This is a genomic window from Bacillus sp. IT-79MI2 (assembly GCF_949768135.1).
GTDB classification, from domain to species: domain Bacteria; phylum Bacillota; class Bacilli; order Bacillales; family Bacillaceae_G; genus Bacillus_A; species Bacillus_A pseudomycoides.
In genome coordinates this window covers 1-57,553 of the sequence record NZ_CATKPV010000061.1, presented here as the reverse complement: position 1 = coordinate 57,553, position 57,553 = coordinate 1, and the positions used below count along the sequence as shown (strand labels likewise).

At 36.1% G+C, this 57,553-nt stretch carries 58 protein-coding genes, 2 tRNA genes, 4 pseudogenes and 1 riboswitch; of the genes and pseudogenes, 21 read left to right on the top strand and 43 right to left on the bottom strand.

Annotated elements, in window-relative coordinates; genetic code table 11:
• Positions 1-6 precede the first annotated feature (6 nt).
• The 3 genes from ACM6HU_RS13680 to ACM6HU_RS13670 all read right to left on the bottom strand — a co-directional run bounded on the left by ACM6HU_RS13680 (position 7) and on the right by ACM6HU_RS13670 (position 745).
• Positions 7-97 (bottom strand) — tRNA-Ser (locus ACM6HU_RS13680).
• 3 nt (positions 98-100) lie between these two features.
• Positions 101-175, bottom strand: a tRNA-Asn gene (locus ACM6HU_RS13675).
• Between the two features lie 105 nt (positions 176-280).
• Positions 281-745 carry a SprT family protein gene (locus ACM6HU_RS13670; protein ID WP_016117038.1) on the bottom strand — a complete coding sequence of 155 codons (465 nt, stop codon included), beginning with the start codon at positions 743-745 and terminating at the stop codon, positions 281-283.
• A gap of 254 nt (positions 746-999) precedes the next feature.
• On the opposite strand from ACM6HU_RS13670, the gene cmpA reads away from it, so the two are divergent.
• Positions 1,000-1,116, top strand: a complete 117-nt coding sequence (gene cmpA, locus ACM6HU_RS13665) for a cortex morphogenetic protein CmpA (protein WP_017154227.1) — start codon at positions 1,000-1,002, stop codon at positions 1,114-1,116.
• A gap of 110 nt (positions 1,117-1,226) precedes the next feature.
• Here the strand turns inward: cmpA and ACM6HU_RS13660 are convergent, their stop codons facing one another.
• From ACM6HU_RS13660 to acpS, 6 genes are all read right to left on the bottom strand, one after another.
• The gene (locus tag ACM6HU_RS13660; RefSeq protein ID WP_016117037.1) at positions 1,227-3,395 is read right to left on the bottom strand and encodes a Tex family protein; all 2,169 of its coding nucleotides are present in this window, start codon (positions 3,393-3,395) and stop codon (positions 1,227-1,229) included.
• A 65-nt stretch (positions 3,396-3,460) separates the two neighbouring features.
• Positions 3,461-3,811, bottom strand: a complete 351-nt coding sequence (ndoA, locus tag ACM6HU_RS13655) for a type II toxin-antitoxin system endoribonuclease NdoA (RefSeq protein WP_003194532.1) — start codon at positions 3,809-3,811, stop codon at positions 3,461-3,463.
• A gap of 4 nt (positions 3,812-3,815) precedes the next feature.
• On the bottom strand, positions 3,816-4,103 hold the full coding sequence (locus ACM6HU_RS13650) for an antitoxin EndoAI (protein WP_000004571.1): 288 nt from the start codon (positions 4,101-4,103) through the stop codon (positions 3,816-3,818).
• 248 nt (positions 4,104-4,351) lie between these two features.
• Positions 4,352-5,518 (bottom strand): alanine racemase, encoded by a 1,167-nt coding sequence (gene alr / locus ACM6HU_RS13645; protein WP_016117036.1) that lies wholly within the window; start codon positions 5,516-5,518, stop codon positions 4,352-4,354.
• Between the two features lie 265 nt (positions 5,519-5,783).
• Positions 5,784-6,731 (bottom strand): LolA family protein, encoded by a 948-nt coding sequence (locus ACM6HU_RS13640; RefSeq protein ID WP_033671682.1) that lies wholly within the window; start codon positions 6,729-6,731, stop codon positions 5,784-5,786.
• Between the two features lie 156 nt (positions 6,732-6,887).
• On the bottom strand, positions 6,888-7,247 hold the full coding sequence (gene acpS / locus ACM6HU_RS13635; protein WP_016117034.1) for a holo-ACP synthase: 360 nt from the start codon (positions 7,245-7,247) through the stop codon (positions 6,888-6,890).
• Positions 7,248-7,339: 92 nt separating this feature from the next.
• On the opposite strand from acpS, the gene ACM6HU_RS13630 reads away from it, so the two are divergent.
• Complete coding sequence (locus ACM6HU_RS13630; RefSeq protein ID WP_016117033.1) at positions 7,340-7,912, top strand: rhomboid family intramembrane serine protease; 573 nt, start codon at positions 7,340-7,342, stop codon at positions 7,910-7,912.
• On the opposite strand, the gene uvsE is transcribed toward ACM6HU_RS13630, so the two are convergent.
• The 13 genes from uvsE to ACM6HU_RS13565 all read right to left on the bottom strand — a co-directional run bounded on the left by uvsE (position 7,905) and on the right by ACM6HU_RS13565 (position 21,258).
• Positions 7,905-8,867, bottom strand: a complete 963-nt coding sequence (gene uvsE / locus ACM6HU_RS13625) for a UV DNA damage repair endonuclease UvsE (RefSeq protein ID WP_016117032.1) — start codon at positions 8,865-8,867, stop codon at positions 7,905-7,907. The genes ACM6HU_RS13630 and uvsE overlap by 8 nt on opposite strands.
• An 89-nt stretch (positions 8,868-8,956) precedes the next feature.
• Positions 8,957-10,513 (bottom strand): DEAD/DEAH box helicase, encoded by a 1,557-nt coding sequence (locus ACM6HU_RS13620; RefSeq protein ID WP_016117031.1) that lies wholly within the window; start codon positions 10,511-10,513, stop codon positions 8,957-8,959.
• A gap of 306 nt (positions 10,514-10,819) precedes the next feature.
• Positions 10,820-12,196, bottom strand: a complete 1,377-nt coding sequence (locus tag ACM6HU_RS13615) for a UDP-N-acetylmuramoyl-tripeptide--D-alanyl-D-alanine ligase (protein WP_016117030.1) — start codon at positions 12,194-12,196, stop codon at positions 10,820-10,822.
• A gap of 61 nt (positions 12,197-12,257) precedes the next feature.
• A complete protein-coding gene (locus ACM6HU_RS13610) occupies positions 12,258-13,343 on the bottom strand; it encodes a D-alanine--D-alanine ligase (protein ID WP_016117029.1) in 1,086 nt (361 codons plus the stop codon).
• 449 nt (positions 13,344-13,792) lie between these two features.
• Entirely contained in the window at positions 13,793-15,067 is a 1,275-nt protein-coding gene (locus tag ACM6HU_RS13605) for an MDR family MFS transporter (protein ID WP_016117028.1), read from the bottom strand.
• 108 nt (positions 15,068-15,175) lie between these two features.
• Positions 15,176-16,591 carry an amino acid permease gene (locus ACM6HU_RS13600; protein WP_016117027.1) on the bottom strand — a complete coding sequence of 472 codons (1,416 nt, stop codon included), beginning with the start codon at positions 16,589-16,591 and terminating at the stop codon, positions 15,176-15,178.
• 378 nt (positions 16,592-16,969) lie between these two features.
• Positions 16,970-18,139 (bottom strand): homogentisate 1,2-dioxygenase, encoded by a 1,170-nt coding sequence (locus ACM6HU_RS13595; RefSeq protein ID WP_033671677.1) that lies wholly within the window; start codon positions 18,137-18,139, stop codon positions 16,970-16,972.
• A complete protein-coding gene (locus ACM6HU_RS13590; protein ID WP_016117025.1) occupies positions 18,105-19,061 on the bottom strand; it encodes a fumarylacetoacetate hydrolase family protein in 957 nt (318 codons plus the stop codon). The genes ACM6HU_RS13595 and ACM6HU_RS13590 overlap by 35 nt, the downstream gene beginning before the upstream one ends.
• A gap of 77 nt (positions 19,062-19,138) precedes the next feature.
• Positions 19,139-20,257 carry a 4-hydroxyphenylpyruvate dioxygenase gene (gene hppD / locus ACM6HU_RS13585; protein WP_016117024.1) on the bottom strand — a complete coding sequence of 373 codons (1,119 nt, stop codon included), beginning with the start codon at positions 20,255-20,257 and terminating at the stop codon, positions 19,139-19,141.
• A 336-nt stretch (positions 20,258-20,593) separates the two neighbouring features.
• Positions 20,594-20,704, bottom strand: coding sequence for a DUF3948 family protein (locus ACM6HU_RS13580; protein ID WP_016117023.1), 111 nt, complete (start codon positions 20,702-20,704; stop codon positions 20,594-20,596).
• A gap of 69 nt (positions 20,705-20,773) precedes the next feature.
• Positions 20,774-20,884, bottom strand: a complete 111-nt coding sequence (locus ACM6HU_RS13575) for a DUF3948 family protein (protein ID WP_016117022.1) — start codon at positions 20,882-20,884, stop codon at positions 20,774-20,776.
• A gap of 77 nt (positions 20,885-20,961) precedes the next feature.
• The gene (locus ACM6HU_RS13570) at positions 20,962-21,072 is read right to left on the bottom strand and encodes a DUF3948 family protein (RefSeq protein WP_016117021.1); all 111 of its coding nucleotides are present in this window, start codon (positions 21,070-21,072) and stop codon (positions 20,962-20,964) included.
• A gap of 75 nt (positions 21,073-21,147) precedes the next feature.
• Entirely contained in the window at positions 21,148-21,258 is a 111-nt protein-coding gene (locus ACM6HU_RS13565; protein WP_016117020.1) for a DUF3948 family protein, read from the bottom strand.
• 433 nt (positions 21,259-21,691) lie between these two features.
• Between ACM6HU_RS13565 and ACM6HU_RS13560 the strand changes: the two genes are divergently transcribed.
• Positions 21,692-22,564, top strand: a complete 873-nt coding sequence (locus tag ACM6HU_RS13560; protein ID WP_016117019.1) for a Cof-type HAD-IIB family hydrolase — start codon at positions 21,692-21,694, stop codon at positions 22,562-22,564.
• 38 nt (positions 22,565-22,602) lie between these two features.
• Here the strand turns inward: ACM6HU_RS13560 and ACM6HU_RS13555 are convergent, their stop codons facing one another.
• From ACM6HU_RS13555 to ACM6HU_RS13530, 6 genes and pseudogenes are all read right to left on the bottom strand, one after another.
• Positions 22,603-23,568 (bottom strand): ABC transporter ATP-binding protein, encoded by a 966-nt coding sequence (locus ACM6HU_RS13555; protein WP_016117018.1) that lies wholly within the window; start codon positions 23,566-23,568, stop codon positions 22,603-22,605.
• Entirely contained in the window at positions 23,565-24,545 is a 981-nt protein-coding gene (locus tag ACM6HU_RS13550; protein ID WP_414848225.1) for an ABC transporter ATP-binding protein, read from the bottom strand. Before ACM6HU_RS13550 ends, ACM6HU_RS13555 begins: the two co-directional genes overlap by 4 nt.
• Before the next feature lie 10 nt (positions 24,546-24,555).
• Positions 24,556-25,473 carry an oligopeptide ABC transporter permease gene (gene opp4C / locus ACM6HU_RS13545; RefSeq protein ID WP_016117016.1) on the bottom strand — a complete coding sequence of 306 codons (918 nt, stop codon included), beginning with the start codon at positions 25,471-25,473 and terminating at the stop codon, positions 24,556-24,558.
• A gap of 12 nt (positions 25,474-25,485) precedes the next feature.
• Positions 25,486-26,442, bottom strand: coding sequence for an ABC transporter permease (locus ACM6HU_RS13540; RefSeq protein WP_016117015.1), 957 nt, complete (start codon positions 26,440-26,442; stop codon positions 25,486-25,488).
• Positions 26,443-26,550: 108 nt separating this feature from the next.
• Entirely contained in the window at positions 26,551-28,278 is a 1,728-nt protein-coding gene (locus ACM6HU_RS13535; RefSeq protein WP_016117014.1) for an ABC transporter substrate-binding protein, read from the bottom strand.
• A 243-nt stretch (positions 28,279-28,521) separates the two neighbouring features.
• Positions 28,522-28,857: pseudogene (locus ACM6HU_RS13530) on the bottom strand (ABC transporter substrate-binding protein); the annotation flags it as partial.
• Between the two features lie 181 nt (positions 28,858-29,038).
• Between ACM6HU_RS13530 and ACM6HU_RS13525 the strand changes: the two are divergent.
• Positions 29,039-29,236 (top strand): hypothetical protein, encoded by a 198-nt coding sequence (locus tag ACM6HU_RS13525; RefSeq protein WP_016117012.1) that lies wholly within the window; start codon positions 29,039-29,041, stop codon positions 29,234-29,236.
• Positions 29,237-29,252: 16 nt separating this feature from the next.
• On the opposite strand, the gene ACM6HU_RS13520 is transcribed toward ACM6HU_RS13525, so the two are convergent.
• The 7 genes from ACM6HU_RS13520 to ACM6HU_RS13490 all read right to left on the bottom strand — a co-directional run bounded on the left by ACM6HU_RS13520 (position 29,253) and on the right by ACM6HU_RS13490 (position 36,855).
• Positions 29,253-30,398, bottom strand: a complete 1,146-nt coding sequence (locus ACM6HU_RS13520; protein WP_016117011.1) for an ABC transporter permease — start codon at positions 30,396-30,398, stop codon at positions 29,253-29,255.
• Positions 30,399-30,409: 11 nt separating this feature from the next.
• Positions 30,410-31,606, bottom strand: a complete 1,197-nt coding sequence (locus ACM6HU_RS13515; RefSeq protein ID WP_016117010.1) for an ABC transporter permease — start codon at positions 31,604-31,606, stop codon at positions 30,410-30,412.
• Between the two features lie 15 nt (positions 31,607-31,621).
• On the bottom strand, positions 31,622-32,554 hold the full coding sequence (locus ACM6HU_RS13510; RefSeq protein WP_016117009.1) for an ABC transporter ATP-binding protein: 933 nt from the start codon (positions 32,552-32,554) through the stop codon (positions 31,622-31,624).
• A gap of 138 nt (positions 32,555-32,692) precedes the next feature.
• Positions 32,693-33,355 carry a response regulator gene (locus ACM6HU_RS13505; protein WP_016117008.1) on the bottom strand — a complete coding sequence of 221 codons (663 nt, stop codon included), beginning with the start codon at positions 33,353-33,355 and terminating at the stop codon, positions 32,693-32,695.
• A complete protein-coding gene (locus tag ACM6HU_RS13500) occupies positions 33,352-34,545 on the bottom strand; it encodes a sensor histidine kinase (RefSeq protein WP_016117007.1) in 1,194 nt (397 codons plus the stop codon). Before ACM6HU_RS13500 ends, ACM6HU_RS13505 begins: the two co-directional genes overlap by 4 nt.
• A 176-nt stretch (positions 34,546-34,721) precedes the next feature.
• Positions 34,722-36,596, bottom strand: a complete 1,875-nt coding sequence (gene abc-f, locus ACM6HU_RS13495) for a ribosomal protection-like ABC-F family protein (RefSeq protein WP_016117006.1) — start codon at positions 36,594-36,596, stop codon at positions 34,722-34,724.
• A gap of 124 nt (positions 36,597-36,720) precedes the next feature.
• The gene (locus tag ACM6HU_RS13490) at positions 36,721-36,855 is read right to left on the bottom strand and encodes an RAxF-45 family protein (RefSeq protein WP_016132219.1); all 135 of its coding nucleotides are present in this window, start codon (positions 36,853-36,855) and stop codon (positions 36,721-36,723) included.
• Positions 36,856-37,271: 416 nt separating this feature from the next.
• Here ACM6HU_RS13490 and ACM6HU_RS13485 point away from each other — a divergent pair, with 416 nt between their 5' ends.
• Positions 37,272-37,400: a hypothetical protein gene (locus ACM6HU_RS13485; protein WP_016117005.1), complete on the top strand. Its 129-nt coding sequence runs from the start codon at positions 37,272-37,274 to the stop codon at positions 37,398-37,400.
• Between the two features lie 22 nt (positions 37,401-37,422).
• Here the strand turns inward: ACM6HU_RS13485 and ACM6HU_RS13480 are convergent, their stop codons facing one another.
• Positions 37,423-39,165 (bottom strand): ABC transporter ATP-binding protein, encoded by a 1,743-nt coding sequence (locus ACM6HU_RS13480; protein ID WP_016117004.1) that lies wholly within the window; start codon positions 39,163-39,165, stop codon positions 37,423-37,425.
• Positions 39,166-39,280: 115 nt separating this feature from the next.
• On the opposite strand from ACM6HU_RS13480, the gene ACM6HU_RS13475 reads away from it, so the two are divergent.
• Positions 39,281-40,048, top strand: coding sequence for a DUF4931 domain-containing protein (locus tag ACM6HU_RS13475; RefSeq protein WP_016117003.1), 768 nt, complete (start codon positions 39,281-39,283; stop codon positions 40,046-40,048).
• 13 nt (positions 40,049-40,061) lie between these two features.
• Positions 40,062-40,286 (top strand): hypothetical protein, encoded by a 225-nt coding sequence (locus tag ACM6HU_RS13470; RefSeq protein ID WP_016117002.1) that lies wholly within the window; start codon positions 40,062-40,064, stop codon positions 40,284-40,286.
• Positions 40,287-40,297: 11 nt separating this feature from the next.
• Here ACM6HU_RS13470 and ACM6HU_RS13465 read toward each other — a convergent pair whose 3' ends face one another.
• On the bottom strand, positions 40,298-40,831 hold the full coding sequence (locus ACM6HU_RS13465; RefSeq protein WP_006093133.1) for a transglycosylase SLT domain-containing protein: 534 nt from the start codon (positions 40,829-40,831) through the stop codon (positions 40,298-40,300).
• Positions 40,832-41,389: 558 nt separating this feature from the next.
• On the opposite strand from ACM6HU_RS13465, the gene ACM6HU_RS13460 reads away from it, so the two are divergent.
• Positions 41,390-41,575 carry a hypothetical protein gene (locus ACM6HU_RS13460; protein ID WP_139350072.1) on the top strand — a complete coding sequence of 62 codons (186 nt, stop codon included), beginning with the start codon at positions 41,390-41,392 and terminating at the stop codon, positions 41,573-41,575.
• 188 nt (positions 41,576-41,763) lie between these two features.
• On the opposite strand, the gene ACM6HU_RS13455 is transcribed toward ACM6HU_RS13460, so the two are convergent.
• A complete protein-coding gene (locus ACM6HU_RS13455; protein ID WP_016117000.1) occupies positions 41,764-42,135 on the bottom strand; it encodes a YxeA family protein in 372 nt (123 codons plus the stop codon).
• A 255-nt stretch (positions 42,136-42,390) separates the two neighbouring features.
• Between ACM6HU_RS13455 and nirB the strand changes: the two genes are divergently transcribed.
• Genes nirB through ACM6HU_RS13430 form a run of 5 tightly spaced genes read left to right on the top strand, consistent with a single transcriptional unit; the run spans position 42,391 to position 47,760 of the window.
• The gene (gene nirB, locus ACM6HU_RS13450) at positions 42,391-44,796 is read left to right on the top strand and encodes a nitrite reductase large subunit NirB (RefSeq protein ID WP_414848224.1); all 2,406 of its coding nucleotides are present in this window, start codon (positions 42,391-42,393) and stop codon (positions 44,794-44,796) included.
• Positions 44,797-44,808: 12 nt separating this feature from the next.
• Positions 44,809-45,126, top strand: a complete 318-nt coding sequence (gene nirD / locus ACM6HU_RS13445; protein ID WP_016116998.1) for a nitrite reductase small subunit NirD — start codon at positions 44,809-44,811, stop codon at positions 45,124-45,126.
• Positions 45,127-45,186: 60 nt separating this feature from the next.
• On the top strand, positions 45,187-46,611 hold the full coding sequence (locus ACM6HU_RS13440; protein WP_016116997.1) for a uroporphyrin-III C-methyltransferase: 1,425 nt from the start codon (positions 45,187-45,189) through the stop codon (positions 46,609-46,611).
• Entirely contained in the window at positions 46,608-47,318 is a 711-nt protein-coding gene (locus ACM6HU_RS13435; protein ID WP_016116996.1) for a sirohydrochlorin chelatase, read from the top strand. Before ACM6HU_RS13440 ends, ACM6HU_RS13435 begins: the two co-directional genes overlap by 4 nt.
• Positions 47,311-47,760 carry a precorrin-2 dehydrogenase gene (locus ACM6HU_RS13430; RefSeq protein ID WP_016116995.1) on the top strand — a complete coding sequence of 150 codons (450 nt, stop codon included), beginning with the start codon at positions 47,311-47,313 and terminating at the stop codon, positions 47,758-47,760. The genes ACM6HU_RS13435 and ACM6HU_RS13430 overlap by 8 nt, the downstream gene beginning before the upstream one ends.
• Positions 47,761-47,792: 32 nt before the next feature.
• On the opposite strand, the pseudogene ACM6HU_RS13425 reads toward ACM6HU_RS13430, so the two are convergent.
• From ACM6HU_RS13425 to ACM6HU_RS13415, 3 genes and pseudogenes are all read right to left on the bottom strand, one after another.
• A pseudogene (locus ACM6HU_RS13425) lies at positions 47,793-48,326 on the bottom strand (YitT family protein); the annotation flags it as partial.
• Positions 48,314-48,460, bottom strand: a pseudogene (locus ACM6HU_RS13420) (translation initiation factor, aIF-2BI); the annotation flags it as partial. The pseudogenes ACM6HU_RS13425 and ACM6HU_RS13420, both read right to left, overlap by 13 nt.
• 17 nt (positions 48,461-48,477) lie before the next feature.
• On the bottom strand, positions 48,478-48,639 hold the full coding sequence (locus ACM6HU_RS13415; RefSeq protein ID WP_016116992.1) for a hypothetical protein: 162 nt from the start codon (positions 48,637-48,639) through the stop codon (positions 48,478-48,480).
• A gap of 303 nt (positions 48,640-48,942) precedes the next feature.
• On the opposite strand from ACM6HU_RS13415, the gene ACM6HU_RS13410 reads away from it, so the two are divergent.
• Complete coding sequence (locus ACM6HU_RS13410) at positions 48,943-49,038, top strand: DUF3948 family protein (protein ID WP_018767156.1); 96 nt, start codon at positions 48,943-48,945, stop codon at positions 49,036-49,038.
• 70 nt (positions 49,039-49,108) lie between these two features.
• Here ACM6HU_RS13410 and ACM6HU_RS13405 read toward each other — a convergent pair whose 3' ends face one another.
• A complete protein-coding gene (locus ACM6HU_RS13405; protein ID WP_033671679.1) occupies positions 49,109-49,714 on the bottom strand; it encodes a lysophospholipid acyltransferase family protein in 606 nt (201 codons plus the stop codon).
• A gap of 338 nt (positions 49,715-50,052) precedes the next feature.
• Here ACM6HU_RS13405 and ACM6HU_RS13400 point away from each other — a divergent pair, with 338 nt between their 5' ends.
• Complete coding sequence (locus ACM6HU_RS13400; protein ID WP_016116987.1) at positions 50,053-50,157, top strand: DUF3948 family protein; 105 nt, start codon at positions 50,053-50,055, stop codon at positions 50,155-50,157.
• 63 nt (positions 50,158-50,220) lie between these two features.
• Here ACM6HU_RS13400 and ACM6HU_RS13395 read toward each other — a convergent pair whose 3' ends face one another.
• Positions 50,221-51,168, bottom strand: a complete 948-nt coding sequence (locus tag ACM6HU_RS13395) for a substrate-binding domain-containing protein (RefSeq protein ID WP_033671675.1) — start codon at positions 51,166-51,168, stop codon at positions 50,221-50,223.
• A 132-nt stretch (positions 51,169-51,300) separates the two neighbouring features.
• On the opposite strand from ACM6HU_RS13395, the gene modA reads away from it, so the two are divergent.
• From modA to ACM6HU_RS13365, 6 genes and pseudogenes are all read left to right on the top strand, one after another.
• Positions 51,301-52,107 carry a molybdate ABC transporter substrate-binding protein gene (gene modA / locus ACM6HU_RS13390; RefSeq protein ID WP_077295472.1) on the top strand — a complete coding sequence of 269 codons (807 nt, stop codon included), beginning with the start codon at positions 51,301-51,303 and terminating at the stop codon, positions 52,105-52,107.
• A 5-nt stretch (positions 52,108-52,112) separates the two neighbouring features.
• Positions 52,113-52,790: a molybdate ABC transporter permease subunit gene (modB, locus tag ACM6HU_RS13385; RefSeq protein WP_016116984.1), complete on the top strand. Its 678-nt coding sequence runs from the start codon at positions 52,113-52,115 to the stop codon at positions 52,788-52,790.
• A gap of 572 nt (positions 52,791-53,362) precedes the next feature.
• Positions 53,363-54,214, top strand: a complete 852-nt coding sequence (locus tag ACM6HU_RS13380) for a GRP family sugar transporter (protein ID WP_016116983.1) — start codon at positions 53,363-53,365, stop codon at positions 54,212-54,214.
• Positions 54,215-54,468: 254 nt separating this feature from the next.
• Entirely contained in the window at positions 54,469-55,272 is an 804-nt protein-coding gene (gene proC / locus ACM6HU_RS13375) for a pyrroline-5-carboxylate reductase (RefSeq protein ID WP_016132206.1), read from the top strand.
• 1 nt (position 55,273) lies between these two features.
• Positions 55,274-56,107: an aldo/keto reductase gene (locus ACM6HU_RS13370; RefSeq protein WP_016116981.1), complete on the top strand. Its 834-nt coding sequence runs from the start codon at positions 55,274-55,276 to the stop codon at positions 56,105-56,107.
• 161 nt (positions 56,108-56,268) lie between these two features.
• Positions 56,269-56,373, top strand: a riboswitch (SAM riboswitch).
• 143 nt (positions 56,374-56,516) lie between these two features.
• A pseudogene (locus ACM6HU_RS13365) lies at positions 56,517-57,435 on the top strand (ABC transporter substrate-binding protein).
• Positions 57,436-57,553: the final 118 nt, after the last annotated feature.

Sequence of the window (57,553 nt, the reverse complement as noted above, 5' to 3'; positions counted from 1 at the left end):
TATGAATGGCAGAGAAGAAGGGATTCGAACCCTCGCACCGCGTTAGCGATCTACTCCCTTAGCAGGGGAGCCCCTTGAGCCACTTGGGTACTTCTCTGTATGGCTCCGCAGGTAGGACTCGAACCTACGACCGATCGGTTAACAGCCGATAGCTCTACCACTGAGCTACTGCGGAATAAGAAAGACAATTTACATCTTATAAAAGTTCATACTATAAGTCAAGTCGTTTATACAAATTCTTGTGCAAACATGACATGTTTATAATATACTGGATTGATTTTTAACTGTCAAGGTGTTTTTTTATCTCTTTCAACCTACCTTTACACTTCCCGCAAACATATCTTTTTGTATTTATTTGACGCCTTCTTCTATATTGAAGAAAACATCTCATACATTCATACATATGAGTTTTAATCACCTTCTCTTCTTCGCTTATTCTCTTACAGAATCTAGGCGCACCAACCTTCTTCATTAACTGACGAAAATCTTGATCTCGATGTTGGTACCCTTTCCCCATAATATGCAAATGATAATGACACAACTCATGCTTAATAACGCCAATCAGTTCTTCTTTTCCATACACTTCATAATAACGATAGTTTAATTCTATATTATGACTTCGCAATAAATACCTCCCACCAGTTGTACGTAGTCGTTTATTGAACATTGCTTTATGTAAAAAAGCCCTACCGAAATATTGCAACGATATTTCTTCTACAAGTCTTTGAACTTCTTTTTCATTCATTTTTATTCCCCCAAAAACTAAAAATAAACTTACACTTTTCCTCTTTCTTATACATATATTAAATAGTACATATACCCATCCTCATTCAAAAGCGTAATTTCTATGAACTACCCTCTTCCTCATCTATCCATAGAACTTCGCTAACCAAACTCTTATAAGCAGTTCCCGAAATTGAGCTTTTCACTTACTTCGAATCTTATCTCAATGTATAGGGGGCTACTTGTTAGAGCCGGATTAAACAAGGAGGGATTCTTATGCCTACGTGGCTCCGAAAACAAATGCAACGTGCATATTTCGAAAAAAACCGGTATCAAATTAAGTTACTAAATGAATGCTGGTTTTATTATAGCAAAACACATCAAAATTCCTGATAAAGTGAACGTTATATCAGTGGGGGATAAAGGCTCCCCCCACTGATTCGAATTTTACTAACATCCGTTCATAAAAAAAGAGCAGTGTCATACCTGCCCTCTTCCCATTATTATTCAATAGGTAACATTGATAAGGCAACGCGCCCTTTTTTCATATCAACATCATCTACCCAGACCTTTACAATTTGCCCGACAGACACCACATCTAACGGATGCTTCACAAACTGTTTGCTAAGTTTAGAAATATGTACTAAACCATCTTGTTTCACACCAATATCGACAAACGCACCAAAGTCAACAACATTTCGAACAGTTCCTTCTAACTCCATGCCACGCTTTAAATCTTCTAATTTGAGAATTCCCTTTTTCAAAAGTGGTTTTGGTAATTCATCACGCAGATCTCGTTCCGGACTAATTAAAGCATCTATAATATCAATTAATGTCGGCTCACCGATATTTATCTCTTGAGATAATTTAGAGAGCTCTACTCCTTCTAAACACTTTTGTAAGTGCGGTTGTCCTACATCATCAATTGATAACCCTAAGCTTTTTAATAGTAATTCAACATTTTTATACTGCTCTGGATGAATACTTGTTCTATCAAGTGGATTTTCCCCTTCTAGTATACGTAAGAAACCAATACATTGTTCATACGTTTTGGCACCTAAACGTGGTATTTTCTTCAACTCTGTACGCTTTGTAAATTTCCCGTCTTCTTCACGTTTGTTTACAATATTTTTCGCAACTGTTTTTGATAATCCGGAAACGTATTGCAATAGCGCTACAGAAGCTGTATTCACATTCACCCCTACTTGGTTAACGGCTGTTTCCACGACAAATGTTAATGATTCATTTAATCTTTTTTGTGATACATCATGTTGATATTGTCCTACCCCAACTGATTTCGGATCAATTTTCACAAGTTCGGCAAGCGGATCTTGCAGACGTCTTCCAATCGAAACGGCACTTCTTTCTTCAACTTGTAGATTTGAAAATTCTTCACGAGCCAAATCAGAAGCTGAATATACACTAGCGCCTGCTTCATTAACAATAATATAAAATACATCTCGCATTACTAATTGTAAGACATCTACTATAAACTCTTCCGTTTCCCTAGAAGCTGTACCATTTCCAATCGCAATCATCTGAACCTGATATTTTTCTATAATAGAAACAACTTTTGTTTTTGCATCTTCATATTTCCGAACAGGTGGGTGCGGATAAATGACATCAATATGCAGAACTTTCCCTGTATCATCTACTACCGCTAACTTACATCCTGTTCGATATGCAGGATCTACTGCTAATACCACTTTCCCTTTCATCGGTGGCTGTAACAGTAAATTACGTAAATTCTCAGAGAAAATATGAATCGCTTGTTCTTCCGCTGTTTCAGTTAATTCTTTTCGAATTTCCCTTTCAATTGATGGCTGAATTAATCTTTTATATCCATCTTCAATCGCTAACTGTACATACGCTGCACTTTTGGAAGAAACATCATGAATCACTTTTTTATGTAAAAAACGAACAATCTCTTCTGTTGGTGGGACAACAGAAACTTTTAGAACTTCTTCTTTTTCACCACGATTCATGGCTAATACACGATGAGGTACAACCTTCTGCAGTGGCTCTTCATAACTGTAATACATCTCATATATATTTTTTTCATCTTTTTCTTCATCTTTTACAGAAGACGCAATCATTCCTTTTCTAAAGGTAACATTTCGAATCCAGCTGCGGTACGCCGCATCATCGGATACAAGTTCTGCAATAATATCTTGTGCACCTTGCAATGCTTCTTGGGCAGATTGTACTTCTTTCTCGGCATTAACAAATTCCTTTGCCTTATCTTTCGGGTCTTCTTTCGTAAACAGGATTAACCACTCAGCTAACGGCTCTAGTCCCTTGTCTTTCGCGATCGTCGCTTTCGTTCTTCTTTTTTCTTTATAAGGACGGTACAAATCCTCTACTTCCTGTAGCTTTGTTGCAGATACAATATGATGGCGTAGCTCTTCTGTTAATTTTCCCTTTTCGTTAATCAGACGAAGAACTTCTTCTTTCCGATCTTCAAGTTGCATCATATATTGCCATCTTTCTAAGATTGCACGAATTTGCACTTCATCTAAAGAGCCTGTCCATTCCTTTCGGTAACGAGCAATAAATGGAACTGTGTTACCTTCTTCTGTTAATTGAATAACATGACGAACTTGCTTTTCTGTAAAGCCTAATTCTTTCACTAACATTTTCATTAACGCTTGTCGATTATCTATCATTTCCATATACAACCGTAACCTCCTCTAATAAAAAAAGTTGCCCCTAAAAGAGAGCAACTTAAACTGCCGATTTAAAAATCTATTAGTCCTAAACTAATTTGTAAAGCTTCGTCTACACGACTCATCATCATCTCATCTAAATGAGTGATTTTGTCCGTTAAGCGTTGCTTATCGATTGTTCGAATCTGCTCGAGCAAGATAACAGAATCTCTCTCAAATCCGTACTTTTTTGCATCAATTTCCACATGTGTGGGCAATTTTGCTTTCTGAATCTGTGCAGTAATAGCCGCTACAATCACAGTCGGACTAAAACGATTTCCGATGTCATTTTGAATGACAAGAACCGGACGAACGCCTCCTTGCTCAGAACCAACAACTGGGGAAAGGTCTGCAAAATACACGTCGCCGCGTTTTACAATCAAAATATTACCCCCCGCTAACTAAGCGTTCTACTGTATGAGCTGCTTCATACTCTGCTAAGAAAGCTTCAGATGCAATACCAAGATTAATTTTTCCCATTTCAATATACCCACGTCGCATTGATTCATGTTGGTAGCGTTTCTTCGTCTTATGTTGACGCAATAACAGTTGTGTTGCCTGGCAAATTAGTTCATGGCGATTCTTATTCTCTTGTTTTCCAATTCCGTCCAATTCCGTTACCACTTGCTTTGGCAACCGAACCACGATTTCAGTAGTTACACTTGATTCGGACACAAAAATACACCTCCACCGTCAACTACACACCCAAATATATATGACACCTATTGTAATAATACCATTGTATGGAGCCTGTTGCAAAGACTTCCTTATTCCTTGTTTATGTTTTCCAATTCACAAACAAAACATTCACTCTCATTTACTTTTTATCTCTTTTTAACAAGAAGTGAAGGGGAATTTCCACGAACAGGAGCCCCCATCATTATTGATAACTAGCAAGTAGGGACTATCACAAAGATGTTTGCTTATATATCATTTAAATAGTTTATTACTTTTACCACTTCCCCATGTCGTATGAATACACGTGGAACACGAAAACTAATTGTCGCGATAATCTCATAATTAATGGTATTTGAATACTCGGCAACCTCAGTTGCACTAATGTACTCATCACCTTGCTGTCCAATCAGGGTAACCTTTGTTCCAAGTGGTACTTCACAGGGAAGATGCAACATACATTGATCCATTGTAATCCGACCTACAATAGGAACTCTTTTCCCCTGAACGAGCACTTCAAATCTCTGTAGTCGTCTAAGCCAACCATCTGCATATCCAATCGGTACTGTCGCAATCCACTCTTCTGTCTTCGTACGATATGTGACATTATAGCTAATCCTATCACCTTTAATGACTTGTTTAATATGTGCGACTGTTGTATGAAATGAAAGAGCAGGTTCTAATTTAATTGGTAAATAAGGGCGTATTTCTACAGAAGGTGATAACCCATACATTGCAATTCCAATTCGAACTGCATTAAATGTAATTCCAGCAAATCGCATAGTAGCTGCACTATTTGCCGTATGAATAAATGTTGGATTCACCCCGAATGCTTTCAACCAACTAAGTTGCTCTAAAAAAGTGTTATACTGCTTATCAAAGTAAGATGTCTCTACTTCATCTGCTGTTGCAAAATGCGTATATACCCCTTCCAACTCCAAAAAGGGGGCATCTTCTAAGCTTCGTAAGAACTCTTTTAACTCTTTACGTTCACGAATCCCAATTCTACCCATACCACTATCGAAGTTAATATGAAACTTCATCGAGAACGGGCTATCCCAAATTTCTACTGCTTCTTCAACCCATTCCTTTTGAAAAACAGTTAGTGCTACATCATTCTCAGCAGCTACATTCACATCACGTGGCGGTGAAGGACCTATTACTAAGATTGGTGCAGTAATCCCAGCACGCCTAAGTACTAGTGCCTCATCTAAAAAAGCAACTGCTAATCTTGTTGCTCCTGCTTCTAATGCTGTTCTCGCTACTAGAACATAGTCATGTCCATATGCGTTCGCTTTCACTACAGCAAAAATCTCGACACTTTCCGGAATGATTTCTTTAATGTGCGTTACATTATTGTAAATTGCATCCAAATTTACTTCTACCCACGTATCACGGTAAAACGATGATTCCATAAAAACACTTCCTTATATACGATATGCGAAGCTCATTCTTTTATATTCGTCTTTTTATGAAATCCATTCCTCAAGACAAGAAAAAACGTGGTGCATACACATCACCACGCCTTAAAAGTTTATCCCGCTATTCACGAGCATTAAAACCCCACCCTCAAGATTTAGAGAAAAACAAGGAAAATAGATGGGGAGTAACTGCCTGTAAAATCCTGATTTGTGATGACTTTCCATCAATTTCGAATCCCACACTGGTAGAGTTTCCACTTTATTTCACCTGCTTTTCTGCAACAGAACGAGCTACCATTAACAGCTCATCTGATTTTAAACCTTTAGACACGAGCATATATTCCACTCCGTTATGCGACCATGTTAATGAGTCTTTCGCTAGAGCACCAATTGTAAAGCCAAGATCGACTAACTCTCCACTTACACTTATTGACGCTGAAGCTTCAGCAACCTTCGCTTTTTCTTGTATCAATGTAAAGGATTTCTTATTTCCAGTGTATGTGAGTATCGCACGCTTGCCACCGTCTGTCTTTAACTCTTTTTCTTCATTTAAAACCATCCCTTGCGGAGTATCACGTGGATATAAAATAGCAAATGGCTTATCTTCTTTCGCTGTTGTTTGCACATCCACTTGCGCCCTGGACATATTTTGTTTCGTATCAAATGCCCCCTTATCAAACTTTGTATCAAACTTTACTTTTGAAAAATCTACTTTCACAAGAACATTTTGATCATTATCCATCAATTTTACCGAAACAGGCGCTAAATCACTTTTATTAAATTTAATCTCTTGCTTCGGCAGCATATTTTGATGGTGATAATTCGTTTTTGTTTTAAACACATAATATTTATCCGTTTTCTCAAATGAAAGATTCTTATCATTTAAAATATCTCTTACAAGTGACTCATACAAATAAGCTTGGCTGCTATTTTGCGGCCAGTCGCTTTGAAATCGAAAACTTTTATTAAGAGCTGGTGTTAATACAAAAACACCCTCATTATTTCGTAAAATAATTTGACTTTGATCCTTTTTCGTATTTTTTAAATTCACACGATAATAAGAAGGTTCTTTGTGCCAAACTTCCACGTTATACTCTTGTGGTTCATTCCCCGTTTTAATAGATAACTTTGCTTCAGCTTGATAACTCTTCATACCCTTAACCTTCGCTTCTAAATCTCGCACGACGTCTTCCTGTTTCTTTTCCATACAACCCGCTAACACGAAAACGGTCAATAAACCGACAATAACTAAAAATAGCCGCCTTTTCATCATTTCAGCCCCTTTGCCCCTATAAATGAATGGAAGATATTTCTTCCTTATCGCTAAATCAAATATATGAGACAAAGATGTAAAATATGCAGACTAGCGTGCCGAGCTTTCTAAAACAACCTGTGCCACTGCAAATTCTCTACTATGACTGATTGATAGATGAACAATCTGCTCTGTATTTGCAATAAGAACTGGCTTACCTCTATCATCATTTTTTATTTCAATATCCAAAAAACTCACTTCTTTTCCAATACCAGTTCCAAGAGCTTTAGAATACGCTTCTTTCGCTGCAAATCTTCCCGCTACAAATTCTACAAGACGATTCCCTTTTAATTTAGAAGCAACACTACGTTCCTCCTCAGTTAAAATACGCTCCATAAATTTAAGCTTTCCATCTAGCATTTTTTCAATTCGATTTAGTTCGATAATATCAATTCCGATCCCTATAATCATTTCAAAATTCCCCTTCTTCTATTTGTCTTCCTTCATTCATATTGTAAGAATAACAGAGAATCTTTCTGATGCAAAAGGAGTGAAAATATAAAATGCCAATACCCTATATGCGAACCACCTTACAACCCGTCATTCTCTCTTTACTTTTCTTGCAACTAATCATGATGATAATAGGAGATCTTTTCTTCCCTACTTTAGCTGCTTACAATGAATGTATTTCTAAGGGAGAATGGTGGCGATTTATAACTTCTCTATTTATACATGTAGACTTTCAGCACTTTCTTTCCAATAGCATTTGTCTATTTCTTCTCGGTCAATCTATCGAAAAACAACTAGGGAGTATTCGATTCCCTATTTTATTTTTTACTGCTGGCATTAGCGGCAATATTTTCTCTTATATTATTATGCCCATCGGGTATGTTCATGCCGGCGCATCAGGTGGAATTTTCGGATTACTCGGTGCACAGCTTTTTCTTTTATATAGTCGCTATCGGTCTTCTCAACCAAAAGAATTAATTTTCTTTTCTTCAATTATATTACTATTACTTCTTTTCACATTCTTCAATCCGTCCGCTAATCCTATTAGCCATTTAACCGGACTACTAATTGGTGGTATTTGCACTCCATTTTTAGCAAAAAAAAACGATGGTGTAGAGCTTATTTAATATAAAAGCTCCCGCCATCAATCATTTCCACCTCTGATTTTGTACCAAGATCTCGTATTAATTGAAATAAAGATTCATCCTTCTTTTTCGCTTCAATCATACAATCAATTTGCGAAACGCTACCTTTGATTTTCTGTAAAAAGGATAGAAAGGTATCTGCATTAATAAAGTCTGCGTGCGCTCGAGGATCATTGCCTTCTCTCGGGCTGGAAATATGCATTTTGATTGGTAATAAAGATGTTTTCCAAGTATTTACTACACGGTCCCAATCTTCATACCAATCTTCTTCATCGTTATTCATCATATGATGATGCAGGTCAAACACGACTGGAACTGCCAATTTTTCACCTAAATATAGTGTTTCTTTTAATGAAAAGGTCGTATCATCATTTTCTAACATAATCATTTCTTGAATACTTGCAGGAACATTTGACCAATTTTCAATGAAACGTTCTAACGCAAGTTCTTTATCATCATATCCACCACCAACATGTAACACAGAGCGATGACTCCGCTGTATGCCCATTCCTTTCAATAATTTCCGATGCATTTGAAGCGTCTTTATTGATTGTTTTACAATATTTTCTTGCGGTGAATTTAGCACAACAAAGTGATCAGGATGAAAATCGATCCTCATCTTCATCCGATGCGCATACTCACCCACTTCTTTTAATTTCTCTTTTAAAGGACGAATGTAATTCCAACCCAACAATTCTTCATGGTTTGCTAGAGGAATTAACTTTGAACTAAGCCGAAAAAATGCTATATCATGTCCCTTATTATGCTTTAATAACCGTAAACAATTTTCTAAATTAGAATTAGAAATTCTTTCAAGTTTATGAATCGCCGCCTCTCGATCTTTAATACGTTGAAATTGTGTATATGTCATCGTTTGAGATGGAGATGCATTGTTTAAGTGTACACTCATCGCTACATAGCCAAGTCTTACAAGCATAAAGTCCCTCTTTTCTATACAACTTACTTGTAGTATGCACAATTACACAAATAAAAAAGAGGATGACCTTTTGGTCATCCTCTTTTTTATTAAGCTTGTGGCTTACGGCTATGATGTTTTCTTTCGCCGCGTCCATTTGAAGATCCTGGGCGCCCCTGACCTTCACCTTTACGACCACGGTTACGATTACCATCACGGTTACCGTCACGATTGCGACCATCACGGTTGCGATCGCGATTACGACCATCTCCACCACGTCCATCGCGACTACGGTTACCATCACGGTATCCATTTCCGTTACCACCGCGCTTTTTAGAACCTCTTGAAACAACTGGTGGCTCTGATGTTAAGGCAATCGGTGTTGTATCTGGCTCTTTTGTCATCATTTTTAAAGCAGCTGCTACAACAGTTACAGAATCATTTTCTTCTAACATTTCTTCTGCAATACGTTTGTAGTATGATAAGTTATCACTTTCAATTGTGCTTTGAAGTTTTTCTGCGATTAAACGTTGTTGACCTTCTAATGCTTCGTCAAGTGTCGGTGCATTCATACGGTCTATTTTACGTTTTGTTGTATGTTCGATATTTTTTAATTGTCCTGATTCACGTGGCGTTACAAATAGCATTGCAATACCTTTTTTACCAGCACGGCCAGTACGACCAATACGGTGAACATATGATTCTGGATCTTGTGGGATATCGAAGTTATATACGTGTGTTACACCTGAAATATCAAGACCACGCGCCGCAACGTCTGTTGCAACAAGAACTTCAATAGAACCTTCTTTAAATTTACGCAATACAGACATACGTTTCGCTTGTGTTAAATCACCATGAATACCTTCTGCTGCATAACCGCGTAAGTTTAAAGCTTCTGATAACTCATCCACACGACGCTTTGTGCGACCAAATACAATCGCAAGCTCTGGAGATTGAATATCTAATAAACGTGTTAACACGTCAAACTTTTTCTTTTCTTGCACTTCTAAATAGAACTGCTGAATGTTTGGCATTGTTACTTCTTTTGCTTTTACTTTAATGTGTTGAGGCTCAGTCATGAAACGCTCAGCAATACGACGGATTGGGTCTGGCATTGTTGCTGAGAATAATAATGTTTGATGTGTTTCTGGCACATCTGTTAAAATTGCTTCAATATCTTCAATGAAGCCCATGTTTAACATTTCATCTGCTTCGTCAAGAACAACAGTTTCTACGTTTTGTAGACGAAGTGTTTTACGGTTAATATGATCTAAAATACGACCCGGCGTACCAACAATAATGTGTGGGTGTTTTTTTAGAGCACGAATTTGGCGGTTAATATCTTGGCCACCATAGATTGGTAAAATACGAACACGTTTATGTTTACCAATTTTGTAAAGTTCTTCTCCAACTTGGATTGCTAATTCACGCGTTGGTGCGATAACAATACCTTGAACTGATTCTTTATGTGTATCCACTTTATCTAATAGTGGTAATCCAAATGCTGCCGTTTTCCCTGTACCTGTTTGTGCTTGCCCAATAATGTCTTTACCTTGCAATGCATGTGGAATTGTTTCAGCTTGAATTGGCGTAGCCTCTTCAAAGCCCATACTTTCAACAGATTGTAGTAAAGAATCACTTAATCCTAATTCTCGAAATGTTGTCAATGTTACTTCTCCTTTTCTATCCTATACTTATCATTTAAAAAAAGGCGTTTTCCGAATTTGCGGAAAAGCCCTTTTCCTGAATGCTCACGTATATAAACGGGCGTATATTCTTCGCGAAAATACTTCTAAACGTTATTACACTTTATCAATTATAAGTTTTGTATGTGCAAAAAGCAAACCCAACTGTTACCTTATTTCATATAAAGAGCTTTTTTCTTCACTTTTATTTTTTTATTTTTTTACTGTAAGCGCTTATTAGCAGTTTCCACTATTTTTGTATCTATCATCCCTATTTACACGCACCAATTATTTCAACATCGTAATAACTTCTTCCAACTTCATTCCGCGAGATGCTTTTACTAATACAACGTCTTTCACATCAACGACTGCTTGTAAATTTTTCACAAGCTCTTCTTTATTGTCATATGCTTTTACACGTTCATTAGGGAAGTTAATTTTTGCTCCTTCAGCAATTTGCGCCCCAAGCCTACCGTACGTAAATACATAGGAGATTCGTGCAGGGTCAATTAACTTACCAACTTCATAATGAAATTGCACTTCTTGGTTTCCAAGCTCTAGCATATCACCAAGAACAACAATTTTTTTAGAAAATCCGTCTAAACCATTCATTAAATGAAAGGCAGCTTCCATAGCTGTTGGACTTGCATTATATGCGTCATTAATAATTGTTAACCCATTTTCTGTTTTCACAATTTCCATTCGCATACCTGTCATTTGAAGTGTTACTAAACCTCGCTTCATTTCTTCCCACGTTACACCGAAGTATTTCGCAATCGCCATTGATGCAAGTGTATTATACACATTGTGCTTCCCAAGAACTGGAAGATAGAACGCAACATTCTCATCCTGATTCATCTTAAAGTACGTTCCTGTCGCCTGCAACGTTACAGATGTTGGATAATAATTATTCGCCCTTGCATCACCAAATGTAATTGTCTCCGCAGCTAGGTTCATGCTCGGAACACGATTTGTTAAAAGCGGTTCATCACCATTGTATACAAATACTCCACCATCCTGTAATCCTGTAACAATTTCAAGTTTCGCCTCAGCAATCGCATCGCGAGATCCTAAATCCAGCAAATGTGCTTCCCCAATATTTGTAATGATTGCAGCATTCGGGCGAGCTAACTTAGATAAAAATTCAATTTCACCTCGGCCCGACATTCCCATCTCTAATACCGCCATTTCTGTATTTTCTTCTAGGCTTAAAATAGTAAGCGGCAAACCGATATGGTTATTAAAGTTCCCCTCTGTTTTTTGAACCTTAAATTTGGTTGCAAGGAGGCTTGTCACAATATCTTTCGTAGACGTTTTACCGTTACTTCCTGTTACACCTATAACTTTTACATCTAACTGATCACGATAGCTCTTTGCTAATGTTTGCAGCGCTTCTAGTGTATCTTCTACAAAAATCACTGGTATATTCACAGGAGGATTTTTCATATTTTTTTTCCAAAGCGTAGCTACAGCTCCATTTTCAATTGCTTTTTCTACAAAAGAATGACCATCAAAGCGATCACCCTGAATCGGAATGTATAAGTTTCCTGTTGTAATTTTTCTTGTATCAATAGATACACCTTGTACAGTTTCATTAACGTATTTTTCCGCTAAACCTGCACCCATTACCATTTGCTCTACTTGTTTTAACGTTCGTTTCATCATACATACCACTCCTTACATAGAAGAAACACTATTCTCTTGAATAGTGCTTCCCCCTTTTTTGTTAGATTGTATATTTAATTTTTTGCTTTTCTTCGTGACGCTCAATTGCCAAACGAATCAATTCTTCAATTAACTTCGGATATGGCAAATCCGTGTGTTGCCATAGCAGCGGGAACATACTAAATGGCGTAAATCCTGGCATTGTATTTACTTCATTAATATATACTTCCCCATCTTTCGTTAAGAAGAAATCCGCTCTTGTTAATCCAGCACCATCTAAAGATTGGAATGCACGAATTGCATCTCTTTGAATCACCTTTGACTCTTCTTCTGTAATTTCAGCTGGAATAATTAATGCCGTATCGCCATCAATGTATTTTGATTTATAATCATAAAACTCTTTCTTCGGTACAATCTCACCGACAACAGAGCATTTTGGCTCATCATTACCTAAAACGCCAACTTCCACTTCACGACCTACAATATTTTCTTCTACGATAATTTTGCGGTCAAATTGGAACGCTTCTTCAAATGCTTTTTCTAATTCTTCACGATCTTTACATTTATTGATACCAACACTTGACCCAAGGTTTGCTGGTTTGACAAAGCATGGGTAGCCTAATACTTCTTCTACCTTTTCATAAGCTGCTTGGCAATTTTTCTCCCATACACTGCGAATGAAAGATGCATACTTCGCTTGTTTCAATCCAGCTTCAGCAAAGATATTTTTCATAACAACTTTATCCATACCAGCAGCTGATGCTAATACACCGTTACCAACGTATGGAATATTCATTAACTCTAATAATCCTTGTACTGTTCCATCTTCACCATTCGGTCCATGTAACAGCGGGAAAATAACATCAATTGCCTCTTCTTGCTTAGAAGAAGAAGGTATAATTTCTGTACTTAATGATACTGGAGAAATTGCATTTTCCTCTCCATTCATTTGCAATGCTTGCACGCTCGTTACTTCACCTTCAATGCGTTCACCACGCATCCATTGGCCTTGCTCTGTAATATAAATTGGATGAATCTCGAATTTTTCTTGATTTAATGCTTTAATAGCAGCAAGAGCTGTTTGTAATGAAACTTGATGCTCTGCTGATTTCCCACCATATAATAAACCTAATTTAATTTTCGTCAATGAAATCACCCTAACCAATTGTTTTCATTTTTCTATTTTAGCACTTTTTATAAAAATAGGCAGTTCCTATTTGAAATAAAGTAAAACTTTTCTCAATAAGGGTCTTACCGCCTTCGAATAGCGCGATAAAATGAAACTTCCATAAAGTGAAACTTTAATCAGTGGGGATTTTCTTCATCCCCCACTGATTATTAGTTGAACGAATCGGGTTTTTACGGGCTATTACACACCCCACCTAACTTCTTTACTTTTGCTGAATTTTGAGGCGGGGGTCTTACTGCCCGCAAATAGTGGGATAAATGGCAGGACGGTTTCACCAATTACATTTTTACGAACAGCTATTGTAAATTCATATCCTTTTCTTGCACCAAATCTGTGTCATCCCCTGATCTAGTTATGTATCTAATATATATGAAGAAATGCTGTTTTTTGTGTATGTCACCTATTGATTAAGAAGATTGTTTCACCACATTTTCCCTTTGTCTTTGTTCTACAAGGTGATCTAAAGAAATATATACAAGACCGGCTATTACACACCCCACTCCTAAAATCGTAAACAATACATGCCCAAGCGATCGATCAAGTAGTAGTCCGCCAAGAAGCGGGCCGAACGCATTCCCTGTAATCCACTGCAAACTTGCCGCCCCCATATATGTTCCACGTAAATGCTCTGGTGCCAAATTTGCAACAAATGTCATTTGTACAGGAGACATAATCATTTCACCTAGCGTATATACCGCATAGACAACAAGTAATGTTATTAAAATAACCGTAGCCCCTGTTCCAAATTCACCAAACCACCTTGGAAGCCAACCGATGAATAACAGCCCGATTCCAAATAACCATGCCCCATATAACATCGTCTTTCCAACCGGTTTATCTGTTGCCCATTTTGAAATTTGGAATTGGAATAAGACAACTAACAAGCCGTTTAAAGCCATTAAATATGGATATGGGTTATTTTTCCCAAAGATTTCTTTCATTTCATTATCAAAATGAAGGGGGAGCATGCCTTCTGTTTGCGAGAAACCCATGGAAATAATAATACCAGTCAATAAATAAATCATAAGTACCTTATCTCTCAAAACAACTTTCCAAACAGATTCTGCTTCCTTTTTCGTATTCCCGTTCTCTTTCAATGCAGTTTTTGGCATCGTTTCTTGAATAAGCATTAACACAAGAAGTGCATAAAGCAGCATTGTAGAGGAAGCAATAATAAATACAAGGTTTTTCGAAAGTACAACTACAGAAGCACCCATAATCGGTCCGATTGCCGCGCCAATATTATGTCCCATTCGCAATAAACCGTATGCCTCCGTCCTCTTTTCAGGTGCTGTGACATCCGCTACCATCGCCGATGCTGCTGGATGAAATAATGAATTACTTAACCCTAAAAAAATAGACAAAATAGCATAAGGAATAAATCCTTCTATAAATAAAAAACCGAGCATCAACAATGCATTACTTGCCATCGAAAATATCATAATAGGTTTTCTACCATATATATCAGCAATTCGGCCACCTATAAGCGAACCAAAGCTTGCCGCAATAGGAGAAAGCGCCATAATAATCCCTACTTGTAATAAAGAATCTACTTTATCTTTTAAATACAATGCAAAAAATGGCATTAACATCATCATTGCAATTCCATTCAGTGTTTCTCCTATAAAACGAATCCACACATTACGGTCCATTGCTTGTAACTCACGCCACGTCTTTTTCATTTACAACACCCCTTTAATCAACCACTCCTTATCTTATATTAATTTTAGAAAAATGTAAATTTTCAAAATAAAAGATCCGTTCTATTCTATTTAGAACGGATCTTTTTCCTATAAATTCGCTACATTCTCCTCATCCTTTTTATTACTTAAAACACTATGCTTTCGACTATATAAGAAGTAAAACGCTATACCAATCACCATCCAAATGCCGAAACTCATCCATGCGGTTCCTGATAATTGAAGCATTAAATATACACAAAAGATAACCGTTAATGCAGGTAAAACTGGTACAAGTGGCACTTTAAAAACACGTGGTAAATCTGGGTGTGTTTTTCTCATTACGATAACCGCAACTGCTACAAGAGCAAATGCCGATAATGTTCCCATATTTACAAGGTGTGCTAATACATTTAAGTCGATAAGCCCCGAAATAAGTGCTGCGATAATTCCTGTCGTCCATGTATTTAAAAACGGTGTTTTAAATTTCGGATGAACTTTCGCAAGACGCTTCGGTAATAACCCATCGCGACTCATTGCATATGAAACACGAACCTGCCCATACATCATAACTAACATTACAGTTGTAATCCCTGTAATTGCTCCTACCGAAATAACACCTGCTAAACCATCTTGTCCAATAAACTGAAGTGCAAAAGCTACTGGATCAGAAATATTCAGCTGACCATAAGGTACAATTCCTGTCAAAATAAGTGAAACAACGATATAAAGAATCGTACAAATAAGTAATGATGCTATAATACCAATTGGTAAATCGCGTTGCGGACGTTTTACCTCCTCCGCTGCCGTTGATACAGCATCAAATCCAATGAATGCAAAGAATACCGTTGCAGCCCCAGCCATTACACCATCAAGACCAAATGGCATGAACGGCGTCCAATTTTCCGGCTTTACATAATTAAAACCAGCAAAGATAAAGAGTAATACAACTGCTAACTTAATAAAAACCATAATATTGTTTACGCGAGCACTTTCACGTACACCTCTAGATAAAAGGGCAGTCATAATTAAAATGATAATAACAGCTGGTAAATCGATAAGGCCACCCTTTCCTGTTCCAGGAGCAGAAGATAAAATGGTCGGAATATGAATCCCAAAACCTTTTAACAAGGATTGGAAATAAGCAGACCATCCATTGGCTACCGCAGATGTTGCTAATAAATATTCCAACATTAAATCCCATCCAATTAAAAATGCAAATACCTCTCCCATCGTTGCGTACGTATACGTGTAAACACTTCCCGAAACCGGAACAGAAGATGCAAATTCTGCATAACAGAATGCAGCAAAGGCACAAGCTAACGCAGCTATAGCAAATGATAAAATGATAGCTGGTCCAGAATGTTTCGCTGCCACAACACCCGTAAGAACAAAAATACCTGTCCCGACAATAGCTCCAATTCCAAGCATTGTTAAATCCAATGCTCCCAATGTTCTCGCTAATGTTTTCTGTTTACTTTCTTGCATTAGTTTTGCAATCGGCTTTTTTTGAAAAATTCGCTTCATAGCATGCACCTCTAAGTTTTAATTTTCTGAAAATTTTAATTATTTTTTATTTTACTCATAACGTGTTTTTTAGTCAACACTTTTGTCGAAATAAGCAGAAAAATATCTCATCAGCTAGCAGAATAAAATGCAATCCACACACAGTCATTTCCATTATTTAGCTTTAAAACTATATTAAATCGTAATTCCACATAAAAAGATAAATAATATACAAACAATACGTATAACTATATCCCTATATCTTTTTATAATTATTTTTGATATTCTATAAATTGTCGATTCCAACCAAAGAAAGAGGCATAATCATTTTATGAGCATGCCTCTTTCTTTTATCTCGCTATTTACGGGCAGTGAGCCTCCCTTGATGGAATTTTCACTTTATTTAGTATATGAACCTTCTTCAATCCAGCTATACATATACTTCTCATCTTCCGTTTCATGCGCTTGTTTCACAATACGGAGCGGACGGAACGTATCGATCATAACCGCTAATTCAATTGTTTCTTTTTTCCCTAAGCTTGCTTCTGTTTTCCCGGGATGCGGCCCATGTGGAATACCACTCGGATGGAGTGTAATTGAACCTTCTTCTACACCTTTTCTGCTCATAAAGTTCCCTTCTACATAATAAAGAACTTCATCACTATTTACGTTACTATGATAATACGGTGCTGGAATTGCTTCCGGATGATAATCATATAAACGCGGCACAAAAGAACAAATAACAAAGTTATGACCTTCAAAAGTTTGATGAACTGGCGGTGGCTGATGAATACGGCCTGTAATCGGTTCAAAATCTTCTACATTAAAGACCCAAGGATATAAATATCCATCCCATCCGACAACATCTAAAGGATGATGTCCCATAACATGTTTATGCATATAACCTCTCGACTTTGTCATGACAACAAACTCGCCTTTTTCATCATATGTCTCTAATTTTTCCGGCCCTCGAATGTCTCTTTCACAGAAAGGGCTATGTTCTAATAATTGACCATACTCATTACGATAACGACGCGGTGTTGTAATTTGGCTATTCGCTTCTACAACAAGAAACTTAGATTGTCCTTCATCTGGAATAACTCGGTAAATTGTTCCGATTGGAATCATTACATAATCACCTTTCCGGTAATGAATCGTTCCAAACATTGTCTCAATTTTCCCAGTTCCATAATGAACGAATAACATTTCATCTCCATCACCATTGCGATAAAAATAATCCATTTTTTCTGTCGGATTAACAACACCAATTAATAAATCTTCATTTCCTAATATAAAATTCCTCCCACTTACCGCATCTCCAGTTTTTCTATTCTCTTTCGTGCGAAAATGACGATGAGCAAGCGCCACATCTTCTTCATACTGTAACTGACAAGAATGCGCTAACGCAGCATGTCCTACTTCAGTTGGCATATAATGATGATACAAAATAGATTGTGTACCAGAGAAACCTTTCGTTCCCATCACCTGTTCACGATAAAGTGATCCATCTTCTTTACGAAATTGTACATGCCGTTTATGAGGAAGCTCCCCCATGTGACGATAATACATGCCCATCACCCGCTTTCGTTTCTTTTTTCACTGTGTTACGCAATGTACCTAGTCCAGTGATCGTAAGTTCTACAACGTCACCATCTTGTAACCACTTTTCTGTACCAAGTTCTAAAATACAACCAGTGCCAACCGTGCCAGAACCAATTACATCTCCTGGATATAACGTAACATCTTGCGAAGCACGTTCTATCATTTCTGCAAACGTATAGTAAATATCTCGGAAATTCCCTTTAGACAATAGCTCTCCGTTCACATGGGCAGTCATTTCTAAGTTATAACGTTCACCTGTGCGATAAACATCTAACTCCTCTTTTGTAACAAGATAAGCTCCTAATGAAGTAGCAAAGTCCTTTCCTTTTGCCGGACCAAGCCCTACTTTCATTTCCTCAGCTTGCAAATCTCTTGCGCTCCAGTCATTCATAATACAATAACCGAAAATATATTCTTCTGCTTGTTCACGCGAAATATTTCTTCCCTCTTTCCCAATAACACAAGCGATTTCTAACTCATAGTCAAGCTTTTGAGTTTGTTTCGGACAAGAAACTGTAACTTCTGGCCCGATGACAGCACGATGATTTGTAAAATAAAAAACCGGAATATCATACCACTCTGGAACAACATCTAATCCACGACGACCACGAGCCGTTTTAACATGTTGCTCAAATGCATAAAAGTCACGAACACTACCTGGGTTTGGGATGGCTGCACAAAGCTGCACATCTTCCAAAGCGTACATGCCACTTGTTGGTTTTCGAATACCATGGGCTATTTCTACATATTCATCTGCTTTCTCTAAAAAAGCAAGCATAGATGAAGGAAGAGTGCCATTACTTGCTATATTCATATCAATTACTTTGTCACCTTCCAGCCAACCAGCTCGCATCTCTCCTGAAGGAAGACGAAATGTAATCAATTTCATCAATTTTCCTCCTCACTATTTATACAAAATGAAACTTTAATCAGTGGGAGACACAGCCCCCACTGATAAGTAAATTTTTATAGATTTCCGCGTCGTTCTTGCTCTCTTTCAATTGATTCGAATAGAGCTTTAAAGTTTCCCTCTCCGAATCCTCGAGAACCTTTACGCTGAATAATTTCGATAAATAATGTTGGGCGATCTACAATTGGCTTTGTGAAAATTTGTAGCAAGTACCCTTCATCATCACGATCCACAAGAATCTTAAGCTCTTTTAGCTTATCAATTTCTTCATCGATTTTCCCAACGCGTGCTGTTAACTCTTCATAATACGTATCTGGTGTATCTAAAAATTCAACTCCGTTTGAACGAAGCGCTTCAACCGTTTTCACAATATCATTTGTCAACAATGCAAGATGCTGTACACCTGCACCGTTATAAAACTCTAAGTACTCTTGAATTTGTGATTTTCGCTTTCCATCTGCCGGTTCATTAATTGGAAACTTAATACGGCTTCCATTTGTCATAACTTTTGACATTAACGCGGAATACTCCGTGCTAATATCATCATCATCAAAATGAATCATTTGTTTAAAGCCCATAACGTTTTCGTAATAGCTAACCCACTCTTCCATTTTTTCAACGTTACCAACAACATGATCTACAGCAACTAAGCCTGATTCGTCACTCGGAATATCAAAATCAATCTTCTCATAACCAGGCATAAATGTTCCTTTATAATTTTTACGCTCTACTAGCGTATGGATTGTGTCGCCATACGTACCGATTACTGCTTTTTTTAATGTTCCTTGTTCATCTGTTAACTCTTCAGGTGGAGCAATCGCAACCGCACCTCGTTTTACAGCCTCTGAGTATGCTTTCTCAACATCATCAACAAGTAAAGCTACGTCTTTCACTCCGTCACCATGGATCTTTACAAATTCTGCAATACGGCTATCACTATTTAAAGTCCCAGACACAACAAAACGCATGTTTTTTTGCACGAGAACATAAGATACTTTTTCACGATTCCCTGTTTCTAATCCCGAATAGGCAACAATTTTAAATCCAAACGCTCTTGCAAGGTAATAACTTGATTGCTTTGCATTTCCTACATAAAATTCTAAATGATCGACATCACGTACCGGAAAGAAATCCTCCATTTGTGCAGCTAACGTATCCATAGATTTTTGTTTCATAAATTCCTCATCCCCCTGTAAATAAATTGAATGTTACATACTTAGAACCATCCGAAAACGCTTCCATCTACCAATAAAAAAATTAGTTAGCAAGCTAACAAATTTCTGACTTTTAAAGTTTTCTATCTTTTCTGTCAAATACCTCTTTTTTTCTCCCATATAAAATTCGACTTTTTTCTATTTAAAACAACATAATCAAAGCTGGTAGTATGTCTCTTTGTTACCTCAAAAATAAAAAGACCCTAACATATTAAACATCTATAATACGTTAGGGCCTTTATTTTTTTAGGATAATTGTCTTAATAAGATATAGGTAATTCTGTTTCTCTATATTCATTATACTAATACATTTGTAAGGAATACAATGAGCGCTGTTAATACTGCTGCTCCACTCGCCGATACTAATAAATCCATTTTTGTTACTTGTAATACTTCTTTGTTTTCCATATTCCCCATTCTCCTTTCAGCTTTATTTTGCAATCTTCATTCTGCTCTATTACTTGTACAAAACTTCTATTATACTAATACACTTGAAAGAAATACGATTAATGCTGTTAATACTGTTGCTGCTCCTGCTGATCCTAATAAGTCCATTTTTGTTAGTTGTAATACTTCTTTGTTTTCCATGTTTCCCATTCTCCCTTCAATTCATAACTTTATTTTTATTTGGTACTGTCCGTTCTACTGCTTGTACAAAGTTTCTATTATACTAAAACGTTAGAAAAAAGTACGATTAATGCTGTTAATATTGCTGCTCCGCTCGCTGATCCTAATAAATCCATCTTTGTTACTTGTAACACTTCTTTGTTTTCCATATTCTCCATTCTCCCTTCAGTTCATAACTTTTTTTATTTGATACGATCCGTTCTACTGCTTGTACAAAGTTTCTATTATACTAAAACGTTAGAAAGAAGTACGATTAATGCTGTTAATACTGCTGCTCCACCTGCTGATCCTAATAAATCCATTTTTGTTAGTTGTAATACTTGTTCTTTTTTCATATTTACGCTCTCCTTATCAATAGATATTTATATGTAATTTCTAAGAAATGATTAATTCATAGTTTTTATCTTATCGTTACATTAAGTTAACTTGTGTAACGTTTGTAACATTAATGTAACATAAGTTTTTTCATACTGCAATATGAATACGTAAAATTTATTACATTTTTTTTACGATATTATTAATATTTTTTATAAACCCCTTTATACAGCGGTTTCCAACACATACATACTTGTAACATTAATGTAATATTAGGTTACAAATCGAAATAAAACGTAGTAGAACGAGTACCTTTTCAATTTTGCTCCCTCATCATACTCTTTCGGAATCATTTTAAAGGTTTGTCTCATTAACATTTCCATAAAGCCCAAGATAAGTTTATATGTTTCCTCAAGATAACTATGTATAATAAAAAACAAAGAGGTGGTCAGTTTGAAATTAGTCGCACTAGATATGGATGGTACACTACTATCATCTAAACTTGAAATCTCCAAGGAAAATTTACAAGCTATTCATGATGCTAAAGCAGCCGGTCATGTTGTAATGATTTGCTCTGGTCGTGCAAAAGAAGATGCTTTAAAACTATTGGAAGAGTATCAATTATCACTTCCAGTTGGAGCAAGTAATGGGGCAATTGTTTATGTTGACGGAAAAGTAATTAACGCACGTTGTTTACAAAATGATAAAGTATACAAGCTTGCTAAATTACTAGAATCTGAAGGATTTCCATATAAGTTGTACACAAATAAAGGAGTTTATTCTCCTTATAATTGGAATGAAAAAGTAATGCATGCATTCGAAGAAAATAAGCATGCACTTGATGTCACAATTGAAGAACTGGAACGAATTACAGAGAAGCAAAAAAAATCGAACTTAATTACTGATTTCCAAAAAATCGAAGATGTCGTAAATAATCCAGAGCTAGAAATCTCGAAATTCTTTATTTTGACGTTTGACGCAGAGCATCGCTCACAACTACTACAGTCTTTACAAGAAGATAAAGAAATTATGGTTACAGCATCAGCTCCGACAAATTTAGAAATTATGGACAAGCATGGTCATAAAGGAAATGGATTACAAGAAATGGCGTCTTATTTCAATATTCCAATTCAAGATACGATTGCCATTGGAGACAACTTTAACGATGTACCAATGCTAGAGGTAGCTGGCCTATCTGTTGCTATGGGGAATGCTGAAGAAGATGTAAAGAAATTATGTGATGTTGTTACATTAACAAATGACGAGCATGGTGTTGCTCGTGCAATTGAACAGTATGTACTAAAACAACCATCATCAAGCAAATAAAAAAGGACTCTTTCATATTTGAAAGAGTCCTTTTTCTTTTATACATGATGACAAGCAACGAGATGCCCTTCCCCAATATCACGAAATTCTGGTACAGCTTGCTTACAAATATCCGTCGCAAACGGGCAACGTGTATGAAAACGGCAGCCTGAAGGTGGATTCGCTGGACTTGGAATATCACCTTGCAAAATAATTCGTTCTCGCTTAACAGCGGGATCAGGAATTGGTACAGCTGATAACAGCGCCTTCGTATATGGATGAAGCGGATTTGCAAACAACTCGTCACGGGGAGCTGTTTCCACGATTGTCCCTAAATACATAATTCCAATTTTTGTACATAAGTGTTCGACAACACTTAAATCATGTGAAATAAATAAATAGGATAAACCTTTTTTCTCTTGTAATTCCCTGAACAAGTTTATAATTTGTGCTTGAATAGATACATCTAATGCTGCAACAGGTTCATCAGCAACAATAAATTCTGGATTTAATACCATCGCCCTTGCAATAACAATACGCTGGCGTTGTCCTCCCGAAAACTCATGCGGATAACGATCAATATGATATGGTGCTAAACCACATAGTTCTAATACTTCTAACACTTTTTCACGAACATTCTCTTTCGTAGCTAAGCCATGTGCTAGCATTGGTTCACCAAGCGCTTCTCCAATTCTCATCCGTGGATTCAATGAACTAAACGGGTCTTGGAATACAAGTTGCATATTAGGACGATACTTTCGTAATTCCTCTTTCGATAACGTATGAACATCTTGCCCTTTAAATTTCACTTCACCTTCTGTTTTTTGAACGAGACGAAGAATGGTTTTACCAATTGTCGTTTTTCCACTTCCAGATTCACCTACTAGACCAAACACTTCACCTTTATTAATCGTAAAGCTTACTCCGTCTACTGCTTTTACATGCCCAATCGTTCTACCAAATACGCCGCCCTTAATCGGAAAATGCGTTTTTAAATTCTTCACTTCTAATAAAGGTTCACTCATTGCTCAGCACGCTCCTCATATAACCAGCAAGCTACTTTATGATGATCTTCATGCACTCCAAGGCCTGGCGCCTCATTCTTACATATATCCATGCAATGTTCACAGCGACCGCTAAAGTAGCAAAATTCATCTAAACCAACTAAGTTTGGAACTTGCCCCGGAATCGAATAAAGTTTATCTGTTCGTTTCCCCATTACCGGCTTTGATTTTAATAATCCTTTTGTATATGGGTGTTTAGGATTTTGGAATAGCTCCAGTACAGGTGCTTCTTCAATGACTTTGCCACCATACATCACAACAACATAATCTGCCATTTCTGCTACAACACCTAAATCATGTGTAATTAATAAAATAGATGTTTTAAATTCTTCTTTTACCTGTCTTAATAAATCTAGTATTTGCGCCTGAATTGTAACATCTAGTGCTGTTGTGGGCTCATCAGCAATTAGTAATTTAGGGTTACAACTCAGTGCAATCGCAATCATGATCCGTTGCAGCATCCCACCGCTTAGCTCATGGGGATACGAATGAACAATTTCATCGGCACGTGCAATACCAACCTTACGAATTAATTCAATAGCTTTTTTATATGCTTCATTTTCACTAAGGAGCTCATGCTCTCTTAACGTCTCAACAATTTGTTCTCCAACAGTAAAAACTGGGTTAAGAGATGTCATTGGTTCTTGAAAAATCATCGCGATATCATTTCCTCTTAAACTTCGAAGTTCTTTCTCTTTCATCCCCAAAAGACTTTGGCCTTCATAAAGAATATCACCGCCAACAATGCCGCCAGATTCCGCAATAAGTCCCATAATAGATAAAGCCGTTACACTTTTCCCACAACCTGATTCTCCCACTACACAAACTGTTTCACCTTCTCGTACAGAAAAGCTAACATGATTCACAGCTTTCACTGTACCTTCTTCCGTATGAAAGTGTGTTTGTAAATCTTGTAGTTCTATTACTGCTTTACTCATGATTCCTCACCTACCGCTTCATTTTTGGATCTAATGCATCACGAAGTGCATCACCAAGTAAGTTAATTGATACAACTGTTATAAAAATCGCAAAACCAGGCGGTATCCATAACCATGGACGTTTTTGGAAATCAATTAATGAGTTTGCTGCACTAATCATATTCCCCCATGATGGCGTAGGTGGAACAACCCCAAGACCTAAATAACTTAATGCTGATTCACTTAAAATAGCTCCCGCTACACCTAACGTTGCCACAACAATTAATAAAGGGAATACATTCGGAATTAAATGATGTACAATCTTCCGGTAATCCTTTAATCCTAATACATCAGCAGCTTGCATAAATGATTGTTCTCGAAGTGTTAAAATTTGTCCTCGTACCAGACGTGCAAGCCCCGGCCATCCAATCAAACTTAACATGATCATAACAACATAAAGTCGATATTCAGATGGAAGTTTCCATTCTGATAAGATGGCACCCATAATGATAAGTAATGGTAATCCTGGAATAGACATTAACACGTCTGCAATACGCATAATAATATGATCTACAATACCACGATAAAAACCAGAGATAGCTCCTAATAATGCACCGAGTATGACGGATAGTACCATCGAAGCTAAACCAATTGTTAATGAAATTCGTCCCGCTTGCATTAATCGTGTTAAAATATCTCTTCCAAGCTGATCTGTACCAAGCCAATGAGAAAAATTGGGTGGCTTATTAATTTGTGTGACTTGAATCGTTCCAGAAACGTATGGTGAAAAAAATGGCCCAATAAAACAAAATACAAACATAAAAATTAGGATATAAAAACCAAACAACGCTAATTTATTTTTCTTAATTCTGGTAAATGCTTGATGCCAAGGTGAAGTCACATTTCCTTTTTTCTTTTTTTTCTTCTTTACTGTTACAACAGTCTCCATCTTTCTCCCTCCCTACTTTAATCGAATACGTGGATCGACAATCGCATAAACGATATCTGCCAAAAAGTTTGCGATAATTGTTAGGCAAGAGAGAAACATTGTAAATGCCATTAACACTGTGTAATCACGAAAACTCAACGCTTCTAATTGAATGCTTCCGATTCCTGGCCAATTAAAAATTTGTTCAATAATGATTGCACCAGAGAACAACCCTGGTAATTCAAATGCAAGTAATGTGATTGCTGGTAAAATCGCGTTTTTTAATGCATGTTTATAAATAACCACTCTTTCTTTCAACCCTTTTGCACGAGCAGTACGAATATAGTCTTGTCTTACAACTTCAAGCATTCCCGTTCTAAAATAACGAGTTAATGAGCCAACACCAAGGAGCGTTAAAATAAATACCGGTAAAACCATATGTCTTAGTACTTCTAATATGTAAGCAAAACCAGTCGAGTTACTTCCTATATCAATCATGCCACCAATAGGCAATATATTTAGATCAACAGCAAATACTTTAATTAAAAATAGACCGATAAAGAATGATGGGAACGACATCGCTGCAAAGACACCAATTGTTACAAGTCCATCAAACCATGAATGTTGCTTTGTCGCTGAAACAACACCAACAATAAGTGCAATTATCCAAGTGAAAAATAAAGCTGCAACAGCAACAATAAAGGTATTCCAAATAAATTTATTAAGTAATGATGTTACAGGCTCTTGATATTGCAACGAGAAACCAAAATCACCGTGTAACGCATTACCTAACCAATGAAAATACCGCTCAATAATCGGTTTATTTAATCCATACAATTCTCTTAATTCCTGTGCGCGTTCTGGTGTTAACTTTGGATTAGAATCAACATAATCCCCCGGCAAGAGAGCAAATAAGAAAAAAATAATGATAGATGTACCAAGCAATGTAGGAATCATTTGTAGAAACCTACGAATGATATATGTTTTCACTTTTTGTCTCCCCAATCATAGTTACTTAAAAATAGAAGAACATTTTTTCAAAACAGCACGACCTTACAGCTGTATGAAAAAATGTCTTCTACTTCTCCTTACTTATCCCTATTGTTCAATAGATAAAACAGGCAGGTTTGAACTAATACTATCGTATTTCTCTGGGTCAATTCCTTTCACACGTGCATTGTGTGCTGAAATACTTTTGCGATAATTTAATAGAATTACAGGTGGATCATCGCTTAATTCTTTATATAACTCTTTATAAATAGGTTTTCTTTTTTCAATGTCAACTGTTTCAATACCTTTTTTAATTAATTCATCCACTTTTGGGTTACTATAACCCGCTGAGTTATCTGGATGCGTAGATTCAAACTCACCTACAGTTTCACTCGGATCAGAAATAATTGGTGTCGCAACAGCTGCTAAATCATAATCAAACTTTCCAACCTTCGACACAAGAGTATTAAAGTCCATAATTTCCGGATTGAACTCCACACCTAATGCTTTATAGTTCTCTTTTGCAATTGGTATAAATACCTCTTCTTGCTTTCTTCCACTTGCTGCATAATAGCTTAACTTTAATTTCTGACCATCCTTTTCGCGAATACCATCAGATCCAACTTTCCAACCAGCTTCATCTAACAATTTTTTTGCTTTCTCTAAATTATATTCGTATTGATTTATACCCTTATCATCATATGCCCATGAAGTTGGTGAAATTGGTATATTTGCAACAGAAGCATTTCCTTGGAAGTTTGTATCTACATATTTTTTACGATCTAATCCGTAAATAAGTGCTTGACGTACTTTTTTATCTTTTAAATATGGCTTCTTATTATTAAAGTAAACGAATGAGTATGAGCTTACTGTTTCAATATTGAAGTTAGCAAAACCTAAACTCTTTAATTGTTCAATATTGTCATTATTAGCAGCAAATCCTTCATAATCCGTTTCTCCTGTTTGGAATAATTGGAAACTTGTATCTGGTGATGTAATTTTGTAAATAAAGTTTTTAACTTTTGGCTTTCCCGCATAATACTGCTCATTTGCTACAAATCGTACTTCTTGACCTGGAATATATTTTTCTAATTTATAAGGACCAGCAGCAACCGGGTTACCATATAACTCTTTTAAATAATTTAAGCTTGTGTTTTGCTTATAGTCTTTTCCATAATATGCTTTAGATAAGACAGGTCCTCCGAAGTTTACTAACGCTTGTGAGTTTACTTTTTCTGTCGTAATTTCAATTGTTTGTGGATCAACTACTTTAATCCCTTCAATAGATGTAGCTTTTCCTTCTTTATAATCTTTGCCACCCTTAATTGCATACTGTGAAATATCTGTTCCACCCTCATAAGCCTTATCATGTAGCAATGTTAATGTAAATGCTACATCATCTGCTGTTAACGGTGAACCATCACTAAATTTCAAATTTTTTCGTAAGTGGAACGTGTACTTTAATTGATCAGAAGATACATCCCATTTCTCTGCAAGCTCTGGAACTGGTTTCCCTTGCTTATCTGTTGATACAAGAGATGCAAATATAACTGATGTTACGTTACCGTCCCAACCATTCTCTTGGAAATAAGGTAAGAACACACCACCAGGCTTTGAAATTCCTACAATAAGTGTATCTTTTCTCTGTTTCGCTTTCTCAGGATTTTTTGATTTATCTGTCGCTGCAACCTTCTCTATTTTTAAATCTTTCACATCCTGCTGTTTTGCCGGCTCTGTCGAAGCCTTATCCTCTTGTCCCCCACAAGCCGATAACACAAGCGAACTACTCAGTAAAATAGAAAATACACCAGCCCATTTTTTTGTCTTTTTCTTCATTGTCCCCACCCTAACTTTTTTTAATAATTACACCTTATGAACTGCTTGCCTTATATATGCCTCCCACAGCAACATTTTTATAACCCATCGGAAAAGTCGGTTTTAAATACAAAAAAATAGATGTTTACGAGGGGTAACATTCTTATTCCGACTTTTCCGCTAGACTTTATGGTTATTAGCTTATATCGTCCGTTATATTTTGTCAATTCTTTCTATTTAAATATTTTAAGATTTTTATAAAAGCTATTGCTGGATCTTTAATTTAGGTAGACTTAACAATATACCATTATAATTATCTTCCTGTAATCCTTGTATTCTCGCATTATATGCAGAAACAACTTTACTATTATTTAAGAAAATAACTGGTGGATCTTCACTTAGTTCTTGATACAGTTTTTTATAAATTTCTGTTCATTTTTCAATGTCTAATACTTGTAATGCTTGAGCTGCCAATTCATCCACTTTTGGATTATGATATCCATCATAATTTCGCTTACTAGTTGAAACGAACTCTTCAATCGTTCCACTTGGGTCATCAATCATTGGCGTAGATACCATTGCTAAATCGTAATCTCCTTTCTGCAACAATATTCACTTTACCCATAAAAATGGTAAGAATTAGTTTTAAGATTATTCCTTCCTCCCAATTGTGTCCATCATCCCTTATTTTTCACTATGAAGAAACGATTAAAAAAATAATTCTATTATTCAGTGGACGAGCATAGAATACTAACAAACTACCAAAAAGGGGGGCGAAAATATGGACAAACTATTCCAATATGTCTTGCACTATGTTGCTTTAACACTCATGATAGTCGGGGCATTGCTACTATTTCCGTTCTTCCCAAGGTTCGTCCTCTTTTTAGCATTTCTCTTTATGCTCGGAATTGCGATTGCTATTTCTATAGGGGAAGACGATACACAAAGAGAAAGCAGAGTTCAGCGGGCGAAGCTGTAGACTCTGCTTTCTTTTTTCAATCATAACGTATTCTTGTTAAACCAATTATAAAGAATACACCAGCAAATAACATAAGTATACCAATATATCCTGCTATATCTGCCAATGTCCCGCCCCTTGCAATTAATTCGGTAAACCCGCGCATTGCCCAAGTTTGAGGAATAAAGTTTGCTACAGTTTGCATCCATTCTGGTTCTATTTCAATTGGCCAATACAGCCCACTAATCATGCAAGTTGAAATAACAACGATATTACCTAAAGCTGACTGCTGCTCCGTTGTTTTCACAATACTTGCTAATAATAGTGCTAAACCAATGACCGCTAGCAATAACACTGAGACAAGTATGATTATCCCTAGTAGATTTCCCCACTGTACATCGAACAAAACATTCGTTAATACCATTAAAGTTCCAAATTGAATCCATCCAATTAAAAAGAAGGAAAGTATATATCCCCCAAGTATTTGAGCCTTTGAAACAGGCGTTCCTAATAAACGATACCAAACGCCAAGTTGTCTTGCTTTTAAAATTGTTCCTGTCGCACTTAGCATCACAATCATTACAAAAAGAATGGAAAACCCTGCAGCTCGCCCTGTTACGTTATTCAGTTTTTTCTCCCCAGGTACAATGGATTCCTTTTGAAGTGAAACTGGTTCTACCTTTGTATGAATCATTTCATACATCTTCTCCCAAGCCATTCCCCCATTTTTCTCTGAATCCCTTGCTGCTGCTACTTCTATTTCCATCTTTTTCATTGTACTTTGTAATATCTGTTCTACAGAAGCTCCTCCGGTAAAATCAGCGCTTGATTGAAATTTAACCTTCTCTATCTTCCCGTCTACCATACTCTTTTGAAAGTTTTTTGGAATTGTCACAATACCCGAGGACTTCTTATTTTCGATTTTCTGTTTCGCTTCTTCATCTGTTACTTTCTCTATAGAAATTAAATCGCTTTTCTTTATTTCTTTATAATAGGAATTGGATAATGTAGACCCATCTTGGTCTATTAAACTAATATTTACTTTCTCGTTTCCACTTCCACCTAAAAGTCCGCCAAAAATAAGTGTAAAAATAATCGGCATTCCGAACATGAGTATATAGCTTTGTGGCTTAATTAAGATTTGTTTTAATTCTAACCAGCAAAGTGCCCAAACTTTCTTCATTATTTCTCCTCCTATCTCGTACGCAAACGGAAGGTTCCTATGATGACGGAAACAATACCCGCACTAGATAAACTTAAGATAACTGGAAGTAACGCATACCATGATGTACCCGACATAATGTTTAAAAAACTTGTAAGTGCCCATTTATTTGGGGCAATGTTAGCAATTGTTTGAAGAGTATCCGGAAATGCATAGATTGGTAACATAGATCCACCTAATATAGCTAACAACTGAATTCCAATGCCACCCATTAAATCCGCTGTTTTTTCTTCACGAATAAATGCCGCGATGAGCATAGATAAGCCAGAAACACAAATTGCATAAGCAATTCCTACTGCTACAATTTGTGAAACATCTTCACCCCAATTCACATGAAATGCGTAATAAGTAGCAACTACAAATACTCCAAATTGAATACAAGCAAATAGTAATGTACCTAAAAATTTACCTAATAATATGGCAAAAGAGCTTGTCGGTGTACTTGATAATCTTGCTAATGTTTCAGTTCGTTGCTCTGTCACAATAGATTTCGCGCCTACTGTTATGTTAAATAATAAAAACATGACTAACATTGCCGCAGCGTAATATTGCATCGCAGCAACTGTTTTTTTGCCGACTATTCCTTTTTCAATTCCATCCGTATTTGAAGTCGCCACTGTTTGTAAATCAGCCGTTACCTCTTTTGCAACCTGTTCAATATTTCCTAGCTGTGATTTTGCTAAGTCTGTTAGGACACTTTTAGTAGAGACAGCAACTGTTTGAGCACGTTCTGAAAAGGAACGAATAATTGATTCAGCGATTTTTGCTTGTATATCTTTTGATGGATCTGTAATCAGTTTTGGTTCTTTTAATTTTCCATCTTGTATATGTTCACTCCACCTATTTGGAATGATAATTCCAACATCAACTTTCTGTTTTTGTACCATATCCTCTAGCTCTTTTTGCGAGGTTACTACTTCTACTTTTACATCATCTTTTAGTTCCTTTGATTGCAATACATCTTTTTGAAATATATTTGCAAACTCATCTGTTCCTTCTTGATAATAACCAATTACCGTTTTAGGTAATCCTCCATTATCGAATATGTTACTTAGTGCTGATCCTAAAATAGCTGTTAATAGAAGTGGCATAAGTAACATCATCATAAATCCGCGCCGATCTATTAAACGAATTTTCAAATCTTTCCATGCAATAATAAAACTTTTCATGAGTTCCTAACCTCCTTAATCGCGAAGTGAACGCCCTGTTAACTGTAAAAAGAGAGCTTCTAGATTTGGCTCTTGTACTTCAAGCTTTAAAATTCGCACATGCTTTTCTACAACTTCCGAAACAACCGTACCAACAGCTTCTCCATTCTTCAATCCAATATCAAGTGTATTTGTATCCTCATCGATGATAATCCGTTCTACAGTGGGTATGTCTTTTATTTTCTGCAATAGCTCTTGGTTATAACGATTCAGTTGTAACTTCACCATAAAGCCATCAGCAAGACGATTACACAACTCAGTTTTCGTTCCTAATGCAATTACCTTTCCATGATCAACAATGGCAATTCGTTCACATAAATACTCCACTTCTTCCATGTAATGGCTCGTATAAATGACCGTCATGCCTTTCTCATTTAATCCTTTTACCGTCTCTAAAATGTGATTCCGTGATTGTGGATCAATTCCAACTGTCGGCTCATCCATAATTAATAACTCCGGTTCATGCATAAGTGCTGCACCAATGTTAATTCGGCGTTTCATTCCACCTGAAAATGTTTCAATTTTGTCCTTTGCGCGATCCTGTAAACCAACATATGCTAATACCTCATCTGCTCGTTTCTTTGCAATAGCTCCACTTAAACCATACATTTTCCCCCAAAAGATTAAATTTTCTTTCGCTGAAAGCGTAGGATATAAAGCAATATCTTGCGGGACAATACCGATCTTCCTTTTCGCATCTAATGGATATTCTTTTACAGATTTCCCCCCAACTTTTATATCACCGCCATCATATGGAATAAGCCCACAAATCATTGATATCGTCGTCGACTTTCCTGCACCGTTTGGACCAAGCAAACCAAATGTTTCTCCTTTCTTAACTTCAAAAGATACATTCTTTACAACTTCCTTCTTTCCAAACGACTTTGTAATATGATCTACGACTAACATGTCGATTCAGCCCCTTTGCATTAATCTACAATTTCATTGTAAAAAAACATCCTCTTTCTTCCATCACCCTTAAGATAGAAATGCAAAATAAAAAAGCAGCATAATTTGCTGCTTTTTTATTTTTCTCTATGCCAAAAGTCATGTGTATGTTGTAATACCGTATCTTACTGCATATATAGCTGCCTGTGTCCGATCCCTCAGCTCCAGCTTACTAATTAAATTAGAAACATGATTTTTTACAGTTCCCTCTGTAATAAACAATTTCTTAGCAATTTCTTTATTATTTAATCCAAGGCCTATTTCCCTTAATACATCTATTTCACGCTCTGTTAGTTGCTCCATTTGCTTTGGCTGACTTTTTTCTGATATTTCCACCGCTTTTGTTCTTTTTAGTTCCTTCACAATTTGAGCTGTTATATCCTGCGGAAGAACGGCTCCTCCTCCATGGACTGTCAATATTGCCTGCACAATTGCGTCCGTCTCCATATCTTTTAATAAATAACCGCTCGCTCCTTGTTCCAATGCTTCAAAAATAAGTTCACTATCATTAAATGTCGTCAGCATAAGAACCTTCATATCAGGAAACTTTTCCCTTATTAAACGAGTTCCTTCAACGCCATTTATACGAGGCATTCGAATATCCATCAAAATAATTTCAGGTTGTAATTGTTCTGCTATTCGAACTACTTCATCCCCATCATTTGCTGTGCCCACCACTTCAAGTTCTGAACGTAAATTTAATAGCATTGCTAAACCATCACGAATAAGTGATTGATCATCAACAATCATAATACGAATCATATCTTTCCCCCTATTACCCACGTCTTTTCCTTAAGTGGGAACTCAATCTGTAATCGAAATCCCTTCTCTTTTTCACTCTCAAATTGGATCATTCCACCATGTTCCCCTACACGTTCTTTCATATTCATTAACCCAAAACCAGGACTCAGTTCATTTACGCCAACACCATTATCCGTAATCGATAGCATAACTTTTTCATCTAAACACAATAAGCTAACTTTACATAAACTAGCTTTTCCATGGCGTTTTGCATTTGTTAATGACTCTTGCATAATACGCAACAAGGTAGGTTGTAATGACAACGGGATTATGATTGGATCCCCTTGTAAATGAAAGGTTACTTGTACTTTCGTTACCTTTGAAAATTCATTTAACATTCCTTTCATATTTTCTATTATGTTTCCTAGATCTTTTTCTTCCTTCAACGCACGGACTGAAGCCCTTACCTCTTGAAGAGATTTTCTAGCTAATTCATGACATGTATGTAAAACTTCTTCTGTTGCATCTGACTTTTGCTTCCATAAAGCCTCTGCAAGCTGCAATTGAACAAGTAAAGCCGTCATATTATGACCAACTGTATCATGAATTTCTCGGGCAATATCGTTCCTCTCTCGAACTGTAGTTAGTTCTTCTACTTCTTTCGCATAAAGCTGTAATTGTTCATGCGCTTCTTTTAGAGCTATATGTGATAACGTCAATTTTTCATATTGATCGTCGACGGTTTGGCGGGCCACTGTCAGCTTTTTAATTAAGTTCCCGGCTAAAGCACTGAAGACAACGAACATAAAGTTAATAGCATTGTTATCAAATTCTATCTTTCCAGTATATTGATACGTATATAGTAAAATAGCAAACCAGCATAAAAAGAAAAAACTCACGAAAAAATATACGACTATTTTCCGCCACGTATGAATAAATACCCCCACGGCATCAATCCCAAATATAATTAAATACAAACATGTCTCGGGAAATAAAAAGCCTAATAACGCTGTAACTATCCCATTTGAAAGGAATGCATAAAATTCACGCCTTCTTCCTTGATGTGGTTGGATAAGTAAAACATGATTTACAACATAAATGAAACATGCAATACCAACAAAGATTTGTAAATTTTCTGTTTCACGTGAAACATGATTTATATATACCATGCAAATCATAACAATCGTAATGAGACGTGCATACCCTAACATCAAATTCTCCTCGCATTTTTGAAATGTTGTTTTAAATCATACCAACATGTAAAAAAAATCGTTTTCACAATATAACATAAAGAAAATTATACCATTTTCATCTCGAATTAACGGATATTAATAGAAAAACAAGTCACCTCCACATCTCCTGAGAGGGCGACTTGTTTTTCTTTCATCTATTCCATCATACTATCTAATCGATTATATAATTCCGCCCGTAATCGTTCTTTTTCCGTTTTTTCTTTATATAACTGTTCCAGTATTTCAATGTTGCTTGTTTCTTCCATTGTACACTCCAACGCATATATATCTTCTTCTATATGCATAAGCTTATCTTCAATTTCTTCTACATCATTAGATTCCTTCTTCTTTACATTCATCACTTTTATTTTTGGAACTTCTTTTTGTTTCACTTCTTCCTTCTCTATTCTCTCTGTCCATTTCTGACGTGCCCAAGCATAATTCCCGGCAAATTCAAACAATGTGTGTTCATCAATCCAATATGTTTTTTCAAACAATTTATTTAAAAAATAACGATCATGTGAAACAGCAAGAATGGTTCCATTATATTGTTCAAGTGCTTCTTCCAGCACTTCCCTTGATTCGATATCAAGATGATTTGTAGGCTCATCTAACACAAGGAGGTTTACATCTTGATACATAAGCTGTGCCAAACGTAATCTCATTCGTTCACCACCGCTAAGCTGATTGACCTTTTTAAAAACGGCTGGACCATAAAATAAAAAGCGAGCTAATATATGGCGAGCTTCTCCTTCAGTTACAGCTACATGCTCCCGAAATGCTTCTAATACATCATATTTTACATTCTCATATGCATGCTGCGATAAATAACCGATTTTCACACTACTACCGATTCTGACCTCCCCAGCATCCGGTCTCATTTCCTCTAACAATAGCTTTAATAATGTTGTTTTTCCTGTACCGTTACGTCCAACAATAGCTGCTCGCTCTTGAAAACGAACATGTAAATTTACTCCTCGGAATAAAGTACGATCCGCAAAACCTTTGCCCACTTCCTTCATTACAACAACATCTTTGCCACTTCTCTCTTGTCCTTCAAACTGAAGTCCCATCTGCTTTCTTTCTAAAATTGGCTTCTTCAACTTTTCCATCCGTTCTAACGCGCGTTCCATATTTCTAGCACGTTTATGCAATCCTTCATTCGGGGGGTTCGCTTGATTTGCCCATTCCCTTAAACGTTTAATTGCTTCTTTCATTTTCTTTATTTTCTTTTGCTGTTCTTGATAAGATTGGAACTCTTGGAGTAATCTTTCTTCCTTTTCCTTCACAAACTGTGAGTAGTTCGTATGATATACATGCAGTTCTCCGTCTTCTAAATCAAAAATTTTCGTAACAACTTCATCAAGAAAATAACGATCATGTGAGATCACAACAACTGTTCCTGTATACTCTTTCAAAAATTGTTCGAGCCATTCTACTGCAAATAAATCTAAATGATTTGTCGGTTCATCTAATAGCAGTAAATCTGGTTTCTTGAGCAGCATATAAGCAAGACTTACTTTCGTCTGCTCCCCGCCGCTCAGCTCAGTGAAAACTCGAGAAAATAGCTCCGTTATTTGTAAACCATTTGCTACTTTCATGATGTTCGCTTCTATTTCATAACCACCTAAAAACGAAAATTGTTCTTGTACTGCGCCATACTTCTCCATTAACCTCTCTAAACTAGTTGGATCTTGTTCCTCCGCCATACTTTTCTCTAAATTTCGCATGTTTCTTTCTAATTCTTTCTCTTTTACAAAGGCAGAGCTCAATACATCATATACATTCGTTTCACCAGCAAACTTCGGAATTTGTGCTACATGACCAACACGTGTCCCTTTTTTCATATGAATTGCTCCAGCATCTACATTCTCTATTCCTGTTAATAACTGAAAAATTGTGGTTTTCCCGCTACCGTTTCTGCCAACTAATCCAATGCGTTCACCATTTTGGATTTCAAGCGATATATTTTCAAATATGATGTTTCCACCAAAAGATTTCGTTACATTGTTTACACTACAAATTGTCATTTTCCGTACTCCTTTCAACGTAAAAAACCATGGGGAAAGAAACTTTCCCCATGGTTTTTGGCATAGAAAAAGGAAGCAAAATAGCTCCCTTTTCACACGTCCTATAAAATGGGTGAAGAGATTTCTATCGTTCAATAGCTACTATGCAATTGCTAAAAAAGGGCATACGTATCCCGTTAGCAATCACATCATGAAAAATCGCACGACAAAAATAGATAAAATCTAAAAATTTTGCGCGTGCAGCTAAAGAACGTTTCATCTCATTCACTCCTTTCGTACGGAATTTAATACTTACTCCTTTATTATACTTCCCCACTTGATGTTTGAATAGTCATTTTTTTGAAAATAATGAATATAGACTAAACATTTCAACAAATTACATCCAATCTTACAAAACTGTTATGTTCACGTAATGGAAAGCGATAGTACGAAATCGTGCCTCCTTATACAATAAAAATGTAAGCAAGAGGTAAACAAAAGGAGGAAACAGTCATGATGAAAGAAATCGTAAAAGCAGTCTTCGAGGTGTTAGTAAACGGACAAGCAGTTGTAAAAGAACTAAACCGACTATAAAAGGAGGAATAAAAATGATGAACATGGTAAAAATGATTCTCCACGCTTTAATTGATGCAAAAGCAGTTAGCCAAGAATTAAATGAACAATAAAAAGGGGAAAATGAATATGAAGAAAGCCATCTTTACAATTGTAGGTACATTCTTTGCCTTACATGCACTGAAAAATAGAAAAAAGAAACAAAATGAAAATACTCTATATTATCCATACACATTATTACAAAAAAAATAAAAGACAAGATACCCAAGTACAATTAGGATATCTTGTCTTTTGTTTTTTCTATTAAAAATTGTTGTTCTACAATCTTTTTATAATATGTATGATGCTTCATTAATTCATCGTGTATACCAATTCCTGTAATACTGCCATTCTCTATTACAAAAATGGTATCTGCTTGTACTACCGTTGATAAACGATGTGCAATAACAAATGTCGTTCTACTCGCAAATACATTTTCAATTGCTTTTTGTATTTTCGCTTCTGACTCCGAATCTAGACTTGCTGTTGCTTCATCTAATAATAAAAATTCTGTGTCACGTAACAAAGCACGCGCAATGGCAATTCGCTGCTTTTGACCACCCGATAATTGATTTCCACGCTCTCCAACTTCTGTTTCATATCCATCTGGAAACGCCATAATAAATTCATGTGCATTCGCAAGCTTCGCTGCACGAACGACTTCTTCTGGTGAAACATTACGATCCATACCATATGTAATATTGTCTGTAATTGTTCCAGACAATAAAGGAGCTGCCTGGGCAACATAACTAAAATGCTTTCGCCATGCTTCTATATTCATCTCACGATATGACTTTCCGTTTAAGAATATGTCCCCATCTGTTGGCTCATAAAATCGTTCCATCAATGAAAAGATTGTACTTTTCCCCGCACCACTTGGCCCTACAAGCGCTGTCGTTGTACCTTTTCTCACTGTAAATGAAATATCTTTTAAAATAGGATCCCTTTCATTATAATGAAATCTCACATTTTGAAACTCCAATTTTTCTGGTATATCAACTTTTTGCGGTAAAAAGGCGTGTTCTTCTTTTTCATGTAATATTTGAAAGAGACGACGTGTAGAGCCTTTTGCCTCTTGAAAACTTGTTACAAACTGGTTCATTTGTACAAACGGCATTAAAATTTGAAACAGGTATAAAATAAATGCTACTAATTCACCAGAAGAAATATACCCCCGATCAACTCGCCATACACCAAATCCAACAACACTCATTAACACCACTATTGTACACATTCCTAAAGCTGGCCCTAATATAGATTTGATTTTCGCTTGCTTCATCCCATATTGGAATAGACTTTGAAATTTATTTTTCCCCCTTTTATATTCAATCCTTTCAGCATTATACGACTTAATTAATTTGATTTCACCTAATGTTTGTGATAAAAATGCCGTTAACTCTGACATTTGTTCCTGCTCTCGATCAGATAAGTCCGCAAGTTTTTTTCCAAGTGGAAAAACAATCAATAAAGTAATAGGTACAGCTAGCAATAAAACAAGCGTCATCGGAACATCTAAAATAAATAAAATAATAATTGATACAACAATAGATAATGCGTTGGTAATAAGTTGTACAATTTCATCAGAAATTAGCGTCATAAGTACTGTTGTATCATTTGTTACCCGGCTTATCATCTCACCAGATTTATTTTTATCATAATAATTTACAGGAAGGTTTAATAATTTTCTCCATGCTTTCTCTCTTATTATCTGTACTATGCCTTCTCCAACTCGAGACAACATATACATAGAAGTCGCTTCACATAGAAACTCGAACAGTAATAATCCAGCTATTACTCCTAACGTTGAAAAGGAGAAGCCATTTGAAAATCCTTCCATTAAATCTTTAATCAATAGCGGGATACCTAACCCAGCTATTGTTGATAGCATCGAAAAAAACAAGCCTATCGCAAATGTTTTTTTTGGTGGATTAGCAGTCCGCCATATATCCAAAAATGATACACCCTTTTGCTCTTCCATCTTCTATCTCCTTCTTTTATCATTTCCTCCTTTTCCACTATACAGGATTTCCCTTTCCCTTTCACGAATATAGTAGACGGGAATTTCACATATATTTTTAAAGGGGCATATACGAATGGATACACAACAACTTTATTTTTTAAATGACATTGGAAAACAAAAACCAGAAAGTATTCGCAATAAAAGCACTGCTTGTCCTTTTTGCGATAGAGAAAATCTCACTGATATTTTAGAAACTGAAGACTCCATTATTTGGTTGAAAAATAAATTTCCAACATTAAAAGATACCTTTCAAACTGTTCTAATAGAAACCGGGAATTGTCATGATCATATTGCAACCTACACACCTGAACATATGCAAAAACTACTGCGTTTTTCTATAAAGTATTGGTTAGCTTTAGAAAAGAGCAACGAATTTACTTCTGTTATTTTATATAAAAATCACGGTCCATTTTCAGGCGGAAGTTTGCATCATGCACATATGCAAATTATCGGAATGAAATATGTAAACTACCTAGAAAACATAGCACCTGAAAACTTTCAAGGCGTAACCGTAAAAAAAGATGAACAAATTGAACTTAATATTTCTACACGGCCAATTATCGGTTTTACCGAATTTAACATTGTCATTGAAGACATAAAAACCATCGACACCATGGCACATTATATTCAGCAAACTGTGCGTTACATACTAACGGACTTTCATAAAGGTTGTAGCAGCTATAATTTATTCTTCTATCACCTTGATGAAAAAATTATTTGTAAAGTTGTTCCTCGTTTTGTTGTTTCACCATTATATGTCGGGTATAAAATCCCTCAAGTTTCTACAAAGTTGGAAGATGTGAAACAGCAGCTGGCAAATTATTTTACAGTTTCATTATAAGAGGTGAAACCAAATGAATTATATCGTTAGAAAAGCAGCTTTACATGACATACAACCATTAATTAATTTACGCGTTACCTTACTCAAAGAGGTTGATGAATTACATTCACAAGAAGAAGAAAACGGCCTAAAACGAATATGGCTTCATCCTTCCAAAGATGGTGAGTTACTATATAAAAAGATGGGATTTACTTATAAAGAAAATAAAATGGAACTTTTTTATAAAAAAATAGAGTAGGTGCTTAGCATCTACTCTTTCATTGTTCCTTTATTTCGATAGTACACGTTCTCTAGCCCAACGTTATACTTCATATTTTGATCTGTCCACTCAGGTCCTAAATTACCTGGCCATCCAGACGTATTTGCTATATATTTTAGTAACGCTAAATCTGTTAAACCTTTTTGCACACCTCTTTTATACCCTTTCATTAAATGAGGCATCGCAATTTGGGCATTTGTCCGCGGGTCCTTCAATTGCTCGTCCGTTAAGTGATCAGGAGCAAGTCCCCCACCTCGGTGTAACTGAAACAATCCAAAAGAAGTGCCATTGTCTCCAACACTTCGTGGGTTCAAACGACTTTCATGCTCGGCAATTGTAAGAGGTATCCATTCTGGAAGATTTACTTTCTTTGCTTCTTCAGTAATAATTTGTTTCATCTGTTTTGCTTCCTCTGAGTCAACATAACTTGTTTGATTCGTCAATCTTTCCATTCCTTCAGACTCTCCTTGGAAATACAAATACATTCCAAGAACAACTAAAAATCCTACAAAGAATTTTTTCACTACCTCTACCTCTTTCTCTGCTGAAATTTGTCCCCTTTCAGCCCTTCCTTACAATTACCTGCAATCTATCACTCTGTTACTCTTAAATGATATCAAACGAAGCTCTATCTTAACATCGTGCTTTAGACTGATTTTCTGAAAATCAATAGTAAAATATTATAAAAAATGTAACATAATCCGCTTCAGATTAAGGGTAATAAAAAACAAGAAGGAATCTCCTTCTTGTTTTTTCATCTATATTATTTAACAATTAAATTTGTAATTATGTCAAAAAGTCCAACACATACGACAGCAACAGTAAAGTAGCTACAGAAATCTTTTATTGGAAACTTAACTACTTCTTTTTTTTGCATCCCATTCTTCTCCCTTCTGATTACCTTCCCTAACTTTTTATCTTTTTTTATTATGCAGAAAATATGACAAATAAGCTATCGAATTAACTTACGAAAACCTTACAATATTGTAAGGTTTAAAAAAATAGCCTCATCTCATAAAGAGATAATGGCTACGCAATAGTTGGTTTTAAAACATTCATCACTATTTCAGACAGAAAGTTGTATGTTCAAACTTCCTACTTGTATTGTAATAGAATTCGCAAATGACAACTATCGAATTACCTTACATGTACCTTACAATGTTGTCATGAACAATATCACTTTTAACAAATTAGATGCAATCGAACTTGCTAGCAGTGCGGCTATTCTTACGGATTTCAATTCTGCTGCTACAGTTATCCTCGTATAAACTTATGTCCGCTTTCTTGTTATACAGTTAAAATCCCCTAAATTCCATACTCTCTGCATTGTTAAAACTTATTTTATATAGTAAACGTATATTTAAATACTAACACCGAAAAATTTCTTCTTTAAATGATTTATATGTAATAAAAAACACTGTAACATACTCAGTATGTTACAGTGTTTTACAATATTTTATCTTGTCACCAATAGCTTACTTCTCGCCTGCACAGGAATATTTTGAGCCTCAATCTCTACCAATGATTCACCGTAACGTCCTTTTGCGGTAATTTTCAATGACTCATTTCGTTTTAACATGTGCTTCACTGTTTTCTTTATCGTCTGTGCCCTACCTTTTTCATCATATGCAACAAACTCATATTCATACCATTCATCACCAATATGTTGACCGACATCATTCACAATCGTGTAATATTCTTTCGTTTTATAAAATGGATTATATTTATCAATTACTGGCCCAAACTTTGTTGGTAGCAATAATATAATGGCAGCTACCATCGTAATTCCAGTAATAATTACTCTCTTTTTTACTCTTCCCCACTCCAAGATAGACTCCTCCTCCACACAATATGTGTAGTTTTCTATACACTTATTTTAAAGAGAAGGACTCAATTCCGCCATTGAATCCCATTACATTTCCCTTACATTTTTGTAAGAATTTGAATGAGATTTTATATCATTTTTAACAATTTGTGAATTCTCCAAAACTGTGATAAACATCACACCCTCCACTTTCCAAAGATTCTATAATACGAGTATACAAGTTTGTTAAACATTTCACATTTAAGAGGGGAAATGAATATGAAAAAGCGTTTAGTTATGATCGGGAATGGTATGGCTGGTATACGCTGCATTGAAGAAATTTTAAAACTAGATCCAGCACTTTATGATATTACTATTTTTGGTGATGAACCTCATCCAAACTATAACCGCATTATGCTATCTCACGTCTTACAAGGAAAAACAAATATCCAGAATATCATTATGAATGAATACAGTTGGTACGAGGAAAATGATATTACGCTTTATACAAATGAAAAGGTAATAAATATTGATCGGGAAGAACAAGTCATCGTTACAGAAAAGAACCGTATTGTCATATATGACAAGCTCATTATCGCAACAGGGTCCAGCGCTTTTATCTTACCTGTTGAAGGCTCACAACTTCCAGGTGTAACAGGCTTTCGTACAATTGAAGATACACAATTTATGCTGGATGTTGCTAAGCAATATAAAAAGGCTGTCGTCATTGGCGGGGGATTACTCGGTTTAGAAGCCGCACGGGGGCTTATTGACTTAGGAATGGATGTTCACGTTGTTCATTTAATCCCTTACTTAATGGAGCAACAACTCGATGCCAAAGCCGCTTCATTACTGCGTGAAGACTTAGAATCACAAGGTATGAAGTTTCTTATGGAAAAGAAAACAGTGAAAATTCTTGGTACTGACCGTGTTGAAGGTATCCAATTTGAAGATGGGGATGTTGTACCATGCGATTTAATTGTAATGGCTGTTGGGATACGTCCAAATACATATTTAGCAAAAGATGCTGGTTTAATTGTAAACCGTGGCATAGTTACAAATGACTATATGCAAACAGATGATGAATCAGTCTATGCGGTTGGTGAATGTGCAGAGCATGACGGTATTGCCTATGGTCTTGTTGCTCCATTATATGAACAAGGGACCGTACTGGCAAAGCATATAACGAATTCACAAACAGATGGATATGCAGGTAGCATCGTCGGTACACAACTTAAAGTGGCAGGATGCGATTTATTCTCTGCTGGACAAATTTATGAAGATGATGGAACAAAAGCAATCTCAATCTTTAATGAATGTACGCGTTCCTATAAAAAAGTATTAATTCGTGACAATAAAGTCGTTGGCGTTGTTTTATATGGAGATACGGCTGACGGTACACGTCTCTTTAGTATGTTAAAAAAGGAAGAAGATATACAAGAATACACACCAGCTTCTCTTCTTCATAGAGCTGGTGAAGAAAGTGGCCTTGACGTTGCCAGTATGAGTGCTGACGACACTGTTTGTGGATGTAATGGTGTTACAAAAGGAGCAATTGTTCATGCCATTTTAGAACAAGATTTAACAACTTTTGAAGAAGTAAAAGGATGTACAAAAGCTGCTGGTTCATGCGGAAAATGTCGTCCTATTGTCGAACAAATTTTATCCCATACACTTGGTGATAGCTTTGATGCATCTGCTCAAAATGTAGGTATGTGCGGATGTACAACTTTATCCCGTGACGAAGTTGTCACAGCAATTCATGAGAAAGGTTTAAAATCGCCAAAAGAAGTACGAAACGTCCTTGGTTTCGCACATGAAGACGGCTGCTCCAAATGCCGCCCTGCATTAAATTACTATTTACGTATGGCACGTCCAGAAGAATATGCAGATGATAAATCATCCCGCTTCGTTAATGAAAGAATGAACGGTAATATTCAGCATGATGGCACATTTTCCGTTATTCCTCGCATGTACGGCGGTGTTACTACTGCAGATGATTTAATGAAAATTGCTGAAGTTGCGAAAAAATACGATGTGCCGCTCGTTAAAATAACAGGTGCAAGTCGAATCGGCTTATATGGTGTTAAGAAAGAGGATTTACCAAAGGTTTGGGCTGACCTCGATATGACTTCTGGTTATGCCTATTCGAAATCCCTTCGCAATGTAAAATCATGCGTCGGCTCTCGTTTCTGCCGCTTCGGTACAAAAGATTCATTAGGCCTTGGTATGTTACTTGAACAATCGTTAGAAATGGTAGATACACCGCACAAAATGAAAATGGGTGTAACCGGTTGCCCACGTAACTGTGCGGAAGCATTAACGAAAGACTTCGGTGTCGTTTGTGTTGAAAATGGATTCCAACTTTATATTGGTGGTAACGGTGGTACAGAAGTTCGTGAAGCTGATCTTGTAATGATTGTCCCTACAGAAGAAGATGTACTTCGCATCGCTACAGCTTATGTACAATATTACCGCGAAACCGGTATTTACGGTGAACGAACAGCCCCTTGGGTAGAACGAATGGGATTAGATCATATAAAAGAAATGCTGCAAGATGAAAACATGGTCACTACGCTAAATGAACGTTTCCAGAAAGCCCGTAACACATATGAAGAAGCTTGGGGACAAGCGCTAGAAACTAAATCATTAAAAGCCATGTATGAAGTAGAAACTGTAAAATAAGGAGTGATCTACATGTTGCAAACAAAAGAAAAAATAAAAATAATGCATGCAGAAGACCTTCCTGTGCAAATCGGTAAGGAAGTGCGAATTAAGGATATATCCATCGCCTTATTTCGTCTTTCAAATGGTGATATTCACGCTGTAGAAAATCGGTGTCCTCATAAAAATGGACCTTTAGCTGAAGGGATTGTTTCTGGAGAATTCGTCTTCTGTCCATTGCATGACTGGAAAATTTCATTAATAACAGGTGAAGTTCAAAAGCCTGATGATGGTTGTATTCAAACATATGAAGTAGAAGTTATTGATGGTGATATTTATATATACATGTAGCTTGTACAAGGAAGCCCCTTTTGGGGTTTCCTTTCAAGTAAAAATAGATGAGGTGTAGGGATGAACGGATACGTATATTTAGTTGGCGCTGGGCCTGGTGATGAAGGACTGATTACAAAAAAAGCAATAGATTGCTTAAAGAAAGCTGATGTTGTTTTATATGATCGCTTATTGAATCAAAATTTACTTCGCTATACGAAGCCAACATGTGAACTCGTTTACTGCGGGAAAATGCCAACGAATCATATTATGCGACAAGAAATGATTAACGCTCATTTAGTTCAGTTTGCAAAAGAAGGTAAAACAGTCGTCCGCTTAAAAGGCGGAGATCCATCTATTTTCGGCCGCGTTGGTGAAGAAGCAGCCGCTTTAGCAACAGAAAACATTTTATACGAGATTGTTCCAGGGATTACATCTAGTATTGCCGCTAGTGCGTATGCCGGCATCCCTCTTACCCATCGTAATTACAGTAATAGTGTAACTTTGTTAACCGGTCATACAAAAGGCGCAATTAGCGACCAAGTAAATTACAGCGCCCTCTTAAACAGCGATACAATTGCTTTTTACATGGGCGTTAAAAACTTGCCGGTAATTTGCGAAAATTTATTACAAACAGGAAGAAAAAAAGATACACCAGTAGCAGTTATTGAATGGGGTACAACTGGAAAACAACGAGTTGTTACAGGTACACTCTCCACAATCGTGGATGATGTAAAAAAAGAACAAATTTCAAATCCATCGATGACAATTGTTGGTGAAGTGGTGTCCTTACGAAAACAAATTGCTTGGAAAGAACACAAGCCACTACATGGAAAAAAAGTTTTATTTGCCTCTGCAACAAACAAAACAAGTATACTAGCGCAAAAGTTACAAGCAGCTGGCGCAGAAATACATCAAATACCAACTTTCAAAAAGCAAGAATATATGCTAACAGCTGAACAACTCTCTGAAGTATTTGAAGCTAATCGCCTTGTTTTCTGCTCAGCTGAAAGTGTAGCACTCTTATTCCAATCCTGTGCGCAGCATCAAAAAGATATTCGCTCCTTAAAAGCAACATTGCAGTATATGAATGCCGCTACACAGAAGGCACTTATGCAGTATGGGCTTTTAAGCTTACCTGCAACACTTTCCAACGAAACAACCGTTTATTTAGGTCGAAATATTAACCGCATTGCCATCATTCAGGAAAAAATAGGTGCTGGCTCTTATATCATGACACACGAATATAAAATTGATCATCGTTTTGATGAAGTTCATTCACGTACACTGACTGAATTCGCATGGGATAGCATTGTATTTGAAGGACGTGCTGCAATCGATACGTTTATCACAGAAGTAAACCGCCTTGGTTTCACAGATATTCTGAATTTACCATTCTCCTATATCGATGAACCAACTTTACAATATGCCAATAAAGTTGGACTTCATCACATTGATTATCAATTACAAACTATCATCAATGAGAAAAGGGTGATTACACAATGAAAGGCATCGTTTATATTGGACACGGTAGCAGATTACAAGAAGGCAATAAACAGTTCATTCACTTTGTTCAGTCTGTTATAAACGAGCGAAGTGAAAATATCCAAAAAATTGGATTTCTCGAACTAACAACACCGACTGTTCAAGATGCGATTGTAGAAGCAATCACTGAAGGTGCAACTGAGATTTTAATTGTCCCTGTTTTATTATTTGCAGCGGCCCATTATAAACGTGATGTTCCTTTTGAAATTGAGAAAATAAAAAAGCACTATCCACACATTACATTTTCAGTTATACCACCTTTTAGTACACATCCGCTTATGATCGAACTTGTCATAAAACGAATACGTGAAGCTATGCCAATGCCAAATAGTGAAATCTTACTTGTTGGCCGTGGTAGCAGTGATTCTCAGCCTATACATGAATTAAGACAAATTGGGGCAGCTGCCCAGCAAAGACTCTGCTTGCCGGTTTCCTGCTCCTTTTTAACAAAAGGAACACCTTCTTTTACTGATGAACTCAATGAAAAGTCATCACACGCAAGGCATGTATATGTCATGCCTTATCTTCTCTTCACTGGGTTATTACTTCAGAAAATAAATCGGCATACAAAAAAATATGCTAACGTTACAACTTGTAATTGTCTTCAATTTGATTCCTACATGAAATCTGCTTTATTAGAGCGAATGGAGGAATATGTACATGTATAACATTTATCCAATTATGTGTAATCTCCAGGGCAAAACGGTTGTGATCATCGGTGGTGGAAAAATTGCATATCGAAAGGCAGCTGGTTTAAAGAATACAGGAGCTCGTGTCACGATTGTGAGCCCGTATATTTGTGAAGAAATGGAGAATCTCACCTATATTACATGGAAGGAAAAAATGTTTACAGAAGAAGATATTAAAGATGCTCATCTCATCTATGCTGCTACAAATCATCATGATGTAAATATGATGGTCAAACAAGCTGCACATGATTTTCAATGGGTTAATATCGTAAGTGATGGCACAGAGTCATCCTTTCATACACCTGCAATCATTCGAAATGACGAATATGTTATAAGCATATCAACTTCTGGTAAAAATCCATCCTTTGCAAAACGAATAAAAGAAAAACTAATGAAGATCCTTCCCAAAATTATAAAATAAAAAAAGATGAACGAATCCCCTCGTTCATCTTTTTAGCTTGCTTTAAAACCACCGCCAAGTACATCTCGTACATCGTGAATAACAACAAATGCATCTTCATCTACATTACTGATTACTTGTTTTAATTTTACAAGCTCTTGCTTATTAATTACGACATATAGTACTTCTTTATTTTTTCCAGTATAACCACCGCGGCCTTCTAAAACAGTAACACCCCGTGTCATATGTTTCGTAATCGTTTCACGAATTAAATCTGGTTGACTAGATATAATCGTAACTGCTGTTTTCGTATTAATTCCTTCTACAATGAAGTCGATTACTTTTGCTCCAATAAATACTGCAACGAGCGTATACATTGCTTTTTCTTGCCCAATAATGAATACCGACCCTACAATTACAACAATATCAATAATAAGAACACCTTTTCCAACGCTCCATCCTAAATATTGATTCGCTAACTGAGCTAAAATTGCTGATCCTCCAGACGTACCTCCCGCTCGGAACATACAGCCTAATCCAATACCGACAAACACTCCAGCAAATAAAGCTGCTAATAACGTATCCGCCTATTAGTAGCAACAAATATCCCCTGTTGATATGAGAAGAAAAAGTTATCCTTCTCATATACCCCTATCACAAGAGACAAGATTTGTTCATCAGGCTCTACATACTTTTTCACATTCAATAATAGTTCATTCATTAATACTCCTCCAAATTCTATTCACTGTCGTAACACTTGAAAAGAATCCATAGATTACTACATAACCGGTATAATTCAGTTATAAAGTATGAAACGCGTTTCCAGTCAAAAAAATCCGCTATGTAATGACACATAACGGACACACCTGCTAGCTTTGCAATATCTCTAATATTTGTCATGCGCTCACCTCTTTCTTTAACGGACGAATTTCATAATCCCTTATCAAATTTTTATATCCTTACATAGATGTTCAGTTTCCTTACAAAAGTGTAATCCTCCTGTAAGCTAATTCGATAGTGACTTCTCTCCATATTTCGTACAATTAGGTCAGAAAGTAACAACAACCATTCGAAAAGGAGCGGATACGCATGATGAACAATATAGAAATAAATAAACTCGTAAATACAATGAGCATGGTGTTATCCGCTCTTGTCGATGCAAAATCAGTTGCTCATTCATTAAATAAGTAAGGAGAGAGTATGATGAACAATATTACTTTTAACAAATTAGATTTTATCGGATTAGCTAGCGGCTCAGCTCTTCTTACAGCTTTCATTTATGCTGCTACGCTTCTATAAATTTGTGTCCCCTTCCCCTTTATATAAACAGTAATAGAAAAGACGACCGTCTATGCCCGGTCGTCTTTTCCTATTTTTTATTTTGTTGTAATGTCTCTGTTAATTCTTCAAACATTGTATTTAATTGATCCGTCATCATTTTCATAGCTGTTTTTCGATCCACTGTCTCTCCCGCTTCAACTTGAATCGGATTACCAAAAATTAATTTTGCTCTTTTTCCCTTAATTAATTCTTTTACACTTGATGGCCCAACATAAGCTGCCGGTACTAAAGGAACATTAGAACGCATTGCAATCGTAACAGCTCCTGCTTTTAAAGAAACATCCTCTGTCGATCTCGTTCCACTTGGAAAAATCCCTACTACTTTCCCATCTTTTAATAAACGGGATGGAATTTTCAATGTACTTGGCCCTGGATTTGCGCGATCTACCGGAAAAGCATTTACATTCTTAAAGAACCAATTTGTAAATTTACTTTCAAACAGTTCCTTTTTGGCCATATAATGGATTTCCGTTGGGTACATCCCAGCTGCCAGCATTAAAACATCCATAAAACTCGTATGCGTACAAGCAATAACATACGGCCCACCTTCCGGTAATTTTTCTTTTCCTTGAACCTCCACTTTTCCAAGCGTTTTAAATATATATTTCAACAAAAATGTAATTAGCTTATACATTCGTTTCGTTCCTTTCTCAATATCCAAAGTTTTATTATATCCTTACAACAATTATAACACTAAGTTTTAGTAGTTGGTAATAAAATTAAGTGACAATTTTCAAAAATTAATTCTTACAAAGGTGTAATCTTGCTGTAAGCTAATTCGATAGTTACTCCTGGCCGTATTTCATATAATTAAGACAGAAACAAGGGCAACAACAATTCGGAAAGGGGCGGATACGCATGATGAACAAAATGAAAACAAATAAATTTGTAAATACAATGAGTATGGTGTTATCCGCTCTTGTCGATGCAAAAGCAGTTGCTACTACATTAAACAAATAAGGAGAGATAACTATGAACAACATTACTTTTAACAAATTAGACTTTATCGGACTTGCAAGCGGTGCAGCTCTTCTTACAGCATTTATTTACGCACTTGCTCAAGGTCTTGTCCTATAAACTTGTTTCCCCTAACCCCTTTATATAGAGAAAAAGCTGCTCGTCCATAGACAAGCAGCTTTTTCAATTTGTTTCATATATAATTTGACCTGTTTTACTTATATCGTACCCACCAATTGCTCGTAGCTCATTTTGAAATTCTGTCGATTGCAGTATTTCTTTTACTGCTTCAATAAGTTGTTCATTTTCTTTATTTTTTAAGATTACTAAGTCATATTGTTCTTTCATAAGTGGAATAAAATCTACATTCACAATTTGTGCTACCTTTTCTGTTCCTATGCCGACATCAGCTTTCCTATTAGCAATTTGAGAGGCAACACCAAGATGATTAGACTCTTCCCAATTATATCCTCGAATATTTGCTTTATCTACATTTTGAATTCTCACCTGTTCATCTACTAGTACACGAATTCCCGATCCTTTTTCACGATTCACAAATTGAATCGATGAACGACTCAAGTCAGCCCACTTTTGTATTCCTTTTGGATTTCCTTCTTGGACATAAAACCCAACATTTCTCGCTAATAAGTTCATCACAATACATGGCTGTCCAACTAAAATTCGTTTTACATATGGAATGTTATATTCTCCTGTATCTCCATCAAACAAATGTAAACTAACGATACTTCCTTCTCCTTGAGACATTTTAATTAAACTCATTAAACTCCCCTGATAAGCCCGGAGCATACTAGAGCCTGTTAAAAATCTTTCAAGATGTTTCGCTAGCATATCTAATGTTAACTCTTGTCCACTAATTACACAGGAAGATTCTCTATTCTTCTCCTCTAGTTTCATAGACGCAGTTTGTACTTTCCCTGTTTTCATTTGCTGAATATATTGTTCTAAGTCCACTGCATCGATACGCATTTGTCTACCAACTCTGTAGGAAGGTAGTTCACCCTTTTTAATTAAATCATACACTGTTAACTTTGAGACTTTTAATCGATTTGCTACTTCTTCCGTTGTGTAGGAATGATGATCCATAGACGATTCCTCACTTTCTCTTTTCATTGTAACAAAGAAAGAAAATTTCTCCTATTTTTTCAAAAAGTGATTTATTTCACACTATATTTAGTTATATCTATTTATAATTAAATATAATTAGTTATAATTAATATAGTGAAAAGAAAGGGGATTATATTTATGAACAGATTTACATTACGGTACATTGGGGTATTCATGCTTTCTTTCCTTCTTATATTTAGCTCGGCTTGCACAAGTGGAGAAAAAAAAGAAAAAACGACTGCTAAAGAAGAAAAGACAGTTGAACTTACGATATCTGCAGCTGCAAGTTTACAAGATGCTTTCAAAGAAATTGAAAAACAATATAAACAGAAAGAACCAAACATAAAGCTTTCCTTTAACTTTGGTGGTTCTGGTGCACTTCAGCAGCAAATTGAACAAGGGGCTCCTGCTGATATATTCTTCTCTGCAGCAGAAGATAAATTTCAAACACTTGTAAAAAAAGGATTTATTAATGAAAAAGAGGGGAAAAATCTTCTTGGAAATGAACTTGTTTTAGTCATTCCAAAGGAAAGTCCCATTAAAACATTTCAAGAGTTAAAAGAAGAAAAAGTGAAGAAACTAGCAATTGGTACACCTGAATCTGTACCAGCCGGAAAATATGCAAAGGCTTCACTTACGCATGAAAATCTATGGAATGACCTCCAAAATAAAATTGTATTTACAAAAGACGTCCGCCAAGTGTTAACATATGTAGAAACAGGAAATGTAGATGCTGGAATTGTATACAAAACAGATGCTCTCATTTCAGACAAAGTAAAAATTGCAAATGCAGCACCAACTAATTCTCATGAACCTATCCACTATCCAGCAGGGGTTATAAAAGAATCCAAGCATAAGAAAGAGGCGACTTCATTCTATGAATATTTACAGTCAAAAGAGGCACAATCTATCTTTAAAAAATATGGATTTACAATTCTATCTTAACTACCATGGCATTTGATACACTTTGGCCGCCTATTTTTCTTTCCTTACGAGTAGCTGCACTCGCCACCATTATTGTTATGATTTTCGGCACAATTATTGGACGAGTATTAGCTCGCTCCTCGTGGCGCTATAAAGTGTTATTAGAAACCATTTTTCTATTACCGATGGTGCTCCCGCCAACTGTTATTGGGTTCTTTCTCATTATTATTTTTGGGAATAACAGCCCAGTTGGTAAGTGGATTGAATCATTATTTCAACACTCTATTATGTTTACATCATGGGCGGCTGTCATCGCTTCAACAATCGTTTCATTCCCACTTATGTATCAATCGGCCAAGACAGGTTTTTCTATTGCAAACGAGCAAATTGAAGACGGTGCCCGTGATCTTGGGGCCAGTGAATACCAAGTCTTCTTACATGTCACATTGCCGCTTGCATTCCCCGCACTACTTAGCGGAATGATCTTAAGCTTTGTACGTGCACTTGGTGAATTTGGAGCAACTCTTATGTTTGCCGGAAACATTCCAGGAAAAACACAAACGATTCCTACAGCCATTTATATGGCAATTGATGCAAGTAACATGCAGCTTGCTTGGACACTAGTTATCATAACTGTTGGTATGTCCCTCATTTTCTTACTATGCATTCAACTAATTAATAAAAAAATTACTTCTTTAAAGTAGCTTTCGACAAAAAGCTGCTTTTTTATTTCCCGAAAAATAAATTATTTTGTAGAATGAAATACTTTATTTTCACCTTACAAATTTGTAATCTTACTGTAAGCTAATTCGATAGTTACTATTACCTGTATTTCATATAATTAAGTCATAAAGTAAAGCAGATGGGAATTAGATTGTCCCCCCCTCTTCCCATTAGTTAAAAAAGCTAAGTAACTTTATTTCCCCCCCTTAAAAAAGACCTCTAATTGAGGTCTTTTTTTATTTTGATAAAATAAAAATTCGACCAAATTTTACTGATTTTTGAGATAAGGTCTTACTGTTCTTAAATAGCGAGTCAAATAACAGAATTTTAATTTTTATAGAAATATACATTCTGTTTGAATTTACTTTCTAAAATAGGTACTTTCCTGTTATTATATTTAGGTATTTGAAAAAAATGAAGAAATGAAACCGCATTTATATCGTAAATTCTTCATCATGTTTTAATGATCGGTAATCTTCCACTTTCTAAGTGGGAAATTACCGATCGTTAAAACGAAATTATATTGATATAGAAAAGTGAAGGGAGTCTTGTAATGGACATTTTATTAGCGCTTCTTCCTGCAATTGCATGGGGAAATGTCTTATTAGTAAGCGTAAAAATGGGCGGCGGTGCATATAGTCAAACGTTAGGTATGACAATCGGTGCTTTATTCTTCGCAACAATTATGTATGTATTTACTCAACCGGCTTTAACTATGACAATCTTAATCGTCGGTTTTATTTCAGGTTTATTCTGGGCTTTAGGACAGGCAAACCAATTAAAAACTGTTGAAAAACTAGGTGTTTCAACAACTGTAACAATTTCAACTGGGATGCAACTTGTTACGACTTCTATCTTTGGCGTTATCGCTTTCCATGAGTGGACTACTACTACGACGATTATTATGGGAACGATTGCAATCCTTTTAATTGTAGTCGGTGTTGTCTTCACTTCACTAGATGATAAAGAAAATACTCAGCCTCCAGGACAATTGAAGAAAGGGCTTTTCACTTTAATTGTTTCTACTTTCGGCTACCTTGTATATGTAATTATTATTCGTTGGTACAATATCGATGGTTGGTCTGCTATTTTACCACAAGCAGTCGGTATGTTCGTTGGTGCTGTTGTACTGACATCTAAACATAAACCATTTAACAAATATGCAATTCGTAATGCTTTATCTGGTCTACTTTGGGGAACAGGTAACTTATTCTTACTTCTTTCTTTACCAAAGGTTGGAGTGGCAACAAGTTTCCCACTATCCCAAACTGGAATCGTTATCTCAACATTTGGTGCGATCGTCTTTTTAGGTGAAAAGAAAACGAAACGTCAAATGGTATTTATTGCACTAGGTAGTATATTAATTATCGGTGGTGCTGTTTTACTTGGTATGACAAAATCGTAATCACACACCCCCTGAAGCATGTATGCTTCAGGGGGTTTTCTATTCACTAATCCTATTTCCCTCTACACTATCTATTCTTTAAACTTTAATGCCATTCTTACCAAACTCATCAATAACTATACTACTATAAAAGTTAATATGGCGTATATTAACCTCTATAACATATTTGTATAAGTCTTTTCTTTTTACAAAGATCTCTTAAAGATGTTATCGTTTTTTATACCATATTCTAGGCAGAAAGGAATAAAGGATATATGCCCAAGAAACATAGAATTTTATTTATTGGTGCTGGCCGTATGGCAGAAGCAATCTTTGCCGGACTTCTCAAAACAAGTAACGAACATATAGAAGAAATTATTGTATCCAATCGAAGTAACATAGAGAAGCTTGAGCAACTAGAGAAAAAATATGACATCTCAATTACAAATGATTGGAAGCAATACATTAAAAATGTGGATACCATTGTTTTAGCAATGCCACCAGCTGCACATGAACAATTATTGGCGGAGTTATCGCCTTTTCTAACTCATCAATTTATCGTGACAGTTGCTGCCGGAATTGGTCCATCTTATTTAGAAGAAAAACTTCCCCAAGGTACACCCGTTGCCTGGATTATGCCAAATACAGCTGCAACAATTGGAAAGTCTATTTCTCTATATACAATGGGGCATTTTGTAAATGAAGAGCAGCAAGAAACTTTACAACTACTCTTAAAGGGAATTGGCACAGCGCAGTTTTGCACAGAAGAAGAAGTTCATCAGCTTACCGCTGTAACTGGAAGTGCACCTGCCTTTCTTTATCACTTTGCTGAAGGCTTAATTGAAGCAACGAAAAGCTATGGAATCGATGAAGCAACAGCAAAACATCTTGTCATTCAAATGATTGCTGGCTCTGCTGCTATGCTCGAGCAAGAACAAAATCCCGCTATACTTCGAGAACAAGTGACAACACCAGGTGGTTCAACTGCCGAAGGTTTAAAAGTTCTATATGAGAATAATTTTTCGAAGGTTATTTATCAAGCAATTGAAGCAACAAATAAAAAAGCTAGGGGGAATTAAGATGACATTAACATGCTTACAAGATTGCACAACATTACATAACGGTGTAAAAATGCCTTGGTTTGGCTTAGGTGTTTTTAAAGTTGAAGATGGTACAGAAGTAATAGATTCTGTAAAAGCAGCCATTAAAAACGGATACCGTAGCATCGATACAGCTGCAGTATACAAAAATGAAGAAGGTGTTGGAGAAGCAATTCGTGAATGCGGAGTTCCTCGTGAAGAATTATTTATCACATCAAAAGTATGGAATAGCGATCAAGGTTATGAGTCAACATTACAAGCGTTCGAAACAACATTACAAAAATTAGGATTGAAATACTTAGATTTATACTTAGTGCATTGGCCTGTAAAAGGAAAATATACTGAAACATGGAAAGCATTAGAGCAACTCTATAAAGATGGACGCGTTCGTGCGATTGGTGTGAGTAATTTCCATATCCATCATCTACAAGATGTATTAGAAATTGCCGAAATTAAGCCTATGATTAACCAAGTTGAGTACCATCCACGCTTAACACAAGAAGAACTTCATACTTTTTGTAAAGAACATAGCATTCAACTTGAAGCTTGGTCACCATTAATGCAAGGTCAACTACTTGAACACCCAGCATTACAGGAAATTGCTACAAAATATAACAAATCCACAGCACAAATCATTTTGCGCTGGGATCTGCAAAACGAAGTTGTAACTATTCCTAAGTCAATTAAAGAACACCGTATTATTGAAAATGCAAACATCTTTGATTTTAACTTAAGTGCTGAAGACATGAAAGCAATTCAAGCATTAAATGAAGATCACCGCGTTGGTCCAGACCCTGATAATTTTGATTTTTAAAAAGAAAGAACACTGTGTAATTGCACAGTGTTCTTTCTACGTCAACAAAAAAACTGAATGTTACAACTATATTGCGTTTGATTGACAGTTCTTTTATCAAGGTGTAAGATTTTGAATAATCAAAGAAACAAAAAAATTAATATAAATTACTATGTTTACTCATTGTATCAAGAGAGGTGGAGGGACTGGCCCTTTGAAACCTCGGCAACAGGTTCACTTTGAATACTGTGCCACTTCCTGCAAGCATTATGCTTGAAAGATAGAATGAGGGACTTCGTTTATATACAGGTACATGCCTTGTAAACAAAAATCCCTCTTTCTCGATAAGAAAAGAGGGATTTTTTCTTTCCCTCAAAGTTGTTCATTAACTATTTTTTTAATACCCAAACAATTTAGGGAGGAATTTCACATGAAAAAGAAATTTGTACCTGCTGTCGCATCTGTTTTAGGAGCAAGTATTTTATTAACAGGATGCGGTAGCTATAAAGACGATGTAAGCGGAGCAAAAGCAAAAGATAAAGCACCTGATAAACAAGTATTGAACTTAGCTGCTGGTACAGAAATCCGCACAATGGATACTGCACGCGCTACAGATACTGACTCTGGCCAAGTAATGAGAAACGTATTTGAAGGTCTATATAACCTTGGTGAAGGAAACAAACCTGTGCCTGGTGTTGCAAAGTCTCATGAAGTGAGTCCCGATAAAACAAAATATACATTCCATTTACGTGATTCCAAATGGAAAAGATTTTCGTGAGGAGAATGGCAATTTAACGAAAGAAAATACAAAAGATGCTCAAAAATTCTGGAAGCAAGCAAAACAAGAATTAGGTTCTGATAAAATTTCAATTGAATTATTAACAAGCGATAATGACCTTCCGAAAAAAACTGGTGAATATTTAAAAGAACAACTAGAGAAAAATCTAGAAGGCTTAACAATTAACTTGAAGCCTCAACCACGTAAACAACAAGTCACATTATTGCTACAAGGAAATTATGATATTGCTGTTGATGGCTGGAGCCCCGATTTTGCTGACCCAATTACATTCTTAGAATTATTTACAACTGATAACTCATACAACTTAGATCACTATTCTAATAAAGAATTTGATGATTTGATCCAAAAAGTAAAAACTGACTTAGCTGGTGATGAAAAAGCACGCTGGGAAGCTTTAAAACAGGCAGAAAAAATCTTATTTAAAGATGCTGTTATCTCTCCTCTCTATCAAAATGGAACAACATACTTAGAACGTTCTTATGTAAAAGGAATAGTTGAAGTTGATTTTGCAGGACCACTTAACTTCAAATGGGCAAAGGTTGAGAATTAATCTCGCCTTATAGAAGTTAATTTTAACGAAAGCTTCGATTACAAGAGAAAAAGGGCATCCTCCAATAATCTGTACCCTTTGTAAAGGACATTTTTAAAAAAAGTTATGCAACATCAAA

Excerpts from the sequence above, each read along its gene's own strand:
- ACM6HU_RS13395 (WP_033671675.1), bottom strand. The coding sequence starts at position 51,168 with ATGAAAAGAGAAAGTGAGGAATCGTCTATGGATCATCATTCCTACACA.
- ACM6HU_RS13660 (WP_016117037.1), bottom strand. The coding sequence starts at position 3,395 with ATGGAAATGATAGATAATCGACAAGCGTTAATGAAAATGTTAGTGAAA.
- nirB (WP_414848224.1), top strand. The coding sequence starts at position 42,391 with ATGAAAAAGCGTTTAGTTATGATCGGGAATGGTATGGCTGGTATACGC.
- ACM6HU_RS13485 (WP_016117005.1), top strand. The coding sequence starts at position 37,272 with ATGAATATGAAGAAAGCCATCTTTACAATTGTAGGTACATTCTTTGCC.
- nirD (WP_016116998.1), top strand. The coding sequence starts at position 44,809 with ATGTTGCAAACAAAAGAAAAAATAAAAATAATGCATGCAGAAGACCTT.
- ACM6HU_RS13400 (WP_016116987.1), top strand. The coding sequence starts at position 50,053 with ATGAACAACATTACTTTTAACAAATTAGACTTTATCGGACTTGCAAGC.
- ACM6HU_RS13505 (WP_016117008.1), bottom strand. The coding sequence starts at position 33,355 with ATGATTCGTATTATGATTGTTGATGATCAATCACTTATTCGTGATGGT.
- ACM6HU_RS13555 (WP_016117018.1), bottom strand. The coding sequence starts at position 23,568 with ATGAGTGAACCTTTATTAGAAGTGAAGAATTTAAAAACGCATTTTCCG.
- ACM6HU_RS13370 (WP_016116981.1), top strand. The coding sequence starts at position 55,274 with ATGACATTAACATGCTTACAAGATTGCACAACATTACATAACGGTGTA.
- ACM6HU_RS13570 (WP_016117021.1), bottom strand. The coding sequence starts at position 21,072 with ATGGAAAACAAAGAAGTGTTACAAGTAACAAAGATGGATTTATTAGGA.
- ACM6HU_RS13470 (WP_016117002.1), top strand. The coding sequence starts at position 40,062 with ATGAATTATATCGTTAGAAAAGCAGCTTTACATGACATACAACCATTA.
- ACM6HU_RS13440 (WP_016116997.1), top strand. The coding sequence starts at position 45,187 with ATGAACGGATACGTATATTTAGTTGGCGCTGGGCCTGGTGATGAAGGA.
- proC (WP_016132206.1), top strand. The coding sequence starts at position 54,469 with ATGCCCAAGAAACATAGAATTTTATTTATTGGTGCTGGCCGTATGGCA.
- modA (WP_077295472.1), top strand. The coding sequence starts at position 51,301 with ATGAACAGATTTACATTACGGTACATTGGGGTATTCATGCTTTCTTTC.
- ACM6HU_RS13480 (WP_016117004.1), bottom strand. The coding sequence starts at position 39,165 with ATGGAAGAGCAAAAGGGTGTATCATTTTTGGATATATGGCGGACTGCT.
- modB (WP_016116984.1), top strand. The coding sequence starts at position 52,113 with ATGGCATTTGATACACTTTGGCCGCCTATTTTTCTTTCCTTACGAGTA.
- ACM6HU_RS13565 (WP_016117020.1), bottom strand. The coding sequence starts at position 21,258 with ATGAAAAAAGAACAAGTATTACAACTAACAAAAATGGATTTATTAGGA.
- acpS (WP_016117034.1), bottom strand. The coding sequence starts at position 7,247 with ATGATTATAGGGATCGGAATTGATATTATCGAACTAAATCGAATTGAA.
- ACM6HU_RS13430 (WP_016116995.1), top strand. The coding sequence starts at position 47,311 with ATGTATAACATTTATCCAATTATGTGTAATCTCCAGGGCAAAACGGTT.
- ACM6HU_RS13500 (WP_016117007.1), bottom strand. The coding sequence starts at position 34,545 with ATGTTAGGGTATGCACGTCTCATTACGATTGTTATGATTTGCATGGTA.
- ACM6HU_RS13475 (WP_016117003.1), top strand. The coding sequence starts at position 39,281 with ATGGATACACAACAACTTTATTTTTTAAATGACATTGGAAAACAAAAA.
- abc-f (WP_016117006.1), bottom strand. The coding sequence starts at position 36,596 with ATGACAATTTGTAGTGTAAACAATGTAACGAAATCTTTTGGTGGAAAC.
- ACM6HU_RS13515 (WP_016117010.1), bottom strand. The coding sequence starts at position 31,606 with ATGAAAAGTTTTATTATTGCATGGAAAGATTTGAAAATTCGTTTAATA.
- ACM6HU_RS13630 (WP_016117033.1), top strand. The coding sequence starts at position 7,340 with ATGCCAATACCCTATATGCGAACCACCTTACAACCCGTCATTCTCTCT.
- ACM6HU_RS13525 (WP_016117012.1), top strand. The coding sequence starts at position 29,039 with ATGGACAAACTATTCCAATATGTCTTGCACTATGTTGCTTTAACACTC.
- ACM6HU_RS13590 (WP_016117025.1), bottom strand. The coding sequence starts at position 19,061 with ATGAAATTGATTACATTTCGTCTTCCTTCAGGAGAGATGCGAGCTGGT.
- alr (WP_016117036.1), bottom strand. The coding sequence starts at position 5,518 with ATGGAATCATCGTTTTACCGTGATACGTGGGTAGAAGTAAATTTGGAT.
- ACM6HU_RS13510 (WP_016117009.1), bottom strand. The coding sequence starts at position 32,554 with ATGTTAGTCGTAGATCATATTACAAAGTCGTTTGGAAAGAAGGAAGTT.
- ACM6HU_RS13575 (WP_016117022.1), bottom strand. The coding sequence starts at position 20,884 with ATGGAAAACAAAGAAGTATTACAACTAACAAAAATGGACTTATTAGGA.
- ACM6HU_RS13605 (WP_016117028.1), bottom strand. The coding sequence starts at position 15,067 with ATGAAAAAGACGTGGCGTGAGTTACAAGCAATGGACCGTAATGTGTGG.
- opp4C (WP_016117016.1), bottom strand. The coding sequence starts at position 25,473 with ATGGAGACTGTTGTAACAGTAAAGAAGAAAAAAAAGAAAAAAGGAAAT.
- ACM6HU_RS13580 (WP_016117023.1), bottom strand. The coding sequence starts at position 20,704 with ATGGAAAACAAAGAAGTATTACAAGTAACAAAAATGGATTTATTAGTA.
- ACM6HU_RS13415 (WP_016116992.1), bottom strand. The coding sequence starts at position 48,639 with ATGACAAATATTAGAGATATTGCAAAGCTAGCAGGTGTGTCCGTTATG.
- ACM6HU_RS13410 (WP_018767156.1), top strand. The coding sequence starts at position 48,943 with ATGAACAATATTACTTTTAACAAATTAGATTTTATCGGATTAGCTAGC.
- hppD (WP_016117024.1), bottom strand. The coding sequence starts at position 20,257 with ATGAAACAAAAATCTATGGATACGTTAGCTGCACAAATGGAGGATTTC.
- ACM6HU_RS13490 (WP_016132219.1), bottom strand. The coding sequence starts at position 36,855 with ATGAAACGTTCTTTAGCTGCACGCGCAAAATTTTTAGATTTTATCTAT.
- cmpA (WP_017154227.1), top strand. The coding sequence starts at position 1,000 with ATGCCTACGTGGCTCCGAAAACAAATGCAACGTGCATATTTCGAAAAA.
- ACM6HU_RS13640 (WP_033671682.1), bottom strand. The coding sequence starts at position 6,731 with ATGGAAAAGAAACAGGAAGACGTCGTGCGAGATTTAGAAGCGAAGGTT.
- ACM6HU_RS13595 (WP_033671677.1), bottom strand. The coding sequence starts at position 18,139 with ATGTATTATCGTCACATGGGGGAGCTTCCTCATAAACGGCATGTACAA.
- uvsE (WP_016117032.1), bottom strand. The coding sequence starts at position 8,867 with ATGCTTGTAAGACTTGGCTATGTAGCGATGAGTGTACACTTAAACAAT.
- ACM6HU_RS13460 (WP_139350072.1), top strand. The coding sequence starts at position 41,390 with ATGTTCAAACTTCCTACTTGTATTGTAATAGAATTCGCAAATGACAAC.
- ACM6HU_RS13405 (WP_033671679.1), bottom strand. The coding sequence starts at position 49,714 with ATGTATAAGCTAATTACATTTTTGTTGAAATATATATTTAAAACGCTT.
- ACM6HU_RS13520 (WP_016117011.1), bottom strand. The coding sequence starts at position 30,398 with ATGAAGAAAGTTTGGGCACTTTGCTGGTTAGAATTAAAACAAATCTTA.
- ACM6HU_RS13435 (WP_016116996.1), top strand. The coding sequence starts at position 46,608 with ATGAAAGGCATCGTTTATATTGGACACGGTAGCAGATTACAAGAAGGC.
- ACM6HU_RS13600 (WP_016117027.1), bottom strand. The coding sequence starts at position 16,591 with ATGAAGCGAATTTTTCAAAAAAAGCCGATTGCAAAACTAATGCAAGAA.
- ACM6HU_RS13535 (WP_016117014.1), bottom strand. The coding sequence starts at position 28,278 with ATGAAGAAAAAGACAAAAAAATGGGCTGGTGTATTTTCTATTTTACTG.
- ACM6HU_RS13550 (WP_414848225.1), bottom strand. The coding sequence starts at position 24,545 with ATGAGTAAAGCAGTAATAGAACTACAAGATTTACAAACACACTTTCAT.
- ACM6HU_RS13380 (WP_016116983.1), top strand. The coding sequence starts at position 53,363 with ATGGACATTTTATTAGCGCTTCTTCCTGCAATTGCATGGGGAAATGTC.
- ACM6HU_RS13670 (WP_016117038.1), bottom strand. The coding sequence starts at position 745 with ATGAATGAAAAAGAAGTTCAAAGACTTGTAGAAGAAATATCGTTGCAA.
- ACM6HU_RS13615 (WP_016117030.1), bottom strand. The coding sequence starts at position 12,196 with ATGATGAAACGAACGTTAAAACAAGTAGAGCAAATGGTAATGGGTGCA.